This window comes from Streptomyces sp. NPDC030143 (genome assembly GCF_055573695.1).
In genome coordinates, this window is sequence record NZ_JBVIAY010000004.1 from 282945 (window position 1) to 338584 (window position 55640).

54 protein-coding genes, 2 tRNA genes and 1 pseudogene (2 of these 57 cut by a window edge) are annotated in these 55640 nt (G+C 71.5%); 27 read left to right on the forward strand and 30 right to left on the reverse strand.

Annotated elements, in window-relative coordinates:
* The 10 genes and pseudogenes from ACZ4YY_RS09700 to ACZ4YY_RS09745 all read right to left on the reverse strand — a co-directional run.
* Positions 1-32: the start of a hypothetical protein gene (locus ACZ4YY_RS09700; protein ID WP_468286004.1), read on the reverse strand. The gene continues 151 nt to the left of window position 1, outside the view; the window shows 32 of its 183 coding nt (coding positions 1-32); it begins with the start codon at positions 30-32; its stop codon lies beyond the left edge, outside the window.
* 92 nt (positions 33-124) lie between these two features.
* Complete coding sequence (locus tag ACZ4YY_RS09705; RefSeq protein ID WP_468286009.1) at positions 125-301, reverse strand: hypothetical protein; 177 nt, start codon at positions 299-301, stop codon at positions 125-127.
* Position 302: 1 nt separating this feature from the next.
* Complete coding sequence (locus ACZ4YY_RS09710) at positions 303-605, reverse strand: SpdD protein (RefSeq protein WP_468286013.1); 303 nt, start codon at positions 603-605, stop codon at positions 303-305.
* An 18-nt stretch (positions 606-623) separates the two neighbouring features.
* Complete coding sequence (locus ACZ4YY_RS09715) at positions 624-779, reverse strand: hypothetical protein (RefSeq protein WP_468286019.1); 156 nt, start codon at positions 777-779, stop codon at positions 624-626.
* 12 nt (positions 780-791) lie between these two features.
* Complete coding sequence (locus tag ACZ4YY_RS09720) at positions 792-980, reverse strand: mobile element transfer protein (RefSeq protein WP_468286025.1); 189 nt, start codon at positions 978-980, stop codon at positions 792-794.
* 5 nt (positions 981-985) lie between these two features.
* Complete coding sequence (locus ACZ4YY_RS09725; protein WP_468286028.1) at positions 986-1171, reverse strand: hypothetical protein; 186 nt, start codon at positions 1169-1171, stop codon at positions 986-988.
* Between the two features lie 19 nt (positions 1172-1190).
* Positions 1191-1855 (reverse strand): annotated as a pseudogene (locus ACZ4YY_RS09730) (DUF2637 domain-containing protein).
* A 73-nt stretch (positions 1856-1928) separates the two neighbouring features.
* Entirely contained in the window at positions 1929-2096 is a 168-nt protein-coding gene (locus tag ACZ4YY_RS09735; protein ID WP_468286031.1) for a hypothetical protein, read from the reverse strand.
* Between the two features lie 19 nt (positions 2097-2115).
* Positions 2116-3462: an FtsK/SpoIIIE domain-containing protein gene (locus ACZ4YY_RS09740; protein ID WP_468286034.1), complete on the reverse strand. Its 1347-nt coding sequence runs from the start codon at positions 3460-3462 to the stop codon at positions 2116-2118.
* Positions 3463-3464: 2 nt separating this feature from the next.
* Entirely contained in the window at positions 3465-3794 is a 330-nt protein-coding gene (locus ACZ4YY_RS09745; RefSeq protein ID WP_468286037.1) for an SCO3933 family regulatory protein, read from the reverse strand.
* A 190-nt stretch (positions 3795-3984) separates the two neighbouring features.
* Between ACZ4YY_RS09745 and ACZ4YY_RS09750 the strand changes: the two genes are divergently transcribed.
* Entirely contained in the window at positions 3985-4743 is a 759-nt protein-coding gene (locus ACZ4YY_RS09750) for a GntR family transcriptional regulator (RefSeq protein WP_468286042.1), read from the forward strand.
* A 1450-nt stretch (positions 4744-6193) separates the two neighbouring features.
* Positions 6194-7138: an SRA domain-containing endonuclease gene (locus ACZ4YY_RS09755; RefSeq protein ID WP_468286047.1), complete on the forward strand. Its 945-nt coding sequence runs from the start codon at positions 6194-6196 to the stop codon at positions 7136-7138.
* 507 nt (positions 7139-7645) lie between these two features.
* On the opposite strand, the gene ACZ4YY_RS09760 is transcribed toward ACZ4YY_RS09755, so the two are convergent.
* Positions 7646-12058, reverse strand: coding sequence for an nSTAND1 domain-containing NTPase (locus ACZ4YY_RS09760; RefSeq protein WP_468286051.1), 4413 nt, complete (start codon positions 12056-12058; stop codon positions 7646-7648).
* A 584-nt stretch (positions 12059-12642) separates the two neighbouring features.
* Positions 12643-13029 (reverse strand): DUF6344 domain-containing protein, encoded by a 387-nt coding sequence (locus tag ACZ4YY_RS09765; RefSeq protein ID WP_468286053.1) that lies wholly within the window; start codon positions 13027-13029, stop codon positions 12643-12645.
* Positions 13030-13356: 327 nt separating this feature from the next.
* On the opposite strand from ACZ4YY_RS09765, the gene ACZ4YY_RS09770 reads away from it, so the two are divergent.
* On the forward strand, positions 13357-13485 hold the full coding sequence (locus tag ACZ4YY_RS09770) for a DLW-39 family protein (protein ID WP_003999697.1): 129 nt from the start codon (positions 13357-13359) through the stop codon (positions 13483-13485).
* A gap of 401 nt (positions 13486-13886) precedes the next feature.
* A complete protein-coding gene (locus tag ACZ4YY_RS09775) occupies positions 13887-15251 on the forward strand; it encodes a hypothetical protein (protein ID WP_468286056.1) in 1365 nt (454 codons plus the stop codon).
* Here ACZ4YY_RS09775 and ACZ4YY_RS09780 read toward each other — a convergent pair.
* Complete coding sequence (locus ACZ4YY_RS09780) at positions 15215-16699, reverse strand: serine/threonine-protein kinase (protein WP_468286059.1); 1485 nt, start codon at positions 16697-16699, stop codon at positions 15215-15217. The two genes, ACZ4YY_RS09775 and ACZ4YY_RS09780, sit on opposite strands and share 37 nt — an antisense overlap.
* A 236-nt stretch (positions 16700-16935) precedes the next feature.
* Entirely contained in the window at positions 16936-17484 is a 549-nt protein-coding gene (locus ACZ4YY_RS09785) for a helix-turn-helix domain-containing protein (protein ID WP_468286062.1), read from the reverse strand.
* A gap of 185 nt (positions 17485-17669) precedes the next feature.
* On the opposite strand from ACZ4YY_RS09785, the gene ACZ4YY_RS09790 reads away from it, so the two are divergent.
* A tRNA-Ala gene (locus ACZ4YY_RS09790) sits at positions 17670-17742 on the forward strand.
* 242 nt (positions 17743-17984) lie between these two features.
* Here the strand turns inward: ACZ4YY_RS09790 and ACZ4YY_RS09795 are convergent.
* Entirely contained in the window at positions 17985-18698 is a 714-nt protein-coding gene (locus ACZ4YY_RS09795; RefSeq protein ID WP_468286066.1) for a DUF5324 family protein, read from the reverse strand.
* Positions 18699-19014: 316 nt separating this feature from the next.
* On the opposite strand from ACZ4YY_RS09795, the gene ACZ4YY_RS09800 reads away from it, so the two are divergent.
* Together ACZ4YY_RS09800 and ACZ4YY_RS09805 are read left to right on the forward strand one after the other, a co-directional pair.
* A complete protein-coding gene (locus tag ACZ4YY_RS09800; RefSeq protein WP_468286068.1) occupies positions 19015-19542 on the forward strand; it encodes a peptidylprolyl isomerase in 528 nt (175 codons plus the stop codon).
* A gap of 116 nt (positions 19543-19658) precedes the next feature.
* The gene (locus ACZ4YY_RS09805) at positions 19659-20558 is read left to right on the forward strand and encodes a rhomboid family intramembrane serine protease (RefSeq protein ID WP_468286582.1); all 900 of its coding nucleotides are present in this window, start codon (positions 19659-19661) and stop codon (positions 20556-20558) included.
* 256 nt (positions 20559-20814) lie between these two features.
* Here the strand turns inward: ACZ4YY_RS09805 and crgA are convergent, their stop codons facing one another.
* A complete protein-coding gene (gene crgA / locus ACZ4YY_RS09810) occupies positions 20815-21069 on the reverse strand; it encodes a cell division protein CrgA (RefSeq protein WP_468286071.1) in 255 nt (84 codons plus the stop codon).
* 141 nt (positions 21070-21210) lie between these two features.
* Between crgA and ACZ4YY_RS09815 the strand changes: the two genes are divergently transcribed.
* Genes ACZ4YY_RS09815 through ACZ4YY_RS09840 form a run of 6 tightly spaced genes read left to right on the forward strand, consistent with a single transcriptional unit; the run spans position 21211 to position 25348 of the window.
* On the forward strand, positions 21211-21999 hold the full coding sequence (locus ACZ4YY_RS09815; RefSeq protein WP_468286074.1) for a DUF881 domain-containing protein: 789 nt from the start codon (positions 21211-21213) through the stop codon (positions 21997-21999).
* Positions 22000-22054: 55 nt separating this feature from the next.
* Entirely contained in the window at positions 22055-22732 is a 678-nt protein-coding gene (locus ACZ4YY_RS09820) for a class E sortase (protein WP_468286077.1), read from the forward strand.
* Positions 22733-22736: 4 nt separating this feature from the next.
* Entirely contained in the window at positions 22737-22946 is a 210-nt protein-coding gene (locus tag ACZ4YY_RS09825) for a hypothetical protein (protein WP_468286608.1), read from the forward strand.
* Positions 22943-23581: an aminodeoxychorismate/anthranilate synthase component II gene (locus tag ACZ4YY_RS09830; RefSeq protein ID WP_468286079.1), complete on the forward strand. Its 639-nt coding sequence runs from the start codon at positions 22943-22945 to the stop codon at positions 23579-23581. Before ACZ4YY_RS09825 ends, ACZ4YY_RS09830 begins: the two co-directional genes overlap by 4 nt.
* Positions 23578-24576 carry a class E sortase gene (locus ACZ4YY_RS09835; RefSeq protein WP_468286081.1) on the forward strand — a complete coding sequence of 333 codons (999 nt, stop codon included), beginning with the start codon at positions 23578-23580 and terminating at the stop codon, positions 24574-24576. Before ACZ4YY_RS09830 ends, ACZ4YY_RS09835 begins: the two co-directional genes overlap by 4 nt.
* A gap of 13 nt (positions 24577-24589) precedes the next feature.
* Positions 24590-25348 carry a class E sortase gene (locus ACZ4YY_RS09840; protein WP_468286084.1) on the forward strand — a complete coding sequence of 253 codons (759 nt, stop codon included), beginning with the start codon at positions 24590-24592 and terminating at the stop codon, positions 25346-25348.
* Between the two features lie 205 nt (positions 25349-25553).
* On the opposite strand, the gene pknB is transcribed toward ACZ4YY_RS09840, so the two are convergent.
* The 6 genes from pknB to ACZ4YY_RS09870 all read right to left on the reverse strand — a co-directional run bounded on the left by pknB (position 25554) and on the right by ACZ4YY_RS09870 (position 33717).
* Positions 25554-27542, reverse strand: a complete 1989-nt coding sequence (gene pknB / locus ACZ4YY_RS09845; RefSeq protein ID WP_468286086.1) for a Stk1 family PASTA domain-containing Ser/Thr kinase — start codon at positions 27540-27542, stop codon at positions 25554-25556.
* A 169-nt stretch (positions 27543-27711) separates the two neighbouring features.
* A complete protein-coding gene (locus ACZ4YY_RS09850) occupies positions 27712-29184 on the reverse strand; it encodes a peptidoglycan D,D-transpeptidase FtsI family protein (RefSeq protein ID WP_468286090.1) in 1473 nt (490 codons plus the stop codon).
* Positions 29181-30620, reverse strand: a complete 1440-nt coding sequence (locus tag ACZ4YY_RS09855; RefSeq protein WP_468286093.1) for an FtsW/RodA/SpoVE family cell cycle protein — start codon at positions 30618-30620, stop codon at positions 29181-29183. The genes ACZ4YY_RS09850 and ACZ4YY_RS09855 overlap by 4 nt, the downstream gene beginning before the upstream one ends.
* Positions 30621-30647: 27 nt before the next feature.
* A complete protein-coding gene (locus ACZ4YY_RS09860) occupies positions 30648-32186 on the reverse strand; it encodes a Stp1/IreP family PP2C-type Ser/Thr phosphatase (RefSeq protein ID WP_468286097.1) in 1539 nt (512 codons plus the stop codon).
* Between the two features lie 132 nt (positions 32187-32318).
* Positions 32319-32837: an FHA domain-containing protein FhaB/FipA gene (locus ACZ4YY_RS09865; RefSeq protein WP_468286104.1), complete on the reverse strand. Its 519-nt coding sequence runs from the start codon at positions 32835-32837 to the stop codon at positions 32319-32321.
* A gap of 10 nt (positions 32838-32847) precedes the next feature.
* Positions 32848-33717, reverse strand: coding sequence for an FhaA domain-containing protein (locus ACZ4YY_RS09870; protein ID WP_468286107.1), 870 nt, complete (start codon positions 33715-33717; stop codon positions 32848-32850).
* Between the two features lie 440 nt (positions 33718-34157).
* Here ACZ4YY_RS09870 and ACZ4YY_RS09875 point away from each other — a divergent pair.
* From ACZ4YY_RS09875 to ACZ4YY_RS09890, 4 genes are all read left to right on the forward strand, one after another.
* A tRNA-Leu gene (locus ACZ4YY_RS09875) sits at positions 34158-34244 on the forward strand.
* 234 nt (positions 34245-34478) lie between these two features.
* The gene (locus tag ACZ4YY_RS09880; protein ID WP_468286109.1) at positions 34479-35909 is read left to right on the forward strand and encodes a DUF2252 domain-containing protein; all 1431 of its coding nucleotides are present in this window, start codon (positions 34479-34481) and stop codon (positions 35907-35909) included.
* A 107-nt stretch (positions 35910-36016) separates the two neighbouring features.
* Positions 36017-36814: a J domain-containing protein gene (locus ACZ4YY_RS09885; protein WP_468286112.1), complete on the forward strand. Its 798-nt coding sequence runs from the start codon at positions 36017-36019 to the stop codon at positions 36812-36814.
* 62 nt (positions 36815-36876) lie between these two features.
* Positions 36877-37206, forward strand: coding sequence for a rhodanese-like domain-containing protein (locus ACZ4YY_RS09890; RefSeq protein ID WP_468286585.1), 330 nt, complete (start codon positions 36877-36879; stop codon positions 37204-37206).
* An 8-nt stretch (positions 37207-37214) separates the two neighbouring features.
* Here ACZ4YY_RS09890 and ACZ4YY_RS09895 read toward each other — a convergent pair whose 3' ends face one another.
* The 6 genes from ACZ4YY_RS09895 to paaA all read right to left on the reverse strand — a co-directional run bounded on the left by ACZ4YY_RS09895 (position 37215) and on the right by paaA (position 42322).
* The gene (locus ACZ4YY_RS09895) at positions 37215-38351 is read right to left on the reverse strand and encodes an acyl-CoA dehydrogenase family protein (RefSeq protein WP_468286117.1); all 1137 of its coding nucleotides are present in this window, start codon (positions 38349-38351) and stop codon (positions 37215-37217) included.
* A gap of 189 nt (positions 38352-38540) precedes the next feature.
* Positions 38541-39602, reverse strand: coding sequence for a 2Fe-2S iron-sulfur cluster-binding protein (locus tag ACZ4YY_RS09900; protein WP_468286120.1), 1062 nt, complete (start codon positions 39600-39602; stop codon positions 38541-38543).
* On the reverse strand, positions 39602-40153 hold the full coding sequence (paaD, locus tag ACZ4YY_RS09905) for a 1,2-phenylacetyl-CoA epoxidase subunit PaaD (protein WP_468286124.1): 552 nt from the start codon (positions 40151-40153) through the stop codon (positions 39602-39604). Before paaD ends, ACZ4YY_RS09900 begins: the two co-directional genes overlap by 1 nt.
* Positions 40147-40869, reverse strand: coding sequence for a 1,2-phenylacetyl-CoA epoxidase subunit PaaC (gene paaC / locus ACZ4YY_RS09910; RefSeq protein ID WP_468286128.1), 723 nt, complete (start codon positions 40867-40869; stop codon positions 40147-40149). The genes paaD and paaC overlap by 7 nt, the downstream gene beginning before the upstream one ends.
* Entirely contained in the window at positions 40866-41153 is a 288-nt protein-coding gene (gene paaB, locus ACZ4YY_RS09915; RefSeq protein ID WP_360929217.1) for a 1,2-phenylacetyl-CoA epoxidase subunit PaaB, read from the reverse strand. Before paaB ends, paaC begins: the two co-directional genes overlap by 4 nt.
* Complete coding sequence (gene paaA / locus ACZ4YY_RS09920; RefSeq protein WP_468286131.1) at positions 41150-42322, reverse strand: 1,2-phenylacetyl-CoA epoxidase subunit PaaA; 1173 nt, start codon at positions 42320-42322, stop codon at positions 41150-41152. Before paaA ends, paaB begins: the two co-directional genes overlap by 4 nt.
* A gap of 475 nt (positions 42323-42797) precedes the next feature.
* Between paaA and ACZ4YY_RS09925 the strand changes: the two genes are divergently transcribed.
* From ACZ4YY_RS09925 to ACZ4YY_RS09935, 3 genes are read left to right on the forward strand one after another with little or no spacing between them, the layout of a single operon-like run.
* Positions 42798-43727, forward strand: coding sequence for a DUF5819 family protein (locus tag ACZ4YY_RS09925; RefSeq protein ID WP_468286134.1), 930 nt, complete (start codon positions 42798-42800; stop codon positions 43725-43727).
* Positions 43724-44941: an HTTM domain-containing protein gene (locus ACZ4YY_RS09930; RefSeq protein ID WP_468286137.1), complete on the forward strand. Its 1218-nt coding sequence runs from the start codon at positions 43724-43726 to the stop codon at positions 44939-44941. The genes ACZ4YY_RS09925 and ACZ4YY_RS09930 overlap by 4 nt, the downstream gene beginning before the upstream one ends.
* Positions 44938-45696 (forward strand): TrmH family RNA methyltransferase, encoded by a 759-nt coding sequence (locus ACZ4YY_RS09935; RefSeq protein ID WP_468286140.1) that lies wholly within the window; start codon positions 44938-44940, stop codon positions 45694-45696. Before ACZ4YY_RS09930 ends, ACZ4YY_RS09935 begins: the two co-directional genes overlap by 4 nt.
* 111 nt (positions 45697-45807) lie before the next feature.
* On the opposite strand, the gene paaN is transcribed toward ACZ4YY_RS09935, so the two are convergent.
* Complete coding sequence (paaN, locus tag ACZ4YY_RS09940) at positions 45808-47499, reverse strand: phenylacetic acid degradation protein PaaN (RefSeq protein WP_468286144.1); 1692 nt, start codon at positions 47497-47499, stop codon at positions 45808-45810.
* A gap of 159 nt (positions 47500-47658) precedes the next feature.
* On the opposite strand from paaN, the gene ACZ4YY_RS09945 reads away from it, so the two are divergent.
* Both ACZ4YY_RS09945 and ACZ4YY_RS09950 read left to right on the forward strand, forming a co-directional pair.
* Positions 47659-49173, forward strand: a complete 1515-nt coding sequence (locus ACZ4YY_RS09945; protein WP_468286147.1) for a 3-hydroxyacyl-CoA dehydrogenase — start codon at positions 47659-47661, stop codon at positions 49171-49173.
* A complete protein-coding gene (locus tag ACZ4YY_RS09950) occupies positions 49170-49760 on the forward strand; it encodes a TetR/AcrR family transcriptional regulator (protein ID WP_468286150.1) in 591 nt (196 codons plus the stop codon). Before ACZ4YY_RS09945 ends, ACZ4YY_RS09950 begins: the two co-directional genes overlap by 4 nt.
* A gap of 2 nt (positions 49761-49762) precedes the next feature.
* On the opposite strand, the gene ACZ4YY_RS09955 is transcribed toward ACZ4YY_RS09950, so the two are convergent.
* Positions 49763-50263 (reverse strand): Lrp/AsnC family transcriptional regulator, encoded by a 501-nt coding sequence (locus ACZ4YY_RS09955; protein ID WP_468286153.1) that lies wholly within the window; start codon positions 50261-50263, stop codon positions 49763-49765.
* Between the two features lie 175 nt (positions 50264-50438).
* On the opposite strand from ACZ4YY_RS09955, the gene pdhA reads away from it, so the two are divergent.
* From pdhA to ACZ4YY_RS09980, 5 genes are all read left to right on the forward strand, one after another.
* Positions 50439-51572 carry a pyruvate dehydrogenase (acetyl-transferring) E1 component subunit alpha gene (gene pdhA, locus ACZ4YY_RS09960; RefSeq protein ID WP_468286156.1) on the forward strand — a complete coding sequence of 378 codons (1134 nt, stop codon included), beginning with the start codon at positions 50439-50441 and terminating at the stop codon, positions 51570-51572.
* Positions 51572-52576, forward strand: a complete 1005-nt coding sequence (locus tag ACZ4YY_RS09965; RefSeq protein ID WP_468286159.1) for an alpha-ketoacid dehydrogenase subunit beta — start codon at positions 51572-51574, stop codon at positions 52574-52576. The genes pdhA and ACZ4YY_RS09965 overlap by 1 nt, the downstream gene beginning before the upstream one ends.
* Positions 52576-54024, forward strand: coding sequence for a dihydrolipoamide acetyltransferase family protein (locus tag ACZ4YY_RS09970; protein WP_468286162.1), 1449 nt, complete (start codon positions 52576-52578; stop codon positions 54022-54024). Before ACZ4YY_RS09965 ends, ACZ4YY_RS09970 begins: the two co-directional genes overlap by 1 nt.
* 68 nt (positions 54025-54092) lie before the next feature.
* A complete protein-coding gene (locus tag ACZ4YY_RS09975; RefSeq protein ID WP_468286165.1) occupies positions 54093-55085 on the forward strand; it encodes an NTP transferase domain-containing protein in 993 nt (330 codons plus the stop codon).
* On the forward strand, positions 55082-55640 hold the start of the coding sequence (locus ACZ4YY_RS09980) for a molybdopterin molybdotransferase MoeA (protein WP_468286169.1). The gene runs 914 nt beyond the window's last position; only the first 559 of its 1473 coding nucleotides appear in the window; it begins with the start codon at positions 55082-55084; its stop codon lies beyond the right edge, outside the window. The genes ACZ4YY_RS09975 and ACZ4YY_RS09980 overlap by 4 nt, the downstream gene beginning before the upstream one ends.

A 55640-nucleotide genomic window follows, 5' to 3' on the forward strand; every position in this document is an offset into this window, starting at 1 on the left:
CAGACGCGCGTGATCTGGGCGTGCTGGGGCATGATGGGGCTTCCCCTTTCGAATCCGTCGGATCAGGAAGGTGGAGCCGTCCGGGGCGGCGGTTCTTTGGCGAGAGAGCCGCCCCGGGCGGGCGTTACTTGATGCGGTCGGCGCGCCTGCGACCGGCGTTGAGAATGCGCTTGTCCTCGCGCGTGGCGGTGCCGGCGTCGAGCCGGTCGTAGATCTCCCTGCGGAGCTGCGAGCCGCGGCGCTTGCCTTCTTCGATGTGCTGGTCCTCGTCGGGGTGGGGAGGCTTGCTGAAGATGCCCATGTCAGTGCTTCCTTTCCTGGTTGAGGAGCGAGCGCAGGACGACCGCGCACACGGCCACGGACATGGCGGTGATCGCGACGGCCAGGAGCATGGAGACCAGGACCGCGCCGACGACGAGGACCACGGCGCCTCCGCCGGCGGCGAGGGCGAGCGCGCTGCCCGGGGTGAGCTGAACGGTCGGGCGGCTCGAGGCCTGGGTGACCAGGGCCGGGGCCGGCGTGAGGGGCACCGGGGTGTGGACGGTGGGGGTGGTGGCCGCCGGGGGCGGGGCGGTGTCCTGGGGCGGGTACTTCGGGGTGAACACGGTTGATCTCCCTTCGGGTTACTTGATGACGGTGCTGATCGCGGGGGCGAGGAAGCTGTCGGCGACGAGGTAGCCGCCCAGGAGGAGCACCGCGACCAGCCACCACGGCGGGCGGGCGAGCTTGATGCCGAGGAAGCCCACGGCGACCAGGGCGAGCCAGAGCGGAACGTCCATGACGGTGTCCTCCTAGGCCTTGCAGCGGTGGGTGCGGGCGGCGAGTTCGGCGGCGGCGCGGTTGCAGTAGTCGGCGGAGAAGCCGCAGCCGGGGGCGGTGCAGGCGGCGGTGTGCATGTCCCGGCCCCTGCCGTCGTAGTAGGTGGCGACCTCGACGGGGCCGATGCGGATGCGGTCGCGGAAGCGGCGGCGGACGGCCATCGGGGTTAGTCCTCCTGCCTGAGGCTGTGGCCGGGGAACTCGGCGAGGATGCGGGCCGCCGCGTCCGGGTCCGGGGTGCGGTCGGCGGCTTCCTCGGCGAGGAGGCGGGCCAGGGTCGGGCGGCCGGTGTCGGCCATCTCGCGGGCCGCGTCTAGGAAGTCGGACGGGCGGTTGAAGTTGAGCGGAGCCATCGGTGGATCTCCTTTCAGCTCAGGTGAGTTGGAGTTGTGCGGCGATCGCTGCGGTGGTCGGTTCGGGCAGGCCGAGCCGGGAGGCGAGAACCTCAGCGGGCATCGGGGCGCCGGTGGAGGCCTTGTGGGCTTCGGCGAGTTTGCGGGCGTGGTCCAGCAGGGCGGCCGGGACCGCTCGGGCGGCGGTTGCGGGTTGGGGTGGTGCGGGTGTCAGTTCCGGCACCTCAGGCGCGACCGGGGCCGGGGCGGGGGGCCCGGTGCGGTGCATCTCGACTTCCGGCGCGGCGGGTTCGTCGTCCACGGCCTGTGCGGGAGCAGCCGGGGGGTGGGGGTGTGGACGAGGAGGGTTCCGCCGAGGAAGGCCAGGGCAGGCCAGCCGGCGACGAGGATGCGCAGCCAGGCGGGAACGTTGCCGAGGTTGAGGAGTCCGGCGGTCGCGACGTTCGCTCCGAGCGACGCAACGAGCGCGATGACGAACCAGGTCCAGGCGGAGCGGTCGCGGCGGGCGGTGCGCAGTCGGCGCCAGGCGGCGACCAGCAGCAGGTCCACGGAGACGGGGTAAGCCCAGGCCTTCCAACCGGACTGCCCGGCCGCTTCAGCCAGGTCATGCAGATGGGCGAAGGACAACGCGCCAGCGATGACCGCCTGGATGAGTACGGCGTCAACGCGGATCGAGCGGGGCATGGGGGCACCTCCCTTCGAAGGGAGTCGGGCCGGGCGGGCGGAGCTGATCAGTGCGCCGCCCGCTTGCGGCGGTTCAGGTGGTGCGGGCTTCGCCGGTGCCGAAGCAGTTCAGGCACAGGCCGGCCTGTTCGCCGACAGCGCGGCGCTTGCGGCCGACGTGCACGGTGCGGGAGACCTCTCCGGTGCCCTTGCACACCGGGCACTGCGTGACAGGCGGCTGAACGGTCTTCTTCGAGGCCATGACGGTCAGCCCTCCCGCCCTACTCGGTGACCGGTTGCGGCTTGACCAGCGACGGACCAGCCGCCGGAGCGGGAGCGCTCGCGGGCACGGCCGGGCGGAACGGGTCGAGGAACGGCAGGTCGGGGACCAGGTGGGCGAACTCGTGGCAGACCGCGACCACTTCGGCCTTGGCGACCTCCGGGGTGCGGATCTTCGACCAGCCGCCGGAGGCGTCCGCCGCCACGGCGGTGCCGGGGCGTTCCATCGGGATCAGGCTCGCGGCCGGGACCGCGTCCGGGGCAACGTCGGCGAGGCCCATTTCGGCGGTCTGCTTGTCGTTGACGCGGTGCACGACCCGGCCCGTGAGCTGGGCACGGAGCATGGTTGCGCCCTTGCCCAGGTCGGAGCCGAAGCGCTGCCCGCAGATCTCCAGGTAGATGCCGGCCGCGCGGGCCATCTGCGCCAGCCGGATCAACGCAGTGACGATCCGTTCGCGGCGTTCCTCGTCCTTGCGCGAGGAGATCAGGAAGAGTTCCGCGATCTCGTCGACCAGGACGACCACCGGCACCGGGCGCACCTCGTCCGGCAGTTCCCACAAGTCGGAGGCGCCGTGCAGGCTCAGCAGGTCGAAGCGGTCTTCCATCTCCGCGACCAGGACCGCCAGCAGCGAGGCGGCTTGGTCCGGGGTAGTGACCAGGGCCGAGAGACGGGGCGCGAAGGCGGACTGTTCCACCCCGCGCTTGCAGTCGACGCCGACCAGCGCCACCGGCAGTTGCGCCAGTCCCTTGATCAGGTTGCGCAGGTACATCGACTTGCCCGACTGGTTCGCGCCCAGGGTCAGCGCCATCGGGGCTTTGCGGTAGTCCCGCTCGTACGCGGTCGCGTCCTCCCGCAGTGCCACCGGAACGACCATGCCGTGCGGGCGGGCGTCACGCGGCATCCACACCCGGGCCAGCACGTCGTAGCCGGTCATCCGCAGCTCGACGAAGCCGGGCTTCGTTTCCACCACGGTCACCGAGTGGACGCCCCAGGCGTGACGCAGCCGCTCCGAGGACGCGGCCAGGTCGGCGGGCTCCAAACCGGCCGGGAGCCGCAGGGTCACCCGCAGCCCGGTCGCGGTGGGCCGTACCCGGCGGATCTTCGGCGGTACCGGCTGCACCTCACGGCGGGCAACGTTACGGGTCATGAACGCCCGCAGCCCCGACGGCTGTACCGTCAGCCCGCACACGTCCATCGTCGAGCGGTACGAGAAGGTGAACCGGCCCCAGGTCACCGGCAGGCCGACCAGTGACCAGTACACACGCGGCGCACGGTACTTCGCGTAGCCCAGCCCGCCGGCGCCCGCTAAGGCTCCCGTGGTCTCCAGCCACATCGTCAGGTCGGCCATGGTCAGGCCACCGGGGTGATTGCGACCGCGCGGAACGAGATCCCGTGCCGCTTCTGCCCGTTGAACTCGTTCTCCCAGTCCCGAGCCTTGAGGCCGACGACGCGCACCGGCATGCCCGGGGCCAGGCCCTCCGGGTAGCCCGTCTCGGGGACGGTCACCTGGTAGAGGTTGCCCTCACCCTCGTCCGAGACCAGCAGGCCCACGGTCGACAGCGGGGCGCCGGTCTCGCGGTCCATGGCGCGCTCACCGGCCTTGGCGTTGGCCACCTTCGGCACGGGCGCGGTCGCCACGAACACCACGGCGGTCGAAGTGTCGATTTTGAACGACGGCATAGCTGTCCCCTCGTCCCTGAGGCCGCCCCGTGTGAGCAACCTCTCTAGAGATGACTCCATGGAACAGTACATCTCTAGAGACGTCAATATATCTCTAGAGATGTTTCCAGGATGGCCACTGAGGCGAGCCGCCGGTTATGTCGACCGACACAACACCCCTAAGGTGTCTAGAGAAGGAAGGAGGGATCACATGGTCACCCAGGGCAGCGGGCGCCAGCCGAAGTACCAGCGCATTGCCGACGAGCTAAGGGAAGCGATCCAGGCCGGCGAGTACGGCCCAGGTGATCGGCTACCAGGAGAGAACGACCTCATGGCCACGTACGACGTGGCCCGCATGACCGCCCGGCAGGCACTCGGCGTGCTCCAGAACGAGGGTCTGGCCGAGTCCCGCAAGGGCGCTGGGGTGTTTGTGCGCTCGTTCAAGCCACTGCGGCGGCGAGGCATTCAGCGCTTGTCCCGCGAGCAGTGGGGTTCCGGCCGTTCCATCTGGTCGGCGGACATCGAAGACCGCACCCTGACAGTCGACCAGGTGCAGGTTTCGGAGATTGCACCACCCGAACGGATCAGTCAGGTACTCGGCATCGAGGCTGGCACTGCGGCATGCGTGCGAAGCCGCCGTTTCGTGCTGGACGACAAGCCCGTCCTGCTATCCACGTCCTATCTGCCCGCAGACCTGGTGGCAGGTTCGGCGATCACTCAGGAGGACACCGGCCCTGGTGGCATGTACGCCCGTCTGGCCGAGCTTGGCTACAAGCCTGTCCACTTCCGCGAGGAGATCCGTTCCCGGATGCCGTCGCAGGAGGAGGCAAGCCGCCTCCAGCTCTCCATGGGCACCCCCGTGATCATGATTTGCCGTACTGCATTCGCGGACGAGGGGCGCCCCGTCGAGGTGAACGAGATGGTCCTTGACTCCGCCGCGTACGTGCTGGAGTACGACTTCGACGCCTGATCAACCAGTCCAGGTCTCCTGCCACACGCCGCAACGACGCGCACAGAAAAGTCGATCACGGCCACTGTCAACCATCAGCTGGGACCGAAGTGTCAAGCATCTCCCGGGACCGGACACCCGTATCGGCCATGAGCTGTTACAGGTTTCTCTACCTCATCAAGCCCCGGCTGCGCTCCGCTCCGCCGGGCGCGCTTCCCGGCTCTGGCCGCGCCCGCGCTCCTGCCTCCGGCCCGCTCGGCGCCGCCGACGCCGACGCGCGCCCACATGTGGATAGGGCCGAGGGCCATGAGCCGATCACCGTGCAGAGCAGCCACGCTACGAACAAGCCTCCGGCGGGGGCGCTCAGGCTCCGAGATGGCGGGGCCCGGTGCGCGAGTGCCGGCCGTGAGTGGCTTGTGCGGGGGCTCCCATCCCGTCTGCCGTCGACCCAGGCAGAGCCGAGCAGACGCGGCCCAGGGCGTCAAGGTCGTTCGTACAGTGGCGCGCTCCACCTTGACGCCCTGAACCACGCCCGCTCCACGGTGTGTGGGTCGACGGCAGACGGGATGGAAGCTGGGGAGGGTGGTGGGCTGAGGTGCCCAATTGCGGTCCTCCAAGGGCTAGTTGGTGGCCTCTCAATGCGGGCTCGATGAGTACTACCCCCAGATGAGCAAGCATGGCTGCTCATGCAGGTTAAGAGCTCTGCGACCAGGCAAAACATACCAATTCGACCGCAACAGTCGCTAGAAGCCGCTAGTAACCGCTAGTGCTAACTAGGGCTAACCGCGGCTAAGAAGGTAGAGTTGGCTAAGCAACCTTGGATTGCAACCTCGCTTTGCATCCTTAGTTAGCTAAAAAAGCCCTTCATGCACGAAGGCCCAGCCTCGGTGGGATAGATCGAGGCCGGGCCAGTGCGTGAAGTCACCGAAGCGGGTCCGGCCGAGCATCAGACGGTCGGACCCGTTTCTTGCAGTCCGTCCATCGCCGGGTACCACTTCGAGTTACGGCGCTAGCGCGCCAGGCTCTCCACACAGCCTGCGACAGCCGCCACAGCCATCAAACTTGCGATCAGGATCCTCACCCAACGCGGGTCCGGGCCTCGATCGCGGTTGTCCTCCTGCTGCTCAGGCTCCCGCTTATTCATCCTTACTCCTTACCTGAGTGGTCCCCCGGCGAGCCGGGTACCTCGACCGCATCTCGGGCGAGGCGCTGCGATCGGTAAGGAGCGAGGCAGCCACAGCATACCCGTGGTGTCTGGCAGTTGACGGTTCGCCAGTCGCGGCAGGGGTCGGCGAGGCAGCGGCATTAACTATTTCGTTTCACCCCACGTCTTTCATTTCGTTCTAACGTAGGACCTTCCTGGCCTCAGTCAATCGGATGCAGGATTTCGGCATCCGATTCCCATGCGGCATGGTCAGGCTACACTACGATCGGCCGTAGGAGACGCGGCAGGCTGAGGAGGAGAGCGACCGTGACGGAGGTGAGCTCCGCGGAGCACGAGGCCATCGAGTGGGACCTTGAACCGGGTGATGTGATCGAACGCAAGCAGCTGCACGTCAAGTACGGAGGGCGGACGCAGGGCGGTATCGGACCGTCAGCGAAGACGCCTAACGTGATGATCTTTACGGACCCGATCGCGGGCGAGAAGCACGGGTACTACGACGGCTGGATGCCGGATGAGCTCTTCCACTACAGCGGGGAGGGCCAGTACGGGGATCAGCGGATGCTCTCCGGGAATGCCAGCATCGCGAACCATGAAGCCGAGGGTCGAGCGCTTCGGGTCTTCCAGGGCGCCCGGGGGCACGTGACCTACCTGGGTCGCTTCGAATCCGCGGGATGGTACGAAGCAGACGCGCCGGAGACTGGAGGCGGCCCTCTTCGCAAGGTCATCGTCTTCAAGCTTCGCCCCTTGGACGTCCCAGCCAAGCACCCTGGTACGAAGTTGGGTCGGCTACTTGCCGAGCAACATGAAGCCGTCACCGAGATCGACATTGAGCGGCTCGAAACCGAGAAGACGTTCGTCGATCCGAACCGCGAGCCGTACGAGGCCGAGCGCCGAGAAAGCAAGTTGGTGCAGGACTTCAGCGCGTACCTGCGCACCAAGGGGTACCCGGTGAACCGTCAGCGCATCCTGCCCGAGGGTGAGACCAGGCCCCTCCTGACAGACCTCTACGTGCCAGACCTAGACCTCCTGATCGAGGCCAAAGGCAGCGTGACGAGGGAAAACATGCGCATGGCCCTCGGTCAGTTGATCGATTACAACCGCTTCGTGCGCGCCAGGTACCGAGCCGTTCTTGTGCCGAGCAAGCCCCGCGCGGACCTCATTGAGCTCGCGGATACTGCTGGGCAAGCGATCATCTGGCCCCAAGGGAACGGCTACAAGTGCTCCGACACTGACCTACTGCCCCACGCTTGACCACCGTGTGCGGCGCTTGGGAGTCCATCGGCGCAGCTGTCAAGGGGATCCCGGACGCCTGACATCAGCGGCTGACACCAACAGGCACGGACGCGTGCGATCAGGCACGGTCCCCAGCGAAAGCTCATCCGAGGTCGGGAGCGAGTGGGCCGGTGCCATCAGCTCCCCGTGATCGACCTGATAAGGATGAGGCCACAGGTTCAAATCCTGTTAGCCCCACAGCGGTAAGACCCCCAACCGGTCACGGTTGGGGGTCTTCGTCGTTCGGAGGACGTGTGTCGTCTCCGTGGGGTGGGGCCGACTGGCGCCGGGGGGCTCGGGAGGGTGCTCACGACGGACGGGACGGGACGATCCGGGTGAGGCGTCGGGGGGAAATGCGAGAACCCGGTCGCTGACGACGGGGGATGCGTCAGCGACCGGGCTGTGGCCAACACTAACAAGGGGGCTGGTGCGGCGGGAGGCGACTGCTCCGGCGGGTTGGGGGGTTGTGATCGGGATCACGGTCCGTCACTGGTCGCACGGGGGGTCGTAGGAGAGGCGGGGCAGGTACTCGTGCCACTTCTCGCGGGTGAGGACGTTGCGGGTGGTGGCGCAGATGTGGCGGATGGCCTCGTCGACGTCCAGGTTCCACAGGCGGACGGTGTCGGTGCCGCTGGAGACGCCGAGCATGTGGTTGTTGGGGCTGAACGACAGGAAGTTGCCCGTCCGGGCGTTGGGGCTCATCGACTGCCCGATGGGTGAGGCGTCGGAGGGGTTCGCCACGTTCCACAGCCGCACGGTGTTGTCGTTGCCGCCGCTGGCGAGGGTGTCGCCGTCCTGGCTGAACGTCAGGGACACGACCGCCTCGGTGTGGCCGGTGAGCGGGGAGCCGCGTCCGGCGGCGTGCTCGGGGTCGTCGACGTTCCACAGCCGCACCGTGTCGTCGTCACTGCCGCTGGCCAGGGTGCGGCCGTCGGGGCTGAAGGCGAGGGCGTTGACGGGACCGTGGTGGCCGGTGAGGGGCCGGCCGAGGAGGGTGACCCGGCGGGGGTCGGAGACGTTCCACAGCCGGATCGTGTCGTCCGCGCTGCCGCTGGCCAGGGTGCGGCCGTCGGGGCTGAAGGCGAGGGCGTTGATATAGCCCCGGTGGCCGGTGAGCGGCTTGCCGTGCGCGGTGACGTGGGAGGGGTCGGAGACGTCCCAGAGCTGGAAGGTGCGGACGTCGTAGGCGGTGGCGAGGGTGTGGCCGTCCGGGCTGAAGGCGAGGGCGTCGGGGCCCATGAAGCGGGTGTGCAGGGTGATCGGCGGCCCGTGGGAGACGGGCCGGGCCGGGTCGCCGACATCCCACAGGTACACCGCACGGTCCGGTGTGAGGACCGCGAGCGTGCGGCCGTCGGGGGAGAACACGAGGTTGCGTTCACCCCCGTCACCCGGCATGTGGAGGGAGCCGAGCAGCACGGGACGCTCGGGGGTCCGGACGTTCCACAGCCGGATCCGTCCGTCGCGCGCGGTCGTGGCGAGCACCCGCCCGTCCGGGCGGAACGCCCCGCTCACGCCGATCATGTCCGAGGTCGGCACCGACCACAGGCGGACCTTGCTGTCACCGCTGCCGGTGGCGAGCGTGCGGCCGTCCGGGCTGAAGCCCAGCGCGTACATCTCCCCGCTGCTGCCCGCGAGCGGCTCGCCGACCTGCGACGGGAACGCCGGGTCGCTCACGCTCCACAGGCTGGCCGTGCTGTCGGCGCTGGCGGCGGCGAGGGTGTGGCCGTCGGGGCTGAAGGCCACCGACCAGACGGGACCGGTGTGGCCGGTGAGCGGGGAGCCGAGCCGCGCCGCGCGGCGCGGGTCGGTGACGTCCCACAGCCGGATCGTGTCGTCCGCGCTCCCGCTGGCCAGGGTGCGGCCGTCGGGGCTGAAGGCCACCGAGTGCACGGTGTCCGTGTGTCCGCTCAGGGTCCGGTCGATCGCCCGTGGTCGGTCCCGGTCGGTCATGTCCCACAGCCGGATCGTTCCGTCGTCGCCCCCGGCCGCCAGCGTGCGCCCGTCGGGGCTGAACGCCACGCAGCGCACGGCGGCGGAGTGCCCGGTCAGGGTGCCGAGCGGCGTCGGCCGGCGCGGATCGGCCATGTCCCACAGGCGCACGGTGCCGTCCTCGCCGGCGGAGGCCAACGTGCGGCCGTCGGGGCTGAAGGCGAGCAGGTAGATCGTGCCGTCGTGACCGGACAGCGGGGCGCCGAGCGGGCGCGGGTGCGCGGGATCACGGACGTCCCACAGGCGGACGGTGCCGTCGTCGCCGGCACCGGCCAGCGTGTGGCCGTCGGGGCTGAAGACCGCGCTGCTCACCCAGCTGGTGGGGCCGGTGAGGGGCGCACCCAGGGGCGTGGGGCGGGACGGGTCCGCCACGTTCCACAGCCGGATGGTCCGGTCGTAGCTGGCGGTGGCCAGGGTCCTGCCGTCCGGGCTGAACGAGGTGAGGTAGACGGCGCCCGTGTGGCCGAGCAGGGGGGTGGCCAGCGGCGCGTTGACGATGGAGATCAGCCGGTTGTTGGTGCCCTCGTCGTCGGGCCGCAGGCGGTGCGCGACCAGGTCGATCTGGGCGGACAGCGACGGATCCGCGGACTGCACGCGGTCGGCCTCGGCGACGACCTGCTCGAACACCGCGTCGTTGCGCTGCTGCCACGCCACGACGGCCGACCCCACGGCCACGAGCGCCAGCGCGACCAGCGCCGACACCGCGCCGCGGCTGATCCACACGGTGCGCCTGCGCAGCCGTACCGACGCGGCGAGGAACTCCACCGCGCTGCGCGTCAGGAAGGTGTCGCCGGCAGACCCCGCCCAGGTGCGGGCCTGCTCCAGCCGCGAACCCCGGTAGAGCAGCGAGGAGTCGCGGTGCGCGTCCTCCCAGGCCCTGCCGTCCTCCTCCAGCCGCTGGCGCAGCAGGTGGTCCTGCCGGTCGTCGTCGATCCACTCGCGCAGCCGGGGCCAGGCGTGCAGCAGCGCCTCGTGGGTGATCTCCACGGTCTCCGCGTCGAGCGTCACCAGACGGGCCCGCACCAGCGCCTCGAGCGACTCCTCCGTCTTCCGGGGATCCGTCGACTCCGCCGCGAGCTGGCGGCGCGTGCCGCGCCTGCGGGTCGCCTGGGTGTCCTCGCCGAGCCGGACCAGTCTCAGCAGCAGCAGCCGGGCGGCCGTGCGGGCCGCCGGGTCGAGGCTGGACCAGGCCCGCTCGGCGGTCGCCGCCACCGCGCCCTGGATGCCCCCCGCCGCGCGGTAGCCGGCCAGGGTCAGCCGGCCCGCCTTGCGCCGCTGCCAGGTGGCGAGCAGGGCGTGCGACAGCAGCGGCAGCACGCCGGCGTGGTGCGCCCCGCGCGGACCGTCGGCGCTCACCTCGCGGACGACGAGTTCCGCGAGGCCGGGTTCGAGTTCCAGACCGACGGCCTTGGCCGGCCCGGTCACCGCCTCGCGCAGTTCCGCGGTGGTCAGCGGGCCGAGGACCATGTGGCGGTGCTGGAGCGCGTCGGCCAGTTCGGGATGGGCGAGGCACTGCTCGTAGAAGTCGGCGCGGATCCCGAGGACGACGAGGACGGGGGCCCGCTCGTCCGGTCCGGCGGGGGTGCACGCGGCGTGCAGGAGCTGGACGAAGGCGCGCCGGTCGGCCTCGTCGGCGCAGAGCGTGAACGTTTCCTCGAACTGGTCGACGATGAGGACGGGGCGGGGGGAGGGCGTGCGGGGAGTGGGGTGGGTGCTTGGGGTGGGGGTGAGGGCGGATCCGGAGCCGGGAGCGGGCGCGTAGCCGGGATGGGGGGCGGCGGATTGGTGTCCGGGGGCGGGCGCGGATCCGGGGTGGGATCCGGTTCCGGGGTGGGATCCGGGTGCGAGGTCGGGGTCGGGTGTGGTTCCGGGGTCGGGTGTGGTTCCGGCGGCGGGGTCTGTTGTCGGGCCGAGGCGCGCCCACGCCGCGACGGCTTCCCGTACGGCGTCCGCGAAGCCGGGGTCGCCGGGCCTCACCGGCGCGGTCCCGGCCGGGGCGGGGAGCGTCGCGCCGGCCGTGGCGGCGCGTGTCCTGCGGTCCGTGACGGTGGGCGGCCTCCCGCCCGCGGCGGCGGGCGTCCTCCTGCCCGCGGCGCGGGACGCCGTGCCGTTCCTGGCGGAGGCCGCGGTGCCGTTCGCGGCGAAGGCCGCGGTGTCGTTCGTGGCGGAGGCCGTGGTGCCGTCCCGGACGAGCGGTGCGAGGGCCGGGATGTGCCGGGTCAGTTCACCGAGGGGGTCGTTGCCGGGCACGAGCTGGAGCACCTGCCGGGCCGCGCCGCCCTCCTCCCCCGGCGCGTCGCCGCGCAGGGCGGGCACCAGGCCGGCGCTGAGCAGGGAGGACTTCCCCGCGCCCGAGGCACCGACGAGCATGACCAGACCGCCCGTGTCCTCCACGGCGCGCAGTTGCGCCACCAGCGCCTTGGTGCTGCGTTCCCGGCCGAAGAACCACCGGGCGTCCTCCTGCTGGTACGAGGCCAGCCCGCGGTAGGGGCACACGCCCCCGTGGACGGCCCGGGCCCCACCCGGAGGGTGTTCCTCCGCTTGTTCGGACGGGTCGGCCGCCTCGCCGACCGGGTCGGCCACCGCGCGCTCCCACAGACGCTGCCACTGCGTCAGGTCGTACAGGCCGGGGGAGACCGGGGTGGGTCGCAGGCGCCGCGCGTCGGGTATCAGCACGTGCAGCACCGCGGCCAGCGCGGCGAACTGCGCGGGCACGTTGCGGGCCCGCCGCCAGTCGCTGATCCGCTGGGCGGAGACGCGTACGGGCCGTCCGCGTTCGTCTACGCGCTGGAGCCGCGCGACCGCCTCGGAGACGCGTTTGAGGGGTGGATTGCCGGCCTCCTTGTACAGCAGTGCGAGACGTTCCGCGAAGGCCGTGCGTACCCCTGAGTCGGAACCCAAGGCCTCCACCCCTTACTTCCCCCGCGCCTGCGATCCGGACCGGAAAACTCACCTTATACGGCTGACCTGCGGTTAAGTCGCTGGACGGATGCCGGAACCTCCTCGTGGTGAGCCATGGCTGGCAGGATCGCGAAGCGGAAGCCCAGGGATCCGGACCGCCTCCGGGGCGTCGTCGGGACGGCTTCCTCCGAAGTCACGTCATGCCTCGATCCGTGCCGCCGGCGCGGGTCGTCGCCGCCCGCACCGTTCGGCACCGGTCCGCACGAGGGGAGGGACCGGTGCCGAGCGGTGCGGCGAGTGATCTCCTGCTGCCCCTGATCTTCTTCTGCCCCGCGGGGGCGCTCCCCGTGCGTGTGCGGCGCCTTCTCCACGATCTCTTCTCATCGCTCCGCGACGGATCGCACACGATGTTTCTGCCGCGGGTTCCCCGCGTGGTCCCTCCCCTCGGTGCCTCACGCGCGCGGCGGCATGGCACGGCGAAGGCCCGGTCGCTCGCGTGGGAGCTGCCGGGCCGGTGTCGTGCGGAGTACGCAAGTTCGCCGTCACGTCGTGGTGCTGGGTCGGGGGGGGGCGGCACAGGGTGTGCCGGGCGCTCACCGCTGGAGGGGGATGAGGGCGGAGGCGGCGGGTTCGGCCGGGCGGGAGTCGGCCTCGGGGTCACAGGAGGCCGAGAGGTGGTCGGCGGGTTCGTCCTCCGGGAGCGGGCGGTGGCGGCAGCTGGGGGACTTTCCGTGGGCCTCGGCGCTGATGCGCTGCTTCATCGTGGGGGGAAGGGCCCGTGCGTGGATCCAGGCCCAGGGGGACACCGGCGTCGACACGGTGGCGGGAACGGGGCCGCCGCTTCCGCTGCTGTTGCGGGCCGGCTCGGTCTGCGCTACGGCCGCCGGGGCGGTCGTCGTGATCAGTCCGAGCGCTGTGCACAGCGCGAGGAAGGCGGTGACGATGGCGCTCCACAGCTTCATGACGCGGTTTTCCGTCATGTCCCCTCACATTTGGGTTGGGCGATTTGCGTACTTTCCTCATGATGTGTATGAGGGCCGCGAAGTGGTGGACCGACGCCCGTGGCGGGGCGATGTTCAGATCAACACCACTCGGATGGACGCAGGGAGGTGGAGAAGTGCCGAGAAAGCGGTCCGGGGCGGGGTGAGCGGGCCGGACAGGGGGGCGGACAGGGGTCCCGGTACGGCGTCTACTGCGCTTCCGGTGGCCGAAGTTGACCGGCCGTAGTAGGTCACCGATCGATATCGGTCGGTGTGTATAGTCGGGCGCCAGAGGTCCCCTACGTCAAGGAAAGACGAGGTCGCGCGGTGAAGAAGCTTCTCCTGGTCGCACTGGCCGCCATCGGCGGGCTCCTCGTGTACCGCCAGATCCAGGCGGATCGCGCCGAGCAGGATCTGTGGACGGAGGCGACTGACTCCGTGCCCACGGGTTCGTGAGTATCCACACCGAGAACTGAGCAGACCCCGGCCGCCCTCGCGGTCGGGGTTTCGTGTTGCGGGGCGCACGCCGCGGGAGTAGGCGGCCCGGAGACTCCATCGGTCGGTCGCACCGGCCGTGGCGCTCGCGTCCACCGTCGTTCGTGTCGCCCACCCTCCCCACGGGCCGGTCCCCGGTTCGTGTCCCGCCCACCGTCGTTCGCGCCGGTCCTTCTGTCGGTGTCGCGCCCCGTCTCGTGGCGCGCCGGTCCCCGTTCGCGGATGGTGGCGCCGGGGCGCGGCGCGGGCGCCTTTTCGGACGGGCGTGGGGAATGCGCGGGTGCCGCACGGGCCGACGGGGCAGGATGGGCCCGGTCGGGTCCGGTCACGACGGCGTGCCGGCGCGGACGAGGGGGCGAGGGATGGGCCGGCGTGCGGGGTGGACGGCCGTCGTGGGCGCGGTGTGCTGCCTCATGACGGCGGTGCCGTCGGCGCCCGCCGCCCTGGCCGTCGACCTGTCGGACCCGCCGCCGTACGCCTTCGACGACGGCGCCCGCGGCGTCCGGGCCGCCTCCGGTACGGGCGACGCCGTACGGCTGGAGCCCGGCACGACGTACCGCAGCTCCCTCGACAGCCGGGAGAAGGCCTACTACCGCCTGGAGCTCGACGCCGCCTCGAGCGTCTACGTCTCGGTCACTGCGGTCCCCCGCCCGGGGTCCACGCTCGCCATCGGGGACGGGATCAACGTCTCCGTCCAGAGCGCCGCCGGCGTCAGCTGCTCCTACGACTCCGTGAGCGTCGGCGCGTCCGGCGCCGCGCGGCCGGTCACGGCGTGGGGCGCGCGCGAGATCCTGGCCGGCAAGGGCCTGTGCCAGGAGGCCGGCACGTACTACGCCGTGGTCGAGCGCGCCGACACGGCCGCCGACGACACGCCCTGGGACCTTGAGCTCGCGCCCGTCTCCGAACCGGCCGTGCGGCGGGCCGCCGCCACCCGCGCGCCCCAGGCGTGGAACTCCGCCACCCCCGCGCCGCCCGTCGGTGAACCCGTCCGGCGCGAGGGCGGCGCGGGCTTCGCCGGGGCGACCGCCCTGGAGCAGGGCGTCTGGCGCGACGGGATCACCCCGGGGCGGACCCTCTTCTACAAGGTGCCCGTCGACTGGGGCCAGCAGGTGTACGCCACGGCCGAGATCGGCGACGCGGAGGAGGCCACCGGCGGGACCGGCGGCGCGCCCGCGTTCGTCGTCCCGGCGCTCGACATGACCCTGTACAACCCGGTGCGCGCCGAGGTCGCCACCACGAGCATCGGCTACGGCGGCACCCGGAAGTCCACCTCGCTCGCTCCTCTGCCGCCGGTCGGGTACGCCAACCGGTACGCACCCACCGACCCGGGGAAGAGCCTGCGGTTCGCCGGGTTCCACTACCTCGTCGTGCACCTGTCGGCGCAGGTGGCCGACCGTTTCGGGGACGGCGTCCTGGGCCTGGTGCTGCGCGTCCGCGTCACGGGAGCAGCGCAGCCCGGGCCGGTGTACGCGGGGGAGTCGCTGCCGCGCGGCCTTTTCGACGTGGGCGCGCCGGACGGAGGCAGCACCGCGGAGGGCCTGGCGGCCGGGGGAGGTACGTCCGGCGGGGACGACCGCCTCGCGATGACGGCGGTCGCGGTGGGCGGCATCGGCACCGGCAGCGCCCTGCTCCTGGTCCTGGGGGTCTGGACGGTGACCGCCCGACGCCGCGCGGCCTCGGCCCGCTCCCCTCAGATCCGCACCAACGCCCAGAACCCGACGGCGTAACAGGCCAGCGCGAGCAGCAACAGCGGCACCGCGACCTTCCGGGGCGGCCCCGGGCGGGGCGCGCGGCGGCTGCCGTGGGTGCGACGGCGCTGGGCTGCGCGGTCGGTCCGGCGCGGGCTCTCCGGCGGGTGAGGCGGAGTCCGCTCGCCCTGTGCCGTGTACGAAGCGGTCAGGGTCGTGGCCGGCGGATGCGGGGGTGGGGGCACAGGCGGCGACGGAGAGGGCGGTGGCAGGTGGAAGCTGCCGGTGTCCGACATGGAGGGAGCGGGCGGTGGCGGGGCGGGACCCGGGCGGCGAGTCGGCGGTACGACACCTGCGCCCACGCGTGATCCCGGGGCGCCCGTGCCGCTGCCGGTTCCGACACCGGGGCCCGTGCCCGCCCCCGCGACGGCTCCGGGGCCCGCACCCGCCCCCCTGACGGCTCCGGTCTCCGTGCCCGCCCTCCCGACGGCTCCGCCGCCGGTACCTGTCGCGGACCCCTCACCACCCGCAGCCGCCGCCCCTGCTCCCGTCCCCGTCCGCGCCCCCGCGCGAGCACCCACCCCCACGGTGATCCCGGAGGCCCGGTGCAGCGGCCCCTGCGGCGCGAACCCCTGTGGCAGCGGCCCGAGTTGGTCGAAGATCTCGATCAGCTCGTCGTCGGGGCCGGGCTCCGGCAGCACGTCGACGGCGCCCGCCAGCGCCTTGCGCGCCCCCGTGGCCGTGCGGAAACGCGCCTCGGGATCGGGTTGCAGCAGGGTGGCGACGATCTGCCACAGCGGCTCCGGGATGCCCTGCGGCGCGCGGGGCGTGCCGTGCTCGGTGAAGTACTGGACGAGCGCCTTGGCGTCCGGTTTGGCGCCCTCCAGGAGATACAGCGCGACCAGGCCGACGCCGAACAGGTCGGCGGGGAAGTCGGGGTCGGCGCCCATCAGCTGCTCGGGAGCGAGGTAACCGGGCGTTCCCACCACGAGGTTGGTCTCGGTCAGGCGTGGTTCACCGAGCCGCATGGCGATGCCGAAGTCGGACAGCCGCAGCCGGGGCCGGGCGGTTCCGGTGGCCTCCAGGAGCACGTTGGCGGGCTTGATGTCGCGGTGCACGACCCCCTCCGCGTGCACGGCGGCGAGCCCGGACAGGAGTTGGTCGAGGAGTGTGCAGACGAAGACGGGGGGCAGGGGGCCGTAGTCGCCGACGAGGCGGACCAGGGAACCGCCTGCGACGAGGTCCATGGTGAACAGGACCTTGTCGTCGTCGGCGGCCCAGCTGGCGGGGGCCAGGACATGGGGGTGGTCGATCCGCAGTGCCTGCTCGCGGACGAAGCGCAGCAGCGAGTGGGCGTCGCTGTGCTGGAGCACCTTGGCGGCCACGTAGCGGCGCCGGCGGTGGTCCCACGCGCGCCAGACGGCGCCGACGCCGCCGCGGCCGATCGGGTCGGCGAGTTCGTACCGTCCGGCGAAGACCTCACCCATGGCAGTGCGTCGCTCCTCCCCCTGCGGATTCCCCCCGCTGTCCCCCGATGCTCCCTCGCTACCCCCGACGAGCGGGACGACCCCCCGTTGCCCCTCACGATTGCGCTTGCCCCGCGCCGCCGTCACAGGGGGAGCGCCACCCCCCTGCGCTCCTCGCCGCTCCCGTGCCGCCGGCCACTCCCGGGTGCTGCCACCGGCCCGGCCGCCGAACCCCCTTCGGACGCCGGGCCGTCGGGTCAGCTCTGGTGGGACTGGTAGTGCGCGACCGCGTCGGAGGTGCGGCCGGCGCCGTACACCCGGAGGAACTCTGCCAGTTCCGGGTGGGCCGAGGCGAGGGTGTCGGCCGCCTCGATGATGTCGCCGGCGGCGGCCACCGAGCGCAGCAGCGACTGGATCTCACGGACCACCCGCTTGACCGTCGGCGCCCCGGAACTGCTCGTCGTCTGCGTGGTGTTGCTGAGCACCGATCCCCCCTGCGACTGCTTGATCTCGTCCATGCGCTCGGTCGCCTCGGCCGCGCTCACGCTGCCGTCCGCGACCTGGGCCGCCAGCTCCTGGAGCAGCTGTACCCGCTGCACCACCGCCGGGTTGCCGATCTTCGCCCGCTGACCGCTCATCAGCTGCGACAGCATCGGAGCCGACAGTCCCAGCACCCCCGCGAGACGGGCCTGGTTCAGGCCGAGATCGTCGATGAGCTTACGGAAGAGCGCCCCCAACGGCTCCCCGTACCAGTTCCGCTGCAGTTCCCGCGCTCTCGCGGTGGCTTCCTGCTGTGCGGCGTCCATGTGCGTCTCCCCATCGCTTCCCCAAAAAACCGCGGTTCGCTGTAGCGAACCACGCGGAGCATCTTACGGAGAGTGGTCATTCGCGGGGACCCCTAATCTTTTTGCGGAACACGGGGGGTGACCCGGTACTCTGGTCTGCGGCGCCCGCCGGTTCGAGACTCTGCCGGCCGGACGCTTCTCTTCCCGGGGCCTTAGCTCAGTTGGTAGAGCGCTGTCTTTGCATGGCAGATGTCAGGGGTTCGACTCCCCTAGGCTCCACTCAAGGAAAGCCCTCCGACCTGCGGAAACGCGGCGTCGGGGGGCTTTCTCGCGACGTCGGAGGGCTTTTCGCGCGTCGGATCCGATGTCCGGGGCGCCTCCGGCCGGCCCACCAGGAAGGCAGAACGCCCCGTGCCGCCTCGCTGAACGAGATGGCACAGGGCGTTCCACGTGAAACAGCGGCGTCGGGCTTCCCGGCGGGTGCGTTACGCCCCGCCGGGGAGCTCCAGCGCGCGGTGACCTCAGCCGCGGTCCTCGCGCTTGGCGGCCTCCTCGGCCTCCTCGGCCTCCTCGGCCTCCTTGGCCTCCACCTCGGGGTCGAGGACCGCCGGGTTGCCGTCGACCGAGGTCAGACCGCCTCCGGCGGGAACTTCCGTCGCGGCGGGCGGCTCGACCAGCCAGTCCGGGTTGGCCTGCTTGTCCCACCACTTCCAGGCCGCGTAGGCACCGCTGCCGACGATGCCCAGGACGGCCAGGGCCTTGGCGAGCTTGCCCGCCCTGGCCCGACGCCGGTGCTTGCGCACCAGCTTCTGGATCTCCTTCGGCGTCACCTGACCGCGCAACGCGGCCAGTGCGGCGGCGCCCCGGGCGGCTGCCTCGTCCTTCACGGGCCCGGCCGCGGCCACGGCCTGTTCGATCTTGGGTCGGGAGTAGACGGCGGCCTGCCGGGCGGCCAGGCGCGCACGGGCGGCCGCCTCGTGTGCGGCCAGGTCGACCTTCGGCGGGACGTGCGCCCGAGCCTGCTCCAGGCGAGGGGCGACAAGGGCGTCGTACTGGACGCGGGCCTGTCCGGCGGCCTGCGACACCTTGGGCGCGAGCCGTACGCGGGCCTCGTGCGCATAGAGCGCGGCCCTCTCCTTGGCCGTGTCGGCGTAGGGCGCCACCACTTCCGCGGCGTGCAGCACGCTGTCCTTCGCCGAACCGGTCGCGGCGCGCACGCTGTCGATGCGGGTCACGGGTTCCTCCTCCTCGGTGGCGTACGGTATTTCGACTTTCCACCCTTTTCCGGATCATGCCTGTCGGCGACCGCCGGGGCATGCGCGGGCGGGCATACGGGTGTCGAACGTCCCGAGTTGTCTTGATCGGATACAAGAGCGGATGAATACGGGGCAACAGGAGCTTGTCGTCGACAATGCCACGGATCGGCCCGGCCCGCTTCCGTCACCGCGGTTCCGGCGTGCTTTTCTGCGGTGTCCGGGGTGGTCGCCGGGCGGCGACGACACCGGGCGTGCGAGGATCGGGGGGTAACAGGAAGACAACGGAAGGCAGATCGTGGCCGAGCAGCTGTACGCCACCCTGAAGACCAACCACGGCGACATCAAGGTCCGGCTGTTCCCGGACCACGCGCCCAAGACGGTCAAGAACTTCGTCGACCTCGCCACCGGCGGGCGCGAGTGGACCCACCCGGAGACGGGTGAGAAGACCACGGCGAAGCTCTACGACGGCACGGTCTTCCACCGGGTGATCAGTGGATTCATGATCCAGGGCGGTGACCCGCTGGGCAACGGCACCGGCGGTCCCGGCTACCAGTTCGAGGACGAGTTCCACCCGGACCTGCGCTTCGACAAGCCCTACCTGCTGGCCATGGCCAACGCCGGTCCGGGCACCAACGGCTCGCAGTTCTTCATCACGGTCGCCCCGACGGCCTGGCTGACCCGCAAGCACACCATCTTCGGCGAGGTCGCCGACACGGCCGGTCAGAAGGTCGTCGACGCGATCGCCGGCACCCAGACCAACCCGCGCACCGACCGCCCGCTCAACGAGGTCGTCATCGAGTCGGTCGTCATCGAGCAGCACTGACGCCCGTACCAGCGCCGACCTGCGGGTCGCATGGTTCTCGCCGGGAACAAATTGCCCCGCTCGTCCGTAAGGATGAGCGGGGCAAAGCCTTGCAGGAGACGACGTTGGGGGACCCCATGGACCAGGCGCCGGGCAGTCGGCAGGACGACGCGCACAACGGCCTGCCCGCCTGCTACCGCCACGCGGACCGCGAGACCGGTGTGCGCTGCACCCGGTGCGAGCGTCCCATCTGTCCCGAGTGCATGGTCAGTGCCTCGGTCGGTTTCCAGTGCCCGGACTGCGTCCGGGACGGCTCCGGCACCGGTCACGCACCCTCGGCGTCCACTCCGCGCACGATCGCGGGCGGCGCCGTCACCGACGACCCCCGGCTGGTCACCAAGATCCTGATCGGCCTGTGTCTCGCCGCGTTCGTCGCGCAGCTCTCCGTGGGCGACCGTTTCACCGACCGCTTCGACATGATCGGCCGCGCGATCATGCCGGCCCTCGGCTTCGAGGAGCTCCAAGGCGTCGCGGAGGGTCAGTGGTACCGCCTGCTGACCTCGATGTTCCTGCACGGCAGCGTCATCCACATCCTCTCCAACATGCTGAGTCTGTGGTGGATCGGCGGCCCTCTGGAGGCGGCGCTGGGGCGGGTTCGCTATCTCGCCCTGTACGTGCTCTCCGGGCTCGCCGGCAGCGCGCTGACGTATCTGATCGCCGAGCCCAACCAGCCCTCGCTCGGGGCTTCGGGCGCCGTCTTCGGTCTCTTCGGCGCGATGGCCGTCCTGGTGCGGCGGCAGCGCTACGACATGCGGCCGGTCGTCGCCCTGCTGGTGATCAACCTGATCATCACCTTCGGATGGAGCGGCATCGCCTGGGAGGCTCATGTGGGCGGCCTGGTGGGAGGGGTCCTGATCGGCTACGGCATGGTCCACGCCCCCCGCGACCGGCGCGCCCTCGTGCAGTTCGGCATCTGTGCGCTGGTGCTGGTGGCGGTCGTGGTGACCACCCTCCTGAGGACCGCCCAGCTCACCTGAGCGCCTGTTGTCCACAGCGTGTGCCCGATCTTGTGCACAGTGTGCGAGAACAACTGTGCCCCCTGTCACCGACCAGTGTTTGTGCAGGTCAGGCAGGGGGCGAACAGAGTTTCGATCACTGGTGGTTCTGTCACACCGGCGTCAACACCCAACGGGTTATCCACAGATCGTCGTTCTTTTTCCCCACTGTGGAAAACGGCTGTGGATAACTCAGTGGATAGCCCTGGGCAGAGCTGGGTTCATCTGCCGGTGGCCCTTACTTCCACTGGGTCGAGACACCGAATCCCGCGGCGATGAACCCGAAACCGACCACGATGTTCCAGTTGCCCAACTTGTCGATGGGCAGTGACCCGTCGGTCACGTAGAACAGGACGATCCAGGCGAGGCCGACGAGGAACAGGGCCAGCATCACCGGCGCGACCCAGGCGCGGCTGTTCAGCTTGATGGCGGTCGCCTGCTTCGACGGCGGCGGCGTGTAGTCGGCCTTCTTGCGGATACGTGACTTCGGCACGAGGGTCTCTCCTGTCGATGCGCTGCGTGGCCGCGCAGGGAACTGGGTCGGGCTCGGGGCAGCGTACAAGGGGACACTGAGTGCTCCCCCGGGCGTCCGTTAGCGTAGTGCTTCTACGGCGCCGAAGGAGATAAGGGTACGTTGAGCAATTCTGCCGACTTCCCCGGGACGGGTTCAACGGGTTCCGCGCCCGTGCGTCGCCGCCGTTTCCGGCCGGTGCGGGTGCTCACGGCGGGTGTCTTCGCTCTGGCGGGGCTCCTCTTCGTCACCAGCTTCAACACCGCGAAGGGCACCGACCTGCGTACGGACGCCTCGCTGCTGAAGTTGTCCGACCTGATCCACGAGCGCAGCCGCAAGAACGGTGAGCTGGACGAGTCCAACGCGACCCTGCGCGACGAGGTCGAATCCATGGCCCGGTCCGACGACGGCAGCACCACGGCCGAGGACGAGAAGCTCGCCCGGCTGGAGAACGAAGCGGGCACGGAGAAGCTCAAGGGCGAGGCGATCACGGTCACGCTCAACGACGCCCCGCCGAACGCCACCGCCAAGCTCCCCGGCTACCCCGAGCCCCAGCCCGACTACCTGGTGATCCACCAGCAGGACCTCCAGGCGGTGGTGAACGCCCTCTGGCAGGGCGGCGCCAAGGGCATCAAGGTCATGGACCAGCGGCTGATATCCACCAGCGCCGTGCGCTGCGTGGGCAACACCCTCATCCTCCAGGGCCGCGTCTACTCCCCGCCGTACAAGATCCAGGCGGTCGGGAACCCGGAGAAGCTCCAGCAGGCCCTCGCCGACTCCCCGGCGATCCAGAACTACATGGTGTACGTCAACGTCTACGGGCTCGGCTGGAAAGTCACCGAGGACGGCACGGTGACTCTGCCCGGCTACTCGGGCACAGTGGACATGCACTACGCGAAGCCGGTGGAGTAGAAGCCCGCGGCACCGGCAGTGGGCCGGCCGCCCGCCGCCCTACGGGAGCCGCCCGGTGCGTGTGATCGTCCGGACCGTCAGCGAGCTGTGCGTCACCCTCGGCACCGTGATCGTCCTCTTCGTCGTCTACGTGCTGTTCTGGACCGGGGTGCGGGCCGACCACGTCATGGACGACCAGATGCACCGCCTGCGGGACCAGTGGGCGCGGACGCCCGCGACCGCCTCCGGGGCTCCCGCGACGCCCACCCCTCCGGCGCCGTACCGCCGGGGCGAGCCCTTCGCGATCATGTACATCCCGCGGCTCGGTTTCACGTGGAACAAGCCGGTGCTCGAGGGGACCGCCACCTCCACCCTGAAGAGGGGCCTGGGCCACTACCCGGGCACCGCGCGGCTCGGGCAGACCGGGAACTTCTCCGTCGCCGGACATCGCCGCACGTACGGCGACCCGTTCAAGGACTTCCCCAGGCTGCGACGCGGCGACGCGGTGGTGCTCACCGACGGCACGACCTGGTTCACCTATCGGATCGACAAAGGCCCCTACAAAACAGTGCCCGCCGACGTCGAGGTGATCGACCCTGTGCCACGTAAGTCGGGGTATACGCGTCCCGGACGCTATCTGACGCTGACCACGTGCGATCCCGAATGGGGGCACAGTCACCGGCTGATCGTCTGGGCGCATCTGGACTCCACGCAGCCCGTGGAGGCAGGCGAACCCAGGGCTCTGCGCCGTTAGTCTGGTGCTGTACGGCGAGAGTCTGGTGCCGTGGTGCGACGGAAGGGACGGCATGTACGGCTTCATCTGGCGGCATCTGCCGGGAAACACGTGGCTGAAGGCGCTGATCTCGATCGTGCTGGTGCTGGCTGTCGTCTATGTCCTGTTCCAGTACGTCTTTCCGTGGGCCGAACCGCTGCTTCCCTTCAACGATGTGACGGTGGACAACCAGTGAGCGCGCGCATTCTCGTCGTCGACAACTACGACAGCTTCGTCTTCAACCTGGTCCAGTACCTGTACCAGCTGGGCGCCGAGTGCGAGGTCCTGCGCAACGACGAGGTCTCCACGGCCCACGCCCAGGACGGCTTCGACGGCGTCCTGCTCTCGCCGGGCCCGGGCACGCCCGAGGAGGCCGGCGTCTGCGTCGACATGGTCCGCCACTGCGCGAGCACCGGCGTGCCCGTCTTCGGCGTCTGCCTGGGCATGCAGTCGATGCAGGTGGCGTACGGCGGCGTGGTGGGCCGGGCGCCGGAGCTGCTGCACGGCAAGACCTCGCTGGTCGAGCACGAGGGCCGGGGCGTCTTCGCCGGCCTGCCCACCCCGTTCACCGCGACCCGCTACCACTCCCTGGCCGCCGAGCCCGCGACCGTCCCGGCCGAGCTGGAGATCACCGCGCGGACCCACGACGGCATCGTCATGGGCCTGCGCCACCGGGAGCTCCCGGTCGAGGGCGTGCAGTTCCACCCCGAGTCGGTCCTGACCGAGCACGGGCACCGGATGCTGGCCAACTGGCTCGTGGAGTGCGGCGACCAGGGCGCGGTGGCGAGGTCGGCGGGGCTCGCCCCGGTGGTGGGCAGGGCCACGGCGTGACCGCTCTGCGCCCCGAGCGCGAGGACCGGTACGGCGGGGGTCCGCCGTACCGGCCTCCCCTCGACGAGGAGACGGTGGCGCTGCGGATACCACGACTGCCGGAGTCCGAGCTCGGCGGCGGGTCCATACCGGCTTCTGGGGCGTCGTCCGCCTCCGATGTCACCGGAACCACTCCGGGTGGCCGAGCGGCCCGCAGAAAGGCCGCCAAGCGCCGTCACGGGCGTCATGGCAGCGCTACCGAGGCGACGGATTCCGCCGCGGAGGTGTCCCAGGGCCGCCCGCTCTCCCGGGTGGAGGCCCGACGGCAGGCGCGGGCGCGCAGGCCCAGCGCGGCGGTGGTCGCCAGCCGGGCGGTCGGCGAGGTGTTCATCACCACGGGCGTGCTGATGCTGCTGTTCGTCACCTACCAGCTGTGGTGGACGAACGTCCGGGCGCACGCGCAGGCGGACAGGGAGGCGAGCAGCCTCCAGGACGACTGGGCGAACGGCAAGCGCAACCCGGGGACCTTCTCGCCCGGCCAGGGCTTCGCCATCCTGCACATCCCCAAGCTGGACGTGGTCGTGCCGATCGCCGAGGGCATCAACAACAAGCGCGTCCTCGACAAGGGCATGGTGGGGCACTACGGCGAGGGCGCGCTGAAGACGGCCATGCCCGACGCCAAGAGCGGCAACTTCGGGCTCGCGGGGCACCGCAACACCCACGGCGAGCCGTTCCGCTTCATCAACCGGCTCCAGCCGGGCGACGACATCGTCGTGGAGACGCAGGACGACTACTACGTCTACAAGATGGCGTCGATGCTGCCGGTGACCTCGCCGCGCAACATCAGCGTCCTCGAACCGGTCCCGCCGGGATCCGGCTTCACCGGCCCGGGGCGCTACATCACGCTGACGACGTGCACGCCGGAGTTCACCAGCAAGTACCGGTTGATCGTCTGGGGCAAGATGGTCGAGGAACGGCCGCGCAGCAAGGGCAAGCCGGATGCGCTCGTCGAGTAGGGGCAGATGAACCGTGGCAGCGACCACCGACGGCACTCAGCACGAAGAGGACACCGACGCGCCCGGGGCCGCGGCCCCGCCCGCGCCGCGGCGCCGCGGCGGCAGGATCGCCCAGGCGGTCAGCGTCTTCGGTGAACTTCTCATCACGGCCGGGCTGGTGCTCGGCCTGTTCGTCGTCTACTCCCTGTGGTGGACCAACGTCGTCGCCGACCGCAAGGCCGGTCAGCAGGGCGACCGGGTCCGCGACACCTGGGCGCGCCAGGACACCGGACCGGGCGCGCTCGACACCGGGAACGGCATCGGCTTCCTGCACGTACCCGCGATGAGGAACGGCGAGGTCCTGGTCGAGGAGGGCACCTCGTCGAAGATCCTCAACGACGGGGTCGCCGGCTACTACACCGAGCCTGTCAAGGCGACCCTCCCCACGAGCGGGAAGAACGGCAACTTCTCTCTGGCCGCCCACCGCGACGGGCACGGCGCGAAGTTCCACAACATCGACAAGCTGGCGAAGGGCGACCCGATCGTCTTCGAGACGCGGGACAACTGGTACGTCTACAAGGTGTTCTCCATCCTTCCCGAGACCTCGAAGTACAACGTCGAGGTCCTCGGTGCCGTCCCCAAGGAGGCCGGCACGACGAAGGCCGGCAAGTACATCACCCTGACGACGTGCACGCCCGTCTACACCAGCCGCTACCGCTACGTCGTGTGGGGCGAGCTGGAGCGTGTGGAGAAGGTGGACGCCGACCGGACGCCGCCGAAGGAACTGCGCTGACCTCAGCGGAGCTGTGAGACGCCGTAGGGCCCTGCCGGGTGATCCGGCAGGGCCCTACGGCGTCGTGGCGGTGGTGAGATCCCCCGCCGAGCGGTCGTCCACCGAGCGGTTTTCTCCGAGCGGTCATTCGCCCGCGCGAACACCCCCGGTCGTCCCGGCGGGGCACCGGCCGGGCGGGTGTGGTGCCCGCCCGGGCGAACACCCCCTAACCGCTGGTTCCTCCGAAGAAGATGGTTCCCCCGTTGTTCCCGCCGTTGTTGTTCCCATTGTTCTGGATGGTGACCAGGTTGACCGTCTGGCCCTTGTTCACCGTGCTGCCGGGCGCCGGGTCGGAGGTGAAGACGATGGCGTTGTCGTCGTTGCTGCCCTGGATGTTGCCGACGTTCAGCCCCACGTCCTGGAGCGCCTTCCTGGCGTCCTTCAGGGACATGCCCTGGAGGTTCGCTGGGACCTGCGTCTGCTGGTTCTCGGGCGCCTTGCCGATCTGGATCGAGACCGTGGAGCCCTTGTCGGCCTGCGAGCTGACCTGCGGGGTGGTCTGGATGACCTTGCCCACCTGGTTCGGGTCCTGGGTCTCGACCTCGGTGCAGGTGCCGACCAGGTTGTTCTGCTCCATCTGCGCCTTGGCGGCGTCACAGCTCTGACCGCGGACGTCGGGGACGGTCGCCTTCTCCTCCGCCTTGGCGACGGTGAGGGTGATCGTGGTGCCCTTCTCCACCTCGGAGCCGAGCTCGGGGTCCTGGCTCAGGACGGTGCCGGCCTCTTCCGACGACACCTCCTGCTTCGTCTCGACGACGAACTGGTACTTGTCGCCTTCAAGCTCCGACTTGGCCTCTTCCAGGCTCTTGCCGAGGACGCTGGGGACGGCCACCTTGGGCGCACCGGTCGACACGGTGATGTTGATCGTGTCGCCCTTGTTGACGTCGGCCTTGGCCGGCGGGTTCTGGTCGCAGACGCTGCCCTTGGGCGTGTTCTCGCAGGGTTTCTGCGTCGGCACCAGTTTCAGCTCGACGTTGGTCGCCATCGTCTGAGCGCGCTCCAGCGTCTGCCCGACGAAGTTCGGGGCCGCGAACGGCTTGTCCCCCGCCCCGTTGCCGGTGAAGACCCACTTGCCGATGAGGATCGCGCCCACGAGCACCAGCACGGCCGCCACGACCAGCAGGATCGTCGAGCCGTTGCTCTTCTTCTGCCGGCGCCGGTCGGGGCGGTCGTCGTAGCCGAAACCGCCCTCGTCCGGGTTCATGGGCGGCAGCATCGTGGTCGCGCCCGCGTCGGCGCGCAGCGCCGTCGTCGGCTGGTCGTCGGGGTAGCCGCCGTAACCGACCGCGCCCATCGCCGCCGTGGCCCCGACCGGCTGACCGTCGAGGCAGGCCTCGATGTCGGCGCGCATCTCGTCGGCGGACTGGTAGCGGTAGTTCGGGTCCTTGACCAGGGCCTTCAGCACGATCGCGTCCATCTCGGGCGTGATCTCGGGGTCGAAGACGCTGGGCGCCTGCGGTTCCTCCCGGACGTGCTGGTAGGCCACGGCCACCGGCGAGTCGCCGACGAAGGGCGGCCGTACCGTCAGCAGCTCGTAGAGGAGACACCCGGTGGAGTACAGGTCGGAACGGGCGTCGACCTGCTCGCCCTTGGCCTGCTCCGGGGAGAGGTACTGGGCGGTGCCGATCACGGCTGCCGTCTGCGTCATCGTCATGCCGGAGTCGCCCATGGCGCGGGCGATGCCGAAGTCCATCACCTTGACCTGGCCGTTGCGCGTCAGCATGACGTTCGCCGGCTTGATGTCCCGGTGGACGATCTGGTTGCGGTGGGCGTACTCCAGGCCCTGGAGGATGCCGATGGTCATCTCCATGGCCCGCTCCGGCAGCAGCTTGCGGCCGGAGTGCAACAGCTCCCGCAGGGTGGAGCCGTCGACGTACTCCATGACGATGTACGGGATCGAGACCCCGTCGATGTAGTCCTCGCCCGTGTCGTAGACCGCGACGATCGCGGGGTGGTTGAGCGAAGCGGCCGACTGGGCCTCCCGGCGGAACCGGGCCTGGAAGGAAGGGTCGCGCGCGAGGTCCGCGCGCAGCGTCTTCACCGCCACGGTGCGGCCCAGACGGGTGTCATGCGCGAGGTAGACCTCGGCCATGCCACCACGGCCGAGCACGTGGCCCAGCTCGTACCGGCCGCCGAGGCGACGCGGCTCTTCCATAGCTACCTACCAGCCCTCTCCGTCGGTCCCGACCGGCACACATGTGCGGTCGCAGGCTGCCGTCCGGGCATACCGTACCCGGACGGCGCGTCGTGACCTGGCCAAGCCCGTCACCCGATACAGGACCGGTATCGCAACGTGCACCGATGTGTAGGCGACGTGATCGGGGTCACTTCTTGCTGTCGATGACTGCCTTCATCACGTCCCTTGCGATCGGGCCGGCGAGGCCGCCACCTGAAATGTCGTCTCGGTTGGCCGCGCCGTCCTCGACGACCACGGCGACGGCCACCGGCGAGCTGCCGTCGGACAGCTTCGCGTAGGAGATGAACCAGGCGTACGGCTTCTCACTGTTGTTCAGGCCGTGCTGGGCGGTACCGGTCTTGCCGCCGACCTTCACGCCCGAGATCTTCGCCTTGCCGCCGGTGCCCTGCGGGTCGTTGACGACGGTCTCCATCATCTCCTGGAGCTTCTGCGCGGTCTCCGAGGAGACGGCCTGCGACAGCTCCTCCGGCTCGGTGGTCGCGATGGTGTCGAGGTTCGCGGCCTTGAGCTGGTCGACCATGTACGGCTTCATCAGCTTGCCGTCGTTGGCGATCGCCGAGGCGACCATGGCCATCTGCAGCGGCGTGGCGCGGTTGGACGCCTGGCCGATGCCGTCCATGGCGTTCTGCGGCGCGTTGTCCTCGGGGTAGACGCTCTGGGCGGCGCGGACCGGGGTGTCCAGCTCCTTGTTGTTGTAGCCGAACTTCTCCGCCTGCTCGATCATCTTCTCGTTGCCGACGTTGTGGGACATCTTCGCGAAGACGGTGTTGCAGGACACCATGAGCGCGTACCGCAGGGTGGCGTTCTCGCATTCACCGTGCTCGTTGGTGAGCGGCGTCGTCGTCTCCGGCAGCTGGTAGGGGTCCGGCGTCTTGGTCGCCTCGTCGATACCGGAGACCACGCCGTTCTCCAGCGCGGCGGCCGCGGTGACGACCTTGAACGTCGAGCCCGGCGGGTACGTCTCGCGCAGCGCCCGGTTCAGCATCGGGTCGTCCGGGTTGTTCTTCTTCTGGACGGCGTTCCAGGCCTCGGCGTCCTTGTCGGAGGTTCCGGCGAACTTCGACGGGTCGTACGACGGCGTGGAGACCAGCGCCAGGATCTTGCCGGTGGCCGGGTCGATCGCGGCGACGGCGCCCTTCTTGTTGCCCAGCCCCTCGTACGCGGCCTTCTGCGCGGCGGCGTTGAGGGTGGTGACGACGCTGCCGCCCTCCTTCTTCTTGCCCGTGATCATGTCGAGCGTGTTGCGGAAGAAGAGCCGGTCGTCGTTGCCGGTGAGGATGCCGTCCTCGAGCTTCTCCAACTGGTTGGCGCCGAAGGCCTGCGAGGAGTACCCGGTGACCGGCGCCCACATCGGGCCGTTCGTCCAGGTGCGCTTGAACTTGTAGTCGCCGCTGGTGTTCTCCACCGATCCGGTGATCGCCTCGCCCTCGACGATAATGTCGCCGCGCGGGGTGGCGTAGCGCGCGATGTTGACGCGGCGGTTCTCGTCGTCGCTGGCCAGGTCGTTGGCCTTGGCGTACTGGAGCCAGTTGTCGCGAACCAGCAGGGTGAGGATCAGCAGTCCGCAGAAGATCGCGATCCGGCGCAGGGGCTTGTTCATGACGGGCGGACCACCTGGGTCATCTCGGCGTCGGGGTTGGAGGCGGGGGCGGGTGCCGGTCGGCGCGCGGTGTCGCTGATTCTGATGAGGATGCCGATCAACGCCCAGTTGGCGATGACGGAGGAACCGCCGTACGCCAGGAACGGCATCGTCATACCGGTCAGCGGGATCAGGCCCATCACGCCGCCGGCCACGACGAACACCTGGAGCGCGAAGGCGCCCGAGAGGCCGATGGCGAGCAGCTTGCCGAAGGGGTCGCGGGCGGCGAGGGCGGTGCGCACGCCGCGCTCCACGATCAGGCCGTACAGCAGCAGCAGCGCCATCACACCGGCCAGGCCGAGCTCCTCGCCGAAGGTCGCGAGGATGAAGTCGGAGTTGGCGGCGAAGCGGATCAGCTCGGAGTGGCCCTGGCCCCAGCCGGTGCCGAGGGTGCCGCCGGAGCCGAACGCCCACAGGGCCTGCATGGCCTGCTCGGAGTGGCCGACGGAGCCCTGTCGGGAGAGGGTGTACTCCTTCATCGGGTCGAGCCAGGCCTGGACGCGCTGCTGGACGTGCGGTTCGAAGCTGGCCACGCCGACGGCACCGGCCCCGGACATCAGCAGACCGAAGACGATCCAGCTGGTCCGCTCGGTGGCGACGTACAGCATGATGACGAACATTCCGAAGAACAGCAGCGAGGTGCCGAGGTCGGTCTCGAAGACCAGGATCAGGATCGAGATGAACCAGACGACCAGGATCGGGCCCAGGTCACGGCCGCGCGGCAGGTACAGGCCCATGAAACGGCGGCTGGCCAGGGCGAGCGCGTCGCGCTTCACCATCAGGTAGCCCGCGAAGAAGATCGCCAGGACGATCTTGGCGAACTCACCGGGCTGGATCGAGAACGAGCCGACCTGGATCCAGATCTTGGCGCCGTAGATGTTCCGGCCGAGGCCCGGCACCAGTGGCAGCAGCAGCAGGAACAGCGCGCCGACCATGGAGATGTACGTGTAGCGCTGCAGGACGCGGTGGTCCTTGAGGAAGATCAGCACCACGATGAAGAAGGCGATGCCCATCGCCGTGTACATGAGCTGCCGTGGCGCGGCCGTGCCGGCCTGCTGGATGGACTGGAGCAGCTCGGACTGGTCCAGCCGCCAGATGGCGACGAGTCCGAGGCCGTTCAGCAGCGTGGCCAGCGGCAGCAGCAGCGGGTCGGCGTACGGCGCGAACTTGCGGACCACGAGGTGGGCGACGCCGGCCAGCAGGCCGAGTCCCAGGCCGTAGGCGAGCAGGCCGGACGGCACCTGCTCGTTGATGGCGAGGCCCACGTTGGCGTAGGCGAACACCGGGATGAGGACGGCGAACACCAGCAGCGCGAGCTCGGTGTTGCGCCGGCTCGGGGTGCCGATCGAGCCGATCGTGGACGTGTGGTGCGTCGGCGTGTTGGTAGTACTGCTCATCGTGTGACGGGGCCTCTCACGGCTTGTCTACTGCTCACCGCACCGCGAGACGACCTTCTGCTCTTCCTCCGAGAGAGTCGGGCCGGGGTTGGGAGTGGCGGTCGCGGACGTGGACGGAGTCGTGGACGGGGAGACCGACCCGCCCGAGGGGGGCGGAGTCGGCGTTGCCTTGGACGTGAGGGAGGTACGGGTGGTTCCCGTCGTGCCTCCGGCCTCGCCCTGGGGGGATTTGGCGTTCTGGCCCTCGGCGGCTCTGGCCTGGGTCTGCTTCTTGCACGCGGAGGCCTGGACGGCCAGCTCGTCGATCTTCTTCTGGGCGGAGGAAAGGTTGCCCGCGGGGATCGTCGCCTCGACCTGCTTCTGCTGGTACTGGGGGAGGTACTTGAGTTCGATCTCGGGGTGGTCCTTCTCCACCTTCGAGAGCGAGACCCAGGCCAGATCCTGGCTGATGCCGCGGTACAGCGCGAGGTGCTCGTCCTTGGTGCCCACGTAGTACTGCGTCTGCGTCCAGCGCCAGCCGCCGTACAGGCCGCCGCCGATGACGGCGAGCGCCAGCGCGCTGTAGAGCGATCTCTTCAGCCACCTGCGGTTCTTGCGGGGCTTGACGAAGTCGTCGTCGGTGTAGTCGCCGAAGCCGCTGGTGGGGATGAAGCCGGTCACGTCGCCGGAGCCGGGGGGCCCGAACTCCCCGCCGCCCTGGCCGCGGCCCTGGCGGCCGAGCCCGGAGGCCCGGCCGGCCGGGGTCTGCATGATGCCGTTGTCGTGCAGTTGGTGCTGGTTCTCGGCGACGGCGCCGACCACGACGGGCGTGTCGGACAGCTGTCCGGCGAGGGTGTCACCGGTGTCCAGGTCCAGGACGTCGGCGACGATGACGGTGATGTTGTCCGGGCCGCCGCCGCGCAAGGCGAGCTGGATCAGCTCCTGCACGGTCTCCTGCGGGCCCTGGTAGCTGGCGAGGGTGTCCTCGAGCGTCTGGTGGGAGACGACCCCGGACAGTCCGTCCGAGCAGATCAGGTAGCGGTCGCCGGCCCGGACCTCGCGGATCGACAGGTCGGGCTCGACGTGCTCGCCGCTGCCGAGCGCCCGCATCAGCAGCGAGCGCTGGGGGTGGGTGGTGGCCTCTTCCTCGGTGATGCGGCCCTCGTCGACCAGGCGCTGCACCCAGGTGTGGTCCTGCGTGATCTGGCTGAGGACGCCGTCGCGCAGCAGGTAGGCGCGGGAGTCGCCGACGTGCACCAGGCCGAGCCGCTGGCCCGTCCACAGCAGTGCGGTCAGCGTCGTCCCCATGCCCTCGAGCTGGGGGTCCTCCTCGACCATCGAGCGCAGCTGGTCGTTGGCGCGCTGGACGGCGGCGCCGAGCGAGGTGAGGACGTCGGAGCCGGGCACGTCGTCGTCGAGCGCGACGATCGTGGAGATCGCCTCGGAGGAGGCGACCTCACCGGCGGCGGCACCGCCCATGCCGTCGGCGATGGCGAGCAGGCGCGGACCGGCGTAACCGGAGTCCTCGTTGCCCTCCCGGATCATGCCCTTGTGCGATCCGGCGGCGAAACGCAGTGACAGACTCATGCGCACCTCGCCCGTCGGCCCCGGGTACAGCCGGTCGTGTCGAGCCACACTGCCCACCCTCCGGTCGGGAGCGCGCCGGGGCCCGGGGTGCCGGCCACCCGTGCGCGCTCGCTCCGCTCGCTCATTGTCGTACTACTTCCGCAGCTCGATGACGGTCTTGCCGATACGGATCGGCGCGCCCAGCGGGATCGGTGTGGGGGTCGTCAGCCGCGTCCGGTCGAGGTACGTGCCGTTGGTGGAACCGAGGTCCTCGACGATCCACTGGCCGTCGCGGTCCGGGTAGATCCTGGCATGGCGGCTGGAGGCGTAGTCGTCGTCCAGCACGATCGTGCTGTCGTGCGCGCGGCCCAGGGTGATGGTCTGACCCTGGAGCGCGACGGTCGTGCCGGTGAGGGTGCCCTCGGACACGACCAGCTTCGTCGGGGCGTTGCGTCCCCTGCGGCCGCCGCCGGACGGGGCGGGCTGCTGGCGCTGCTGCGGGGGTGCCTGGCGCTGGGCCTGCTGCGCCCGGTTGGCCTCCCGGCGCGAGCCGCGCTGGGTGACGCGGGTACCGAACAGGTCGCTTCGGATGACCTGCACGGCCACGATCACGAACAGCCACAACACGGCCAGGAAACCCAGCCGCATGACCGTGAGGGTCAGCTCTGACATTGCCCCCGCTTCACCCTTCGGCTTGCCTATAGATAACGGTGGTGCTGCCCACGACGATCCGCGAGCCGTCGCGGAGCGTAGCGCGGGTGGTGTGCTGCCCGTCCACCACGATGCCGTTGGTGGAGCCGAGATCCTGGATCGTCGAGGGCGAACCGGTGCGGATCTCGCAGTGCCGTCGAGAGACGCCGGGGTCGTCGATCCGCACGTCGGCCTCGGTGCTGCGGCCCAGCACGAGCGTGGCGCGGGAGATCTGGTGGCGGGTGCCGTTGATCTCGATCCAGTGGCGGGTGCGCGCACCCGGCTGCGGTGCGCCGACCGGTCCGCCGCCGGCCGCGCCGGGACGCTGTCCGCCGGCCGCCGGCGGGTAGCCGTACCCACCGGGGCGGGCGCCGGGCGGCGGGGTGGACGGCATGGGGGGCGGGGCGCCGGCGCCGGCGGCCGGCGGGTAGCCGTAGCCGCCGGGGCGCTGTCCGCCGGCCGGGGCGCGGTCGGGGGCCTGGCTGCTGGACGAGGCGAGCGTACGGCTGCGCACCCGGTACAGGCCGGTGTCGAGGTCGTCCGCCTTCTCCAGGTTGACCTTGATCGGACCCATGAAGGTGTAGCGCTGCTGCTTGGCGTAGTCGCGCACCATGCCGGCGAGCTCGTCGCCGAGCTGGCCGGAGTAGGGGCTGAGGCGCTCGTAGTCCGGCGTGCTCAGCTCCACGATGAAGTCGTTGGGGACGACCGTCCGGTCGCGGTTCCAGATGGTGGCGTTGTTGTCGCACTCCCGCTGGAGCGCTCCCGCGATCTCCACGGGCTGGACCTCGGACTTGAAGACCTTGGCGAAGGTGCCGTTGACCAGACCCTCGAGACGCTGCTCGAACTTCTTCAGGACTCCCATGGGGCACCTCCTCCGTCGTTGGTCCTGCTGTCCCGCTTCGTGCTGCCTACCTGGTACTGCTTACTGATCGTATCCACGCGCCGCTGAATCGGCTGGTTCCCCCTGTCGGCCCCGTCGACGGGTGTCGACGGCCTCTCGCGCACCTGTATCCGTACGTACCTCTGTCCGTACTTCTGCCCAGGATCGTAGAGGCGGCCGAGGACCAGTGTCCCGCACCTGACTGCGGACCTCGTCCGGCTCATGGGGAGACGGCCTCCATAGGTACGAGGTTGATACGTGAACCAGTCACCGTCGAGACGTACGGACGGCGCCGCGGGGGCCCTCGCGGTCACCTCTGCCCCGGAACAAGGGATGTGAACGCACCCTGGCCGGCATGCTAATGTTCTGCATGTCGGAAGGCGCCAGGCCGCAGAGCCCACAAGCCCGAGGACACACCCAATGCGCGGGTGGCGGAATAGGCAGACGCGCTGGATTCAGGTTCCAGTGCCCGCAAGGGCGTGGGGGTTCAACTCCCCCCTCGCGCACCAGCCGAAAGCCCCCCAGGTCCCAGACCTGGGGGGCTTTCGCGTGTTCGGGGGCGGAGCGGACCGCGTGAGGTATCTCACGGGTGGTCAGCGGCGGGCCGGTTGTCCACAGTCGGCGAGTCGTCCACAGGGTCTGACGCGTTTCGGCCGCCGGCTGTACGGTCTGCACGAGTTGATGTTCGGCTCGTCGTGGAGCCGGGTGCGGACGTACGGACGTGAGCGGGGGAGGCGGTCGTCATGACCGAGGCTGGTGCTGCCGGGGCCGGTGCCGAGGCGGGCGGGCGGCACAGGCTGCCCCCGGTGCGGGGCTTCGCCCGGTGGCCGGTCGCCGGGTCGCCCAAGGAGGACGGCAAGGAGCTGCGCCGCCGGGTACCTCGCGCGGCGCACGCGCAGCTCGACGCGGACGCCCCGCGACCGGACGCGGTGACGGCTGTCGAGGAGTCCAACCGGGGCCGCATCGCAGAGCTCACTCCGATAAGGGTCGGCCGGATGGCGGCGACCCCCTTCGCGTTCCTGCGCGGCTCGGCCGGCCTCATGGCCCACGACCTCGCCCGCACCCCCATGACCCGGATCCGCGCCCAGATCTGCGGTGACGCGCACGCCGCCAACTTCGGCCTGTACGGCGACGCCCGGGGCGGCCTGGTCATCGACCTGAACGACTTCGACGAGACGGTCGACGGCCCCTGGGAGTGGGACCTCAAGCGCCTCGCCGCCTCCCTGGTGCTCGCGGGCCGCGAGGCCGGCGCCGACGAGGACACCTGCCGCAAGGCGGCGCACGACGCGGCGGGCGCCTACCGCCGCACCATGCGCCTGCTGGCCAGGCTCCCCGTCCTGGACGCCTGGAACGCGATCGCCGACGAGGAACTCGTCTCCCACACCGACGCCCACGACCTGCTGGGCACGCTGGAGCGGGTCTCGGAGAAGGCGCGCGCCAACACCAGCGGACGGTTCGCGGCCAAGTCGACCGAACCGACGCCGGAGGGCGGACGCCGCTTCGTCGACGCGCCGCCGGTGCTGCGCCGGGTGCCCGACGCGGAGGCGGCGGCGGTGGCCGCCTCGCTCGAGCCGTACCTGAGCACCGTGTCGGAGGACCGTCACCCGCTGCTGTCCCGGCACGCGGTGCAGGACGTCGCCTTCCGCATCGTCGGCACGGGCAGCGTGGGCCTGCGGTCGTACGTCGTCCTGCTCCTGGACCACCGGGGTGAGTCGCTGATCCTCCAGGTGAAGGAGGCGCGCGGCTCGGCGCTCGTGCCGCACCTGCTGAGCGCCGGGTTCGACGTGGCCGACGCCGACCACGAGGGACGCCGGGTGGTGCTCGGCCAGAAGCGGATGCAGGTCGTCAGCGACGTCCTGCTCGGCTGGACGACGGTCGAGGGCCGTCCCTTCCAGGTGCGGCAGTTCCGCAACCGCAAGGGGAGCGTCGACCCCGCCGCGCTCGCCGCCGACCAGGTCGACGACTACGGCCGGATGACCGGCGCGCTGCTGGCCCGCGCCCACTCGCACAGCGCCGACCCGCGCCTGGTGGCCGGCTACTGCGGCAAGAACGAGGAGCTCGACGAGGCGATCGCGTCCTTCGCCGTGGCGTACGCCGACCGCACCGAGGCGGACCACGCGCAGCTGGTGGCGGCGGTGCGGGCGGGGACAATCGCGGCGGAGGCGGGGGTGTGAGGGTGCTGTGGCCTCCGGTGGGCGGTCCTCCCGGCCGTGCGCGGCGTTCGCGGGGTGGGGGCGGTGAGCGGCGGTCGGCTCCGTGAGCCTTGGCCTACGCTGGTCGGGTGACGACCCCCGAAGCTGAGCAGCCGCGGCCCGAGGAGCGGCTGGAGCAGGCCGTGCGGGCCGCCGAGCAGGCGTTGATCGAGTTCGAGATCGCGGTGGAGACCTTCCGCGTCGAGGTCGAGAACTTCTCGCGGCTCCACCACCAGAAACTCGGCCCCATGTACGCCCGGCTCGACGAGCTGGAGGCCCAGATCGCCGAGGCCAGGGCCGCCCGCACCGGCGACCCCGAGGACCTGCGCAGGGCGGCCGAGGCGCGGGCCCGGGTGCTGCCCATGCCCGGGGTCGAGGAGCTCTTCCACGGCTGGTTGGACGACAGCGGGCTGTTCCCGGAGGCCGCGGCGATGCTCACGGACCAGTCGGTGCGGCCCCCCGAGCGGGTGCGCCCCAGCGACGAGGCCCGCAAGCTCTACCGTGAGCTGGCCCGCAAGGCCCACCCCGACCTGGCACAGGAGGACGCGGAGCGGCAGCGGCGCGAGGAGTTCATCACCCGCGTCAACGCCGCCTACGCCCGCGGTGACGAGGGTCTGCTGCGCGAGCTGGCGCGGGAGTGGGCGGCCGGTCCCGCGCCCGCCGAGCGGCGGCCGAGCCCCAGCGAGGAGCTCTATGCCCGCCTCGAGTGGCTCGCCGAGCGCAAGGAGATGCTGACCCTGGCCGCGCGGGAGCTGGAGGAGAGCGCGATCGGTGGGATGCTCCGGCTGGCCCCGGACGATCCCGACCGCCTCCTGGAGGAGATCGCCGAGCAGCTTCTCACCGAGGTCGCCAAGAAGGAGTCCGAGCTCGCGGAGCTGGTGGGATAGCGGGAGCGGCCGCCGGGTGCCCCCGGTCGGGTAGCGTCGGGGACATGAGTTTCGGAGCTGGTGTGCCCACGGTCGAGGTCGGCGACCTCAAGGACGGTGACTTCCTGCTGGATGTCAGGGAGGACGACGAGTGGCAGGCGGGTCACGCGGAAGGGGCGCTGCACATCCCCATCAGTGAGTTCGTCGCCCGCTACGGCGAGCTGACCGAGGCCGCCCCGCAGGACGGGCGGGTCCATGTGATCTGCCGCTCGGGTGGCCGTTCTGCCCAGGTCACGATGTACCTGGTGCAACAGGGCGTCGACGCCGTGAACGTCGACGGCGGCATGCAGGTGTGGGCCGCGGCGGGCCGACCGGTCGTGACCGACGAGGGCCGGCCCGGCTTCGTGCTGTAGCGCGGGTGTCAGGCGAGGGGGTGGGCGGCCAGCAGGTCGCCCAGGGCCTCCTCGTGAGCCGCGGCCGGGCCGAGGGACAGCTCAAGGTGCTTGGCCCAGGCGTGGTAGCGGTGCAGCGGGTAGTCCACGTCGGCGCCGAAGCCGCCGTGCAGGTGCTGTGCGGTCTGCACGACCCGCCGTACGCCCTCCGAGGCCCAGATCTTGGCCACGGCGATGTCGCCCGAGGCGGGCAGGGCGCCCTGCCCGCCGGAGGAGAGGCGCCAGGCCGCCTGCCACAGGGTTGCCTCCATCGCGCGCAGGTCGACGTAGCGGTCGGCGGCCTGGACGGCGACGGCCTGGAAGGTCGCGATCGGGTGCCCGAACTGCTCCCGCTGCCCGGCGTAGTCGCTCGTCATCCGCAGGACGCGTTCGCCCAGGCCGAGCGCCACTGCGCAGGTACCGGTGGCCAGCAGACCGCGCAGCCACTCCCAGGCGCCGTCGGCGGTGATGACGTCCGGGGTTCGGACGCGGGTGGATTCCAGGCGCAGTTCGCCGAGCCGTTCGCCCGTGGTGGAGATCTGCTCGGCGAGGGCGGTGCCCGGGTGCCCGCGGGGGACCAGGGCGAGGACGCTCCGGTCGTCGCCGGTGCGCGCGGGGACGACGACGAGGTCGGCGTCGTAGGCCCAGGGCACCGCCGTCTGCACCCCGTCCAGCACCCATTCCTCGCCGTCCTGCCGGGCTGTCACGGAGAGTTCGGCCGCGTCGTGACCGGTGCGGCCGTGCGCGGCGACGGTCAGGACGAGGTCGCCCCGCCCTGCCCGCGCGAGCACGGCGGACCGCACCTCGGGCCCACCGTAGGACTGGACGGCGGCCGCGGCGGCGCTGCTCTCCAGGAGCGGGACCCGGGCCAGCACGCGCCCCGACTCCCGCAGGACCAGGCAGAGCGCGACGGCGTCCAGGCCGGCCCCGCCGTATTCCTCGTCGAGCAGCAGGCTCAGCAGGTCGGCGCCGGCGAGGTTCGCCCACAGATCCCGGTCGAAGCCCTCGGCTACGGGGCGGCCCCGGGTGAGCGCGGGGCTGGGGACGCCGTCGGGTGCGACGTCGGCGAAGACCCCCCGCGCGGCCTCGGCCGCCGCCTGCTGCTCCTCGGTGAAGGTGAAGTCCACGGCCTGTCCTCCCGACGGGTCAGCTGATCTGACGGAGCGTCAAGATAGAACAGGTTCTAGAAGAAGGGAACGGCTGGGGACTGCCGGGGGCGGGTGGGGATGTCGGGTCGTGGCAGGGAGCGGCTGGGAGGCCGGGGAGGGCAGGGGGCGGCGGCAGGGAGTGGCCGGTGGGGGGTGTCCCTGTGCCGGTCAGCGGTCGAAGTCCACCTCCACCTTCTCCGTCAGTGGGTGCGACTGGCAGGCGAGGACATAACCGGACTCGGTCTCCTCCGGCTCCAGCGCGAAGTTGCGGTCCATACGGACCTCGCCGGAGACCAGGAAGGCCCGGCACGTCCCGCAAACCCCGCCCTTGCAGGCGTAGGGGGCGTCGGGACGGTTGCGCAGGACCGTCTCCAGGACCGACTCCCCGTCCTGGCCGGGCCAGCTGCCGCCCCGGCCGTCGAGGCGGGCGGTGATCGTGGTGCGGGCGGGCGCGGACGCGGTGGCCGTGGGCGCGATGGCGTCCACATGGAAGATCTCCTCGTGGATCCGGGAGCGGGGGACGCCGATCTCCCGCAGCGCCCGTTCCGCGCCCTGCACCAGCCCGAACGGCCCACACAGGAACCATCCGGCCACGTCCGCCACGGGCAGCAGCGCCGGCAGCAGGCCTGTCAGCCGCTCCCGGTCCAGCCGCCCGGACGGCAGTCCGGCCTGCTGCTCCTCCCGGGAGAGCACGGTGACCAGCTGGAACCGTTCGCGATACCGGTCCTTGAGGTCGGCGACCTCCTCCAGGAACATCGTCGAGGCGGCCGTTCGGTCGCTGCGCACGAGGCAGAAGCGGGCGGCGGGTTCGCGCGCCAGCAGCGTGGAGACGATCGACAGCACCGGGGTGATCCCGCTGCCGCCGACGATCGCCGCGTACAGGCCGGGGGCGGGGTCGAGGATGAACCGGCCCGCCGGGGTCATCACCTCCAGCTCGTCGCCGACGGCGATCTCCTTGAGCGCATAGGTGGAGAAGGCGCCGCCGTCGACCAGTCGCACCCCGACCCGGAGGGTGTGCGGACCCTGGCCGCCGGGGTCGGGCGCGGGCGAGCAGATCGAGTACGTCCGCCGCACCTCGACGCCGTCGGCCACGCGCCGCAGGGCGAGGTGCTGGCCCGGCGCGTGCCGGTACTCCTCGCGCAGCTCGGCGGGGACGGCGAGGGTGAGGGCGACGGAGTCGTCGGTGAGCCGGTCCACCGCGGCCACGCGGAGCGGGTGGAAGCGGGCCATCACAACTCCTTGAAGTGGTCGAAGGGTTCACGGCAGGCGAGGCAGCGGCGCAGCGCCTTGCAGGCGGTGGAGGAGAAGCGGCTGAGCAGCTCGGTGTCGGCCGAACCGCAGTGCGGGCAGCGGACGGGGTCCGTGCCGGCGTCCGCCTCGAGCGGGCCGCCGAACGAGCGCGTCGGCCCGAGCCCCACCGGCACCGGGCCGGCCGTCTGCCGCACGCGTGGCGGGGCGATCCCGAACTCCCGCAGCTTGCGGCGCCCTTCGTCCGTGATGTCGTCCGTCGACCAGGCGGGGCTGAGCACGGTCCGCACGGTGACCTCGCGCACGCCGTGTGCGCGCAGGGCCCGCTCGACGTCCAGGGACATCGCCTCCACGGCCGGGCAGCCGGTGTAGGTCGGGGTCAGCTCGACCTCGACGGCGTCGGCTGCCGCGTCCCGCACGTGCACCGCGCGCAGTACGCCGAGTTCCAGGAGCGTGAGCACGGGCAGCTCGGGGTCGGGCACCGAGCCGGCGACCTCGAGGAGTTCTGCCTCCAGCGGGGTGAGCGTCACCATGACGCCCCCGGGTGGCTGCGGTGCAGGTGCTGCATCTCGGCCAGCATGCGGCCGAACGACTCGGTGTGCAGGCCCTGACGGCCCGCGCCGGCCGACCAGGCGCCTGTGCGCGGGCCCTCGGGCACGCTCAGCGTGGCCCGGCGCAGCACGTCCCCGACCTGCTCCAGCCAGTTCGTCTCCAGGGATTTCAGGTCGACGTCGAGGCCGTCCACGGGCTGGAACATCTCTCCGGTGAACCGCCACAGGGCCGCGACCGCGTCCCGCATCCGCTGGTGGCTGTCCTCGGTGCCGTCTCCGAGCCGCAGTGTCCACTGCTCGGCGTGGTCGCGGTGGTAGGCGACCTCCTTGACCGCCTTCGCGGCGAGCCCCGCGAAGGGGCCCTCGCCGGCCGCGAGGCGCCCGTACAGCAGGTGCTGGTAGGTGGAGAAGTAGAGCTGGCGGGCGATGGTGTGGGCGAAGTCGCCGTTGGGCTGCTCCACCAACTGGAGGTTGCGGAAGGCGCGTTCCTCGCGGAGGTAGGCGAGCTCGTCCTCGTCGCCGGCCATCGACAGCAGGACGCGGGCCTGGCCGAGCAGGTCGAGGGCGATGTTGGCGAGAGCGACCTCCTCCTCCAGCACGGGCGCGTGGCCCATCCACTCCCCCAGGCGGTGGGAGAGCACCAGGGCGTCGTCGCCGAGGGCGAGGGCGGCCGACGTGTGGGTGGTCGTGGTCGTCACAGGTGCTTCACCCCCTCCGGGATCTCGTAGAACGTCGGGTGCCGGTAGGGCTTGTCGGCGGCCGGTTCGAAGAACGGGTCCTTCTCGTCGGGCGAGGACGCGGTGATCGCCGCGGACGGCACGACCCAGATCGAGACGCCCTCGCCGCGCCGGGTGTACAGGTCGCGCGCGTTACGCAGGGCGAGTTCGGCGTCCGGGGCGTGCAGGCTGCCCGCGTGGGTGTGGGAGAGGCCGCGGCGTGAGCGCACGAAGACCTCCCACAGGGGCCAGTCGGTGGTCGTCATGCGTGCGTCGCTCCTGTCTCGCCGTTCGCGCCGTTCGTGCTGCCCTCGCCGTTCGCGGCGGTCGTGCCGCGCACGCTGGTCGTGCGGGTCGTACCGGTCACGCTGCTCGGGCTGCTCGGGCTGCTCGGGCTGCTCGTGCCGGTCGTGCCGGTCGGGTCGGTCCGGCTGTGGTGCTTGGCCGCGTAGGCCGCGGCCGCCTCCCGAACCCAGGCGCCCTCCTCGTGGGCCCGCCTGCGCTGGGTGATGCGCTGGTCGTTGCACGGGCCGTTGCCCTTGAGGACCTCCTTGAACTCCGACCAGTCGATCGGGCCGAAGTCGTAGTGCCCCCGCTCCTCGTTCCACCTCAGGTCGGGGTCGGGGAGGGTGAGGCCGAGGGACTCCGCCTGCGGAACGCAGATGTCGACGAAGCGCTGGCGCAGTTCGTCGTTGGAGTGGCGCTTGATCTTCCAGGCCATCGACTGCGCGGAGTGGGCGGACTCGTCGTCGGGCGGTCCGAACATCATCAGCGAGGGCCACCACCAGCGGTCCACGGCGTCCTGCGCCATCGCGTGCTGCTCGGGGGTGCCGCGGCTGAGGGCCAGCAGCGACTCGTAGCCCTGGCGCTGGTGGAAGGACTCCTCCTTGCAGATGCGGACCATCGCGCGGGCGTAGGGGCCGTAGGAACAACGGCACAGGGGCACCTGGTTGGTAATCGCGGCGCCGTCCACCAGCCAACCGATCGCGCCGATATCGGCCCAGGTCAGCGTGGGGTAGTTGAAGATCGACGAGTACTTCTGGCGGCCGGTGTGCAGTTTGTCCAGCAGTTCGTCACGGCCGGTGCCGAGGGTTTCGGCGGCGCTGTACAGGTACAGCCCGTGGCCCGCCTCGTCCTGGACCTTCGCCATCAGGATGGCCTTGCGGCGCAGGGAAGGCGCGCGGGTGATCCAGTTGGCCTCGGGCTGCATGCCGATGATCTCGGAGTGCGCGTGCTGGGCGATCTGCCGGACCAGGGTCGCCCGGTAGGCGTCGGGCATCCAGTCGCGGGGTTCGATGCGCTCGTCGGCGGCCACGGCGGCGTCGAAGGCGTGCAGGTGAACATCCTCGCCGTCGGCCGGCGCGGTGCCGCTGCCCCCGCCCTGAGCTGCGTACTGCTGTGTGCGGGCCGTCTGGTGCGCGGCTGCTGTCGCCATGCGGTCCCCCTCGACCTTGGGCTCTGCCCGAGCCTTCTCCCGACCGATCGTTCGGTCCGTGCGATTCCATGGTGTGACGGCCGTCGTAAGGTGTCAACCGTTGTGGACAACCTGCGGGCCCGCCTGTGGACAACGTGTGGAGGTTCGGCGTCCGGCCTCGTCGTCGAGCCGGTGCGGGCGGGCCTGGACGGGGGGAGGGCTGCGCGGGGCGGGTGTGGCTGAGTACCGTTCCGTGCGACGACTGTGCGAAAGCCGTCGGGCGGTGTGCGAAGCCGTCGGGCGTGTGCGCCGGGCGAGGCAGCACCCGGCCGGCGGCAGCGACGCAGGGCGCGCGGCGGCGGTGCGGGCGTGCGGCAGCGGTGCAAGGCGTGCGGTGGACACGATGGAGTCCGGCGCACGCGGGCGGCCGGGTGGCCGTGGTGCGGCCTCGCAGTCGGACGACGGACCGGAATCGGGGAACGGGGAACGGGGCGGAATGGACGCGTACGACGGAGGCTCTGACGCTCCGCGGGGGGCGGAAGCGGAGGCGTCGCGCAGGCCGCAGACGGGACCGCCGGTGACGGACCGCGTGCCCGAACCGCGAGCCCAGCCGGCCGAGGACCGTGCCGGGGACCCCGTCGCGCACCCGGGCGCGCTGCCCGGCACCGAACGGTCCGGCCCCGAGCCGGCCCGCGCCGAGGACCCGGCCCCGATGCCCGCCCCCGCACCGCCCGCTCCCGCGGTGCTCGGCCCCGAGCCGTCCGTCCCCGAGCCGGTCCGCACCGGTGTCGCCGCCCTCTCACCGCGCTACCAGATAGGCGCCGCACTGGCGCTCGCGGTCGTGGCCGTCGGCGTCTGTGTGCACCTCGGGATGGTGTTCCTGCACGTCGCCCCGTCGAACACCGTCACCAAGACGCACGGCAAGGCGATCGACGAGTGGATCTACCCGGAGTTCGAGCAGAACTGGAAGCTGTTCGCGCCGAACCCGCTGCAGCAGAACATCGCCGTCCAGGTCCGCGCCGACATACGCACCGCCGACGGCACCTCGCGCACCACCGGCTGGTACGACCTGTCCGCCCAGGACGGCCGTGACATCGACGGCAACCTGGTGCCGAGCCACACCCAGCAGAACGAACTGCGCCGCGCATGGGACTTCTACGCCGGCTCGCACGACTCCGACAACCGCTCCCTCGGCCCGCGCAGCAGTCTCTCCGAGACCTATCTGCGCCGGATCGTCGTACGGCGCCTGGACCGCGGCGGCGCGGCCGGGCCAGGCGGCGTCGTGGAACGCATCCAGATCCGCTCCAGCACCACCAACGTGCAGCCGCCCCCGTGGAGCAGCGAGGAGATACCGGCGGATCCGGTGTTCCGGGAGCTGCCCTGGTGGCCGGTGCCGGCCGCCGAGGCCGAGGGGGGCGTGAAGTGAACCGGTTCTCCCTGTCGGTGTCCACCGCCATAGCCCGCGTGACCGAGTCGCCGCTCGGCTCGTACCAGAGCGCCATCGTCCGGATCGGCTTCAGCCTGACCTGGCTGCTGTTCCTGCTGCGCGAGATCCCGCACCGCCAGGAGCTCTACGGACCCGACGGCCCGTGGAGCTGGGAGCTGGCCCGCCGGCTGATCGACGGCAACGGCGCCTTCACGGCCCTGATGTGGTCGGACGGGCGGATCTGGTTCGAGGCCGTGTACGCCCTGGCGGTGCTGGCGAGCGCGCTGCTTCTGCTGGGCTGGCGCACCCGCACCATGTCGGTGCTGTTCATGGTGGGTGTGCTGTCGCTGCAGAACCGCAGCGTGTTCGTCGGGGACGGCGGCGACAACGTCCTGCACCTGATGTCGATCTATCTCGTGTTCACGCGCTGCGGCCGGGTGTGGTCGCTGGACGCCCGCCGGGAGCGGCGCGCCGCCGAGGCACGCGCGCGTGGGGAGCGGGTCACCGACCGGGTCGGGCCCGCCCTGTGGGCCGTGCTCGGCGCCGTGCTCGTCGCCGTGACCGCGACGGGCCGACTCGACGGCGACTGGACCGTCCCCGTTCTGCTGTGGGCGGCCTGGGCGGCGCAGGGCCTGTGGTGGGGCGTGGGGCGCCTGGCGGGGGCCGCGCAGCCGCGCGTCCTGCTGGACGTCGTAGCGAACGTCCTGCACAACGCGGCCCTGCTGGTGATCATGGCCGAGGCCTGTCTGATCTACGCGACCGCCGGCTGGTACAAGATCCAGGGCTCGCGCTGGCAGGACGGCACCGCCGTCTACTACCCGTTCCACCTGGACTACTTCTCACCCTGGCCCGCTCTGGGCGACCTGATGTCCTCCAGCGGCACGCTGGTGATGCTCATGACGTACGGGACGGTGATCGTGCAGGTCGCCTTCCCGTTCACGCTGTTCAACCGGCGGGTGAAGAACCTGTTGCTCGTGGCGATGATGACCGAGCACGCGGTGATCGCCGTGACCCTCGGACTGCCGTTCTTCTCACTGGCGATGATCGCGACGGACGCGGTCTTCCTGCCGACGCCGTTCCTGCGCGGACTGGGCTACTGGACGACACGCGTGCGTGAGGCGATGCGGGCACCGAGCGGCGCCCCCGCGCCCGAGGACGCCGAGCCGCCGACGCCCGAGGACGCCGAGCCGCGCCGCGTAGGCTTCACGGCATGACCGACCCGGATCCGCTCGGCCTGTGGCGCCGGCTCGCCGACGCCTCGGTGCTGCTCGACGGCTTCCACGCCCTCAAGCACGCCCTGCGCTTCGGCGCGGAGGTCCCCGTGGCGGTCACCGCCGACCGGCGGGCCGCCCTCGGTCTCGCCGACGACCTGGCCCCCGACGTACGGCCGGCCCTGGACGCCCTCCTGACGGAGGTGCCCGAGTCGGCGTACACCGCGCTCGTACCGCGGCCGCATCCCACCGGTGTGGCCGCGCTGGCCGTACGCCCGTCCCGGGAGGCCGGTCTGGAGCGGCTGGGACGGATGCCCCGCACCGCGCCCGTCGTGGTCCTCGACGAGCCGCGCAACCTGGGCAACGCGGGGGCCGTGATCCGGCTGGCCGCCGGTTTCGGGGCGACCGGGGTGGTCACCACCGGTCCGCTCGACCCCTGGCACCCGACGGTGGTGCGCGGCGGGGCCGGGCTGCACTTCGCGACCGCCGTGGAGCGGCTGACCGTCGCCGAACTGCCGTCCGGTCCGGTGTTCGCGCTCGACCCGGAGGGCGAGGACATCCGGGGCGTCAAGCTCCCGGACGATGCCGTTCTCGCCTTCGGCTCCGAGCGCAGCGGGCTGTCCGACGCCCTGCGCGCACGGACCGACCACCTGCTCGCGCTGCCGATGCGCCCCCAGGTCTCCAGCTACAACCTCGCGACCAGTGTGGCCATGACGCTGTACCACTGGAGCACCGGCGGGGGAGCGGTCGGCTCCTAGCGACACCGGCTCCCGGGGCACCGGCCCGCGGGGCACCGGCTCCCGGGGCCGGCGATCTCAGGGGCCGGCAGGGGGGCGAGGGGCCCGGAGGCCCCGGGGTCTCCGGCGCGCTCAGGCCTCCCGGCGCACCTCGACGATCCGGAAGCGGCCCGCGACGAACGCCCCGTCGGTGAGGGCCGCGTTGGCCGCCGGGTTGCCGCCCGAGCCGTGGAAGTCGGAGAACGCGGCCGTCTGGTTGACGTAGACCCCGCCGGTGAGGTTGAGGGACAGCTGGGCGGCCTCCTCAAGGCAGACCTCCTGGACTGCCTGCTCGACCTCCTCGTCGGTGGTGTACGCGCCGACCGTCATCGCGCCCTTCTCACGGACCGTGCGCCGCAGCAGGTCGAGCGCGTCCTGCGCGGAGTCGACCGCGACGGCGAAGGAGACCGGGCCGAAACACTCGCTCATGTAGGCGGCCTCGTCGTCGGGCTTGGCCCCGTCGAGCTTGACGATCACGGGCGTGCGCACCACCGCGTCCGGGAACTCCGGGTTGGCCACCTCGCGTGAGGCGAGCGCGACCTCGCCGAGGCCGGCCGCGGCCTCCAGACGGGCCTTGACGTCCGGGTTGACGATCGCGCCCAGCAGGGCGTTCGCCCGCGCGTCGTCGCCGAGGAGCCCGTCGACCGCACGCGCCAGGTCGGCCACCACCTCGTCGTAGGTCCGGGGGCCCTCGTCGGTGCGGATGCCCTCGCGCGGGATCAGCAGGTTCTGCGGGGTGGTGCACATCTGGCCGCTGTACAGGGACAGCGAGAAGGCCAGGTTGGACAGCATGCCCTTGTAGTCCGCGGTGGACTCGACGAGCACCGTGTTGACGCCGGCCTTCTCCGTGTAGACCTGCGCCTGGCGGGCGTTGGCCTCCAGCCAGTCGCCGAAGGCGGTCGAGCCGGTGTAGTCGATGATCCGGATCTCGGGGCGGGTGGCCAGGGTCTTGGCGATGCCCTCGCCGGGCCGCTCGGCGGCGAGTGCGACCAGGTTCGGGTCGAAGCCGGCCTCGGTGAGCACCTCGCGCGCGACGCCGACGGTCAGCGCGAGCGGCAGCACCGCGCGCGGGTGGGGCTTGACCAGTACCGCGTTGCCCGTGGCCAGGGAGGCGAACAGGCCCGGATAGCCGTTCCACGTCGGGAAGGTGTTGCAGCCCACGACCAGGGCGATGCCGCGCGGGACGGGGGTGAAGCGCTTGGTGAGGGCGAGCGGGTCGCGCTTGCCCTGAGGCTTGGTCCACTCCGCGGTGTCGGGGGTGCGGACCTGCTCCACGTACGCGTAGGCCACCGCCTCCAGGCCGCGGTCCTGGGCGTGCGGGCCGCCCGCCTGGAACGCCATCATGAACGCCTGGCCGGAGGTGTGCATGACCGCGTGCGCGAACTCGTGCGTCCGGTCGCTGATCCGCTTGAGGATCTCCATGCAGACCACCGCGCGGACCTCCGCGCCCGCGTCCCGCCAGGCGTGCTGGCCGGCCTTCATCGCGGGCAGCAGCACGTCCAGGTCGGCGTGCGGGTAGGTCACGCCGAGCTCCACCCCGTACGGGGAGACCTCGCCGCCCACCCAGTCGTCGGTGCCGGGCTGGCCGAGGTCGAGGCGGGTGCCGAGGACGGCGTCGAAGGCGGCCTTGCCGGCCGCCGCGTCCAGGCTGCCGTTCTCCCCGTAGGCCTTGGGGTGTTCGGGGTGGGGGGACCAGTACGCGCGTGTGCGGATCGCTTCGAGGGCCTGGTCGAGGGTGGGCCGGTGCTTGGCGATCAGATCGTGCGCGGTGAGTTCGGCGGCCATGCGGGACCAACTCCTCGTCTTGAGAACTCTTCATCGAGCTCATGACCTGGGCGAAACAAGGACAGGAACAGCCCGTCAGGGTTAGAGTAACCGAACGATCGGTCGGGACAAGGGGGTCCGCCGCATCTGTGGAAAACCCCGTGCGGGAGGATCGCGCACATGACAGCACTCGACCTCAGCAGCCCCGTGGCCGTCGTCGGCACCGGCACCATGGGCCAGGGCATCGCCCAGGTCGCACTGGTCGCGGGACACCCCGTGCGGCTGTACGACGCCGTCGCGGGCCGGGCCCGGGAAGCGGCCGCCGCGATCGGCGCACGCCTCGACCGGCTCGTCGAGAAGGACCGCCTCACCGCCGCCGACCGTGACGCCGCGGCCGCCCGGCTCGCGCCCGTGGAGAGCATCGCCGACCTCGCGGACTGCGACCTGGTGGTCGAGGCCGTCGTGGAGCGGCTGGACGTCAAGCAGGAGCTGTTCCGCCGGCTGGAGGACATCGTCGGCGAGGACTGCCTGCTCGCCACCAACACCTCGTCCCTGTCGGTGACGGCCGTCGGCGGTGCCCTGCGCGCCCCCGGCCGCTTCGTCGGCCTGCACTTCTTCAACCCCGCGCCGCTGCTGCCGCTGGTCGAGGTCGTCTCCGGTTACGCCACCGACGTCACCTCGGCCACGCGCGCGTACGAGACCACCCGCGCGTGGGGCAAGACGCCGGTCGCCTGCGCCGACACCCCCGGCTTCATCGTCAACCGCATCGCCCGGCCCTTCTACGCCGAAGCCTTCGCCGTCCTCGAGTCGCAGGGCGCCGACCCGGCCACCATCGACGCGGTGCTGCGCGAGTGCGGCGGCTTCCGGATGGGCGCGTTCGAGCTGACCGACCTGATCGGGCAGGACGTCAACGAGGCGGTCACGCACTCCGTGTGGCAGTCCTTCTTCCAGGACGTGCGCTTCACGCCCTCCCTCGCCCAGCGCCGCCTCGTCGAGTCCGGACGCCTCGGCCGCAAGACCGGCCAGGGCTGGTACGACTACCGGGAGGGCGCCGAGCGCGCCGAACCGCACACCGCGGAGAAGCACCGGCCGCCCGCCTACGTGGTCGCCGAGGGCGCCCTGGGCCCCGCCTCGGAGCTGCTTGCGATGATCCGCGAGGCGGGCATCCCGGTCCGGGAGGAGGAAGAGGACCACGGCACGCGCCTGGTGCTGCCCAGCGACGGACAGCTCACGCTCGCCGACGGTCAGACCTCCGTGGAGTTCCGCGACGTCGTGTACTTCGACCTCGCCCTGGACTACCGCAAGGCCACCCGCGTCGCCCTGTCCACCTCGCAGGACACCTCCCCGCAGGTCCTGTCCGAGGCCATCGGCCTGTTCCAGGCGCTCGGCAAGGACGTCAGCGTCATCGGCGACGTCCCCGGCATGATCGTCGCCCGTACGGTCGCGCGGATCGTCGACCTCGCCCACGACGCCGTCGCCAAGGGCGTGGCCACCGAGGAGGATGTCGACACCGCGATGCGCCTCGGGGTGAACTATCCCCTCGGCCCCTTCGAGTGGAACCGCAGGCTCGGCAGGATCTGGGCGCACGACCTCCTGGAGGAGCTGAGCCTGCGAGAGCCCTCCGGCCGTTACGCGCCCTCCCTGGCGCTCTACCGCCACGGACACGCCGCAGACAAGCGGGAGGGGACCTCATGACCACCGCCAGACGCGACACCTACACCCCGGAGACCCTGCTGTCGGTCGCCGTGCGGGTCTTCAACGAGCGCGGCTACGACGGCACTTCTATGGAGCACCTGTCCAAGGCGGCCGGCATCTCCAAGTCGTCGATATACCACCACGTGGCGGGCAAGGAGGAGCTGCTGCGCCGGGCGGTCAGCCGGGCGCTGGACGGCCTGTTCGGGATCCTCGACGAGGAGCACCCGCACGCGGAGCACCCCTCGGCGCGCCTGGAGTACGTGGTCCGGCGCATGGTCGAGGTGCTGATAACGGAGCTGCCCTACGTGACGCTGCTGCTGCGCGTGCGCGGCAACACCGACACCGAGCGGTGGGCCCTGGAGCGGCGCCGGGACTTCGACCACCGGGTCGCCGCCCTGCTCCAGGCCGCCGTCGCCGACGGCAGCCTGCGCTGCGACATGGAGCCGCGCCTCGCGACCCGGCTGGTCTTCGGCATGATCAACTCGATCGTCGAGTGGTACCGGCCGGAAGGCCGGGGGATGAGCGAGCGCGAGGTCGCCGACGCGGTGGTGCGGCTGGTGTTCACCGGGCTGCGCTACGAGAGCTGACCTCACCCCTGCGGTTCCAGGTCCTCCTCCTCGAAGACCAGCAGGGTGCGGGTGCTGAGCACCTCGGGGATGGCCTGGAGGCGGGTGAGGACCAGCTCGCGCAGGGCCCTGTTGTCGGGGGTGTGCACCAGGAGCAGAACGTCGAAATCGCCCCCGACGAGGGCGATGTGGGAGGCGCCGGGGAGCTGTCTGAGCTGCTCGCGCACGGTGCGCCACGAGTTCTGGACGATCTTCAGCGTGATGTACGCGGACGTGCCGTGACCGGCGCGTTCGTGGTCGACGCGGGCGCCGAAGCCGCGGATGACGCCGTCCTCGACCAGCCGGTTGATCCGCGCGTAGGCATTGGCCCGGGAGACGTGGACCCGCTCGGCGACCGACCGTATCGAGGCGCGGCCGTCCGACTGGAGCATCTGCAGGATGTCCTGGTCGATGGCGTCCAGCGGGCGAGGGGGCGGCAGCCGGCTGCCGTCGTCGGAGCCTCCGGCCATTTGTTCAGCCGCCATGTCCCCCCACCTCTCCGCCGTGGACGTCCTGCCTCCATCACAGGCTGTGCAGAACCGTTTGTCCACAGCCTGAGGGTGCCTGTAGCCAAAATGTGCCGACGACCGAACAATCGGTAGGTGAGGCGCGTCACAGCCGACGGGCCTCCCGTAGCCGCTCCCACGAGGAGGTGCCGTCATGACGGTCATGGAGCAGCGGGGCGCGTACCGGCCCACACCGCCGCCCGCCTGGCAGCCCCGCACCGACCCCGCGCCGCTGCTGCCCGACGCGGAGCCCTACCGCGTCCTCGGCACCGAGGCCGCCGCGCAGGCCGACCCGGAGCTGCTGCGCCGGCTCTACGCCCAGCTGGTGCTCGGACGCCGCTACAACGCGCAGGCCACCGCTCTCACCAAGCAGGGCCGGCTGGCCGTGTACCCCTCCAGCACCGGTCAGGAGGCCTGCGAGGTCGCCGCCGCGCTCGTCCTGGAGGAGCGCGACTGGCTCTTCCCCAGCTACCGCGACACCCTCGCGGTCGTCGCACGCGGGGTCGACCCGGTCGAGGCGCTCACGCTGCTGCGCGGCGACTGGCACACCGGGTACGACCCCTACGAGCACCGGGTGGCCCCGCTGTGCACCCCGCTCGCCACCCAGCTGCCGCACGCCGTGGGACTCGCCCACGCCGCCCGCCTCAAGGGCGACGACGTGGTCGCGCTCGCCATGGTCGGCGACGGCGGCACCAGTGAGGGCGACTTCCACGAGGCGCTGAACTTCGCCGCCGTCTGGCAGGCGCCGGTCGTCTTCCTCGTCCAGAACAACGGCTTCGCCATCTCCGTCCCGCTCGCCAAGCAGACCGCCGCGCCCTCCCTGGCCCACAAGGCCGTCGGGTACGGCATGCCGGGCCGGCTGGTCGACGGCAACGACGCGGCGGCCGTCCACGAGGTGCTCGCCGACGCCGTGCGGCACGCGCGCGCGGGCGGCGGTCCGACGCTCGTGGAGGCGGTGACCTACCGCATCGAGGCCCACACCAACGCCGACGACGCGACCCGCTACCGCGGCGACGCCGAGGTCGAGACCTGGCGCGACCACGACCCGATCCTGCTGCTGGAACGCGAGCTCACCGCGCGCGGGCTGCTCGACGACGAGACCCGGCAGGCCGCGCGGGACGACGCCGAGGCCATGGCCGCCGACCTGCGCGCCCGCATGAACCAGGACGCGACGCTCGACCCGATGGACCTCTTCGCCCACGTGTACGCCGAGCCCACCCCCCAGCTGCGCGAGCAGGCCGCCCTGGTGCGGGCCGAGCTCGAGGCGGAGCAGGAAGGGACGCACTGATGACCACCGTCGCCGTCAAGCCCGCGACCATGGCGCAGGCCCTCACGCGCGCACTGCGCGACGCGATGGCCGCCGACCCCTCCGTGCACGTCCTGGGCGAGGACGTCGGCACCCTGGGCGGCGTCTTCCGGGTCACCGACGGACTCGCCAAGGAGTTCGGCGAGGACCGCTGCACCGACACCCCGCTCGCCGAGGCAGGCATCCTCGGCACGGCCGTCGGCATGGCCATGTACGGGCTGCGGCCGGTCGTGGAGATGCAGTTCGACGCCTTCGCCTACCCGGCGTTCGAGCAACTCGTCAGCCACGTGGCCCGGATGCGCAACCGCACCCGCGGCCGCATGCCCCTGCCGATCACCGTCCGCGTCCCCTACGGCGGCGGCATCGGCGGCGTCGAGCACCACAGCGACTCCTCCGAGGCGTACTACATGGCGACTCCGGGGCTCCATGTCGTCACGCCGGCCACCGTCGCCGACGCCTACGGCCTGCTGCGTGCCGCCATCGCCTCCGACGACCCCGTGGTCCTCCTCGAACCCAAGCGCCTGTACTGGTCCAAGGACGCCTGGAACCCGGAGGACCCGCGGACCGTTGAACCCATCGGCCGTGCGGTGGTGCGGCGCTCGGGCCGGAGCGCCACGCTCATCACCTACGGGCCGTCGGTGCCCGTCTGCCTCGAAGCCGCCGAGGCGGCCGAGGCCGAGGGCTGGGACCTCGAAGTCGTCGACCTGCGCTCCCTGGTGCCGTTCGACGACGAGACGGTCTGTGCCTCGGTACGACGGACCGGCCGCGCGGTCGTCGTCCACGAATCGGGCTCCTTCGCAGGCCCGGGCGGGGAGATCGCGGCCCGGGTCACCGAGCGCTGCTTCCACCACCTGGAAGCACCGGTGCTGCGCGTGGCCGGGTTCGACATCCCCTACCCGCCGCCGATGCTGGAGCGCCACCATCTGCCCGGCGTCGACCGCATCCTGGACGCCGTGGCGCGTCTGCAGTGGGAGGCCGAGAGCTGATGGCACAGGTGCTGGAGTTCAAGTTGCCCGACCTCGGGGAGGGGCTCACCGAGGCGGAGATCGTGCGCTGGCTGGTCCAGGTCGGTGACGTCGTCGCCGTCGACCAGCCGGTCGTCGAGGTCGAGACGGCCAAGGCGATGGTCGAGGTGCCCTGCCCCTACGGCGGCGTGGTCACCGCCCGCTTCGGGGAGGAGGGCACGGAACTGCCCGTCGGGGCGCCGCTGATCACGGTCGCGGTCGGCGCGCCGGCCTCCGACGGCTCCCCCGACGGCTCGCAGCCGCAGGGCTCGGGCAACGTGCTGGTGGGATACGGCACGTCGGAGGCGCCCGCGCGGCGCCGCCGGGTACGACCGGCGCAGCCGACGCCCACCGTGCCCACGGCCTCCCGGGCGGCGCGGGGACAGCAGGTCGCCGGCGCCCAGCCGGCCCCCGAAGCCCCGCGTGAGCACTCCGCCCAGATGGCGGCCGGGGTGGCGGACGGGCGATCGGGCGCCACCGATGTGATGGACGGGCCGGTGCCCGTGATCTCGCCGCTCGTGCGCCGGCTCGCCCGGGAGAACGGCCTCGATCTGCGGGAACTGACCGGCTCCGGGCCCGACGGGCTGATCCTTCGGGCCGACGTGGAGTACGCGCTGCGGGCCGCCGCCGCCCAGGGCCGCACGGCCGCGCCCGCCGTACCGCGGGAAGTCGTGCCCGTCGCGCCGCGGGAGGCCGTCGCAGCGGCGCCGGCCCCCGCCGCGACCCCGGCAGCCGCCACGGCCGGTACCCGCGTCCCCCTGAAGGGCGTCCGGGGTGCCGTCGCCGACAAGCTCTCCCGTAGCCGGCGCGAGATCCCCGACGCGACCTGCTGGGTGGACGCCGACGCGACCGAGCTGATGCGCGTCCGTGCGGCGATGAACACGGCGGCGGGGCCGAAGATCTCCGTCCTCGCGCTGCTGGCCCGGATCTGCACCGCGGCCCTGGCCCGCTTCCCGGAGCTGAACTCCACCGTCGACCAGGAGGCCCGGGAGGTCGTCCGGTTCGACCACGTCCACCTCGGCTTCGCCGCGCAGACCGAGCGGGGGCTCGTCGTCCCCGTCGTCCGCGACGCGCAGGCCCGGGACACCGAGGGGCTCCACGCCGAGTTCACCCGGCTCACCGAGGCGGCCCGGGCCGGGACGCTGACGCCCGCCGAGCTGACCGGCGGGACGTTCACGCTGAACAACTACGGCGTGTTCGGTGTCGACGGTTCCACGCCGATCATCAACCACCCCGAGGCGGCCATGCTCGGCGTCGGCCGCATCGTCCCCAAGCCGTGGGTGCACGACGGGGAACTGGCCGTGCGTCAGGTGGTGCAGCTCTCGCTCACCTTCGACCACCGGGTGTGCGACGGCGGTACGGCGGGCGGTTTCCTGCGGTACGTGGCGGACTGCGTCGAACAGCCGGCGGTGCTGCTGCGCACGCTGTGAGCGGTCGGCCGTGAACGCCGGGCCGCTTCCGCGTTCCCTGTGATCGGGGCGCCCCGCATACTCGGGGGGTGACCTCGAACGTGTCCCCCGCCCATGACGCCGTCGTGCTCGCCGGCGGCGGTGCCCGCCGCCTCGGCGGCGCCGACAAGCCCGGCGTCCGGGTGGGCGGGCGCGCGCTGCTCGACCGGGTGCTGGGCGCCTGCGCCGACGCGCGCACCACCGTCGTGGTCGCCGATCCCCGGCCCACCGCACGTCCCGTGCGGTGGGCACGCGAGGACCCGCCCGGCGCGGGTCCCCTCGCCGCGCTCGGCGCGGGACTCGACCGCACCACCGAGGACGTCGTCCTCGTCCTCTCCGCCGACCTGCCCTTCCTCGCGGCGGACACCGTCCGAGGACTGCTGGTCGCCCTGGCCGAGGCCGACGCCGAGGGCGCGCTGCTCACCGACGCCGACGGCCGCGACCAGCCGCTCGTCGCCGCCTACCGCACGGCCGCCCTGCGGCGCGAACTGGCGGTGCTCGGCGCCGGGCAGGGCGGCCTCACCGGGCTGCCCCTGCGCCGGCTGACCGCCGGCCTCCATTTCACCCGCGTCCCCGATCCCGTCGCGTCCTTCGACTGCGACACCTGGGACGACATCGCCACCGCCAGGGCACGCATCAGGGAGCATGGCCACGTGCTGGATGAATGGATTTCCGCAGTCAAGGACGAACTGGGCATCGAACTCGACGTCGACACCGGTCTCCTCCTCGACCTCGCCCGCGACGCCGCCCACGGAGTGGCCCGGCCCGCGGCCCCGCTGACGACCTTCCTCGTCGGCTACGCCGCCGCCCGCGCCGGGGGCGGCCCCGAAGCCGTGGCCGACGCCTCCCGCAAGGCCGCCGCCCTCGCGGCGCGCTGGGCCGCCGAGGCGGAGGCCGAGTCCGGGTCTTCCGAGTCCGGGTCTTCCGAGTCCGGGTCTCCCGAGGGCGGCGGAGCGGCCGTTCCCTCGGGGGAGACCGCCGCTGAGGGGCGGCCCGACGTGGCCCCGGACGCCACCCCCGACACCCGCCCGGACGCCGGATGACCGGCCCCGGCATCCGGGACGGCCAGGACGCCGAGGACCTCGACGTCGAGGAGGCGCTCGCCCTCGTGAAGGACAGCAACGGCTCCGCCCGAACGGCCGGCAACGGCCCGGCCGGCCCGACGGGCAGCGGCTCCCCCCGCCCCACCGGTGGCGGCCCCGCCCGCAGGGGCGATGACCCCACCGCCGCACCCGACGGGACATCGATGTCGTCCTCCGCACCCGACGGGCATTCCGACGCCCGCTCGCCCCGCGCTCACGTCTCGCGCTCTCGCGCCACCCCCTGGACCGAGGCCCGCAGGATCGCCGCCCGCGCCGCAGGCCCCGGCACGCGGCGCACCCCCGTCTCCGTCGCCCTCAGTGACGCCCTCGGTCTCGTCCTGGCCGCGCCCCTCACGGCCCTCACCGATCTGCCCTCCTTCGACACCTCCGCGATGGACGGCTGGGCGGTCGCCGGCCCCGGCCCCTGGAACGTACGGGACGAGGGTGTTCTCGCCGGGCACGCCGAGCCCGCGCCGCTCGCCGACGGCGAAGCCGTCCGGATCGCCACCGGCGCCC

Excerpts from the sequence above, each read along its gene's own strand:
- ACZ4YY_RS09705 (WP_468286009.1), bottom strand. The coding sequence starts at position 301 with ATGGGCATCTTCAGCAAGCCTCCCCACCCCGACGAGGACCAGCACATC.
- ACZ4YY_RS09715 (WP_468286019.1), bottom strand. The coding sequence starts at position 779 with ATGGACGTTCCGCTCTGGCTCGCCCTGGTCGCCGTGGGCTTCCTCGGC.
- ACZ4YY_RS09720 (WP_468286025.1), bottom strand. The coding sequence starts at position 980 with ATGGCCGTCCGCCGCCGCTTCCGCGACCGCATCCGCATCGGCCCCGTC.
- ACZ4YY_RS09725 (WP_468286028.1), bottom strand. The coding sequence starts at position 1,171 with ATGGCTCCGCTCAACTTCAACCGCCCGTCCGACTTCCTAGACGCGGCC.
- ACZ4YY_RS09735 (WP_468286031.1), bottom strand. The coding sequence starts at position 2,096 with ATGGCCTCGAAGAAGACCGTTCAGCCGCCTGTCACGCAGTGCCCGGTG.
- ACZ4YY_RS09740 (WP_468286034.1), bottom strand. The coding sequence starts at position 3,462 with ATGGCCGACCTGACGATGTGGCTGGAGACCACGGGAGCCTTAGCGGGC.
- ACZ4YY_RS09745 (WP_468286037.1), bottom strand. The coding sequence starts at position 3,794 with ATGCCGTCGTTCAAAATCGACACTTCGACCGCCGTGGTGTTCGTGGCG.
- ACZ4YY_RS09750 (WP_468286042.1), top strand. The coding sequence starts at position 3,985 with ATGGTCACCCAGGGCAGCGGGCGCCAGCCGAAGTACCAGCGCATTGCC.
- ACZ4YY_RS09765 (WP_468286053.1), bottom strand. The coding sequence starts at position 13,029 with ATGACGGAAAACCGCGTCATGAAGCTGTGGAGCGCCATCGTCACCGCC.
- ACZ4YY_RS09775 (WP_468286056.1), top strand. The coding sequence starts at position 13,887 with ATGGGCCGGCGTGCGGGGTGGACGGCCGTCGTGGGCGCGGTGTGCTGC.
- ACZ4YY_RS09780 (WP_468286059.1), bottom strand. The coding sequence starts at position 16,699 with ATGGGTGAGGTCTTCGCCGGACGGTACGAACTCGCCGACCCGATCGGC.
- ACZ4YY_RS09785 (WP_468286062.1), bottom strand. The coding sequence starts at position 17,484 with ATGGACGCCGCACAGCAGGAAGCCACCGCGAGAGCGCGGGAACTGCAG.
- ACZ4YY_RS09805 (WP_468286582.1), top strand. The coding sequence starts at position 19,659 with ATGGACCAGGCGCCGGGCAGTCGGCAGGACGACGCGCACAACGGCCTG.
- pknB (WP_468286086.1), bottom strand. The coding sequence starts at position 27,542 with ATGGAAGAGCCGCGTCGCCTCGGCGGCCGGTACGAGCTGGGCCACGTG.
- ACZ4YY_RS09850 (WP_468286090.1), bottom strand. The coding sequence starts at position 29,184 with ATGAACAAGCCCCTGCGCCGGATCGCGATCTTCTGCGGACTGCTGATC.
- ACZ4YY_RS09855 (WP_468286093.1), bottom strand. The coding sequence starts at position 30,620 with ATGAGCAGTACTACCAACACGCCGACGCACCACACGTCCACGATCGGC.
- ACZ4YY_RS09860 (WP_468286097.1), bottom strand. The coding sequence starts at position 32,186 with ATGAGTCTGTCACTGCGTTTCGCCGCCGGATCGCACAAGGGCATGATC.
- ACZ4YY_RS09865 (WP_468286104.1), bottom strand. The coding sequence starts at position 32,837 with ATGTCAGAGCTGACCCTCACGGTCATGCGGCTGGGTTTCCTGGCCGTG.
- ACZ4YY_RS09870 (WP_468286107.1), bottom strand. The coding sequence starts at position 33,717 with ATGGGAGTCCTGAAGAAGTTCGAGCAGCGTCTCGAGGGTCTGGTCAAC.
- ACZ4YY_RS09880 (WP_468286109.1), top strand. The coding sequence starts at position 34,479 with ATGACCGAGGCTGGTGCTGCCGGGGCCGGTGCCGAGGCGGGCGGGCGG.
- ACZ4YY_RS09900 (WP_468286120.1), bottom strand. The coding sequence starts at position 39,602 with ATGGCCCGCTTCCACCCGCTCCGCGTGGCCGCGGTGGACCGGCTCACC.
- paaD (WP_468286124.1), bottom strand. The coding sequence starts at position 40,153 with ATGGTGACGCTCACCCCGCTGGAGGCAGAACTCCTCGAGGTCGCCGGC.
- paaB (WP_360929217.1), bottom strand. The coding sequence starts at position 41,153 with ATGACGACCACCGACTGGCCCCTGTGGGAGGTCTTCGTGCGCTCACGC.
- paaA (WP_468286131.1), bottom strand. The coding sequence starts at position 42,322 with ATGGCGACAGCAGCCGCGCACCAGACGGCCCGCACACAGCAGTACGCA.
- ACZ4YY_RS09925 (WP_468286134.1), top strand. The coding sequence starts at position 42,798 with ATGGACGCGTACGACGGAGGCTCTGACGCTCCGCGGGGGGCGGAAGCG.
- ACZ4YY_RS09935 (WP_468286140.1), top strand. The coding sequence starts at position 44,938 with ATGACCGACCCGGATCCGCTCGGCCTGTGGCGCCGGCTCGCCGACGCC.
- paaN (WP_468286144.1), bottom strand. The coding sequence starts at position 47,499 with ATGGCCGCCGAACTCACCGCGCACGATCTGATCGCCAAGCACCGGCCC.
- ACZ4YY_RS09945 (WP_468286147.1), top strand. The coding sequence starts at position 47,659 with ATGACAGCACTCGACCTCAGCAGCCCCGTGGCCGTCGTCGGCACCGGC.
- ACZ4YY_RS09950 (WP_468286150.1), top strand. The coding sequence starts at position 49,170 with ATGACCACCGCCAGACGCGACACCTACACCCCGGAGACCCTGCTGTCG.
- ACZ4YY_RS09955 (WP_468286153.1), bottom strand. The coding sequence starts at position 50,263 with ATGGCGGCTGAACAAATGGCCGGAGGCTCCGACGACGGCAGCCGGCTG.
- pdhA (WP_468286156.1), top strand. The coding sequence starts at position 50,439 with ATGACGGTCATGGAGCAGCGGGGCGCGTACCGGCCCACACCGCCGCCC.
- ACZ4YY_RS09965 (WP_468286159.1), top strand. The coding sequence starts at position 51,572 with ATGACCACCGTCGCCGTCAAGCCCGCGACCATGGCGCAGGCCCTCACG.
- ACZ4YY_RS09970 (WP_468286162.1), top strand. The coding sequence starts at position 52,576 with ATGGCACAGGTGCTGGAGTTCAAGTTGCCCGACCTCGGGGAGGGGCTC.